The organism is Amycolatopsis sp. NPDC051071, assembly GCF_040682875.1.
Classification (GTDB): domain Bacteria; phylum Actinomycetota; class Actinomycetes; order Mycobacteriales; family Pseudonocardiaceae; genus Amycolatopsis.
On sequence record NZ_JBFBBY010000031.1, the window covers coordinates 1 to 57,671 of the forward strand.

Sequence of the window (57,671 nt, forward strand, 5' to 3'; positions counted from 1 at the left end):
TCGCAGATGTCATGAAAGGGTCTTTCAGGACGTTTTTCGTCCTGAAAGACCCTTTCATGACACTTGAGGGTCAAGACGAGGTGCCCAGGACCACGACCGCGGATAGGCCTGTGACATGGCAAGCGTCCGTTCGTGGAGCTGTTGGGACATGCCGTCCGCCGCGTCAGCCTGTGGCTGCGCGGCGGACGAGTCTCGGCGACACGCTTGGTGAGGGGTAAGTCAACCGTGGCGTGGTGGGTTCGGCGGCGGCAGTGGACTCGTCAGGAAACCAGAGCTGACAAAGGACGCCCGCTTTAGAGGTGCCGGCAGCCATCGGACGGCCTCCGGTCCTGGACGCGGCGGGCGATGGCGAGCGCGATCGGCGCCGCGAGCCAGCACAGGTATGTCCAGGGGTTCCCGGTCAGGAACGCGACGGGAACGGACAACCCGAACACCGCGGCCAAGCAGACACTGCGGGTCAGGCTCTGGGCGAACACCCGGGGCGGGCCGTCCGTTCGGTACAGATGTTCGCGCCGGATCTCCCGGATGATCAGCGCGAACGACGTGGACGCCAGGACCTGCACCGTCGCGTACAGGCTGAACCGGAGCGGGAAGGCGCCGTCCGCGGTGATCACCCGCGTCGCGAACGGCATCAAGACCTGCATGAACAGCCAGACGAGGGTGAGGCTGATCAGGCGGCTGCTCAGCGAGCGGACGTAGGGGAAGATTTCGTGGTGGGCACGCCAGTGGGCGGCGATCACCACGAAGCCGAGCGCGAAAGCGATGTATTCCTTGCCGTGGGCCGACACCGAACTCAGCATGGCGTCGGTGGTGTCGCCGTGCGGGATGGGCAGATCCAGGGCCAGCAGGGTGAGCGCGATCGCGATCACCGCGTCGACGAAGATGGTGAGCCGGTCGGCGGCGGCCGCTCGTGTCGTCCCGATCGTGTCGCTGGGATGCGTGGTCATGGTGAGAAACAGCTCCCGCGGTGTCAGGCGGCGATTTCCGCGGCCGGTCGGGTGGTCGCGAGTCGGCGGGATCGCACGGCAAGGATGATCATGACCGCCGGGATCAGGACGTCGTTGACGAGGACTCCGCCGGTGTTGCCGGGGGAGTGGTCCCCGTTGGCGAACCATTGGTAGACGTGGCCGATCGCCGCTCCCCAGAGGAACATCCCGCCGCCGAGGCCGATGGTGATGCGTTCACGCGCGGAGGCCGAGGCGGCCCGGAAGCCCATGACGGCCAGGCCGAGGTTGGCAAACGCGATCTCGAACAGGAAGGGCGTCCGGTCGAAGCCGATCGCCGTGGCCATGACGTCCGGGAAGGCGAGGAAGGCGACCGTCATCCACAGGCTGCCGCAGCCGAAGGCGCCGATGGCCCACCAGCGCTGCCAGATCTCGAGGCGTTCTTCGGATGAGGTGGCGTGGCGGGCCCGGAGGAAGGCTCCGAGGGCGGGCACCACGATCCAGACCAGCGGGAAGGCGGATTGGGCGAGGTAAGAGGAGGTGTCCATGGCTTCAGTCTTACCTAGTTAATATTAACGTGTCAACACTCTGGTATGGTGAGCTGGTGGATGACGGACTCGCAGACCTGCTGCACCGCGTGGTCATGCTGATGGGCGACGCGGCCCGCCGGCGTGCCGATGGCCCCGACGGTTTGACCTATAGCCAGATACGCCTTCTGGGCACGCTGGAGGAGATCGAGCCGACGACGCAGCATCGGCTCGCGCAGGCGCTGTCGGTCTCCGATCCGGCGATCAGCCGGGCGCTGCGACCGCTCGAAGCGGACGGCCTGGTGCGGATCGCCGTCGACCCCGAGCACGCGCGGCGGCGGCTGGTCCGTCTCACCGAGTCCGGCAAGAAAGCCTTCCATGCCGCCGGAAAGCCGCTCTACGACGAGTTCCGTGCCGGGCTCCTCGCGGCCGGTTTTCCGTACGAGCGCTACCTCGAAGACACCCTTCGACTGGCTGAAATCCTCGCGCCCGACTGAGGCGCCTCGACGTCCCCGGTGACCCGCTGTCCGCCCGATGCTTGCGTGGAGTGCGTCTCCGGGCCGGGGCGAATTCGCTACCGTCGAGAAATGAACACCATCGAGTTTCGCGTGACCACGCCTCCCGGTTCCTCGACGCCGGGCACGTGGTCGCCGGTGAACATCGTCGTGGACGGTGTTCCGCTGATCCACCTCGTCCGCGAGCTGGAGCTTCCGTATGCGGAAGCCGAGGAGATCGAACGCGCCGGCGAGTTTCCGGACTACCCGCCCGGTAAGCTCGCACAGGAGCTCGCGGGAGGCTATCTGTCTCTTTCAAGGACGTTCACCTGGCCGAGCCGTCACTTTCTCGGCGAGCCGCTGGAGCTGCCCCATGGCGGGGATGACGGCGAGACCATGCTGTTGGGCTGCACCTGTGGGATCAATGATTGCTGGGCTTTCCTGGCCACGATCGTCCTGACGGAAGAAACGGTGACCTGGTCGGGATTTCGTAACAACTCCCGCGACTGGGATCTGAGCGGGCTCGGGCCCTTCATTTTCAGTCGCTCGCAGTATGAAGCCTCACTTCGAGCGACCGAAGGCCCGCCACAAAATCCTTCAAAGTGACTTGAGGGCAGTGTTCACACGCCTTTGTCCCAGTTCCTTGCCGTCCCGCGCAGGGCGCAACATGATCATTAGCGGGGTTGCACGTCTGTGGAGGGCATAGCGATGAACCGGGCCTGGTCGTTCCAGGCCCGGTCATCCACAGCCGAACCTCACCCAGCGACTCGAAACCCTGCGACATTCGTGTGGACCGTTTTCCCGCGTGCTCGTGGTGCACGTTCGTGAAGAACGGAGAGAAAACGGGAGTGGGCCGCGGCGCTCAGTGCTGAAACCGGCGGCGATGTCTCCTGCCACAGCCGGTGCGGTGGTTTCCCGCACCGGCTGGCTTCTGCTTGCCCGGCCCAGGCGCGCACTGCGTCACTTGCCTCGACGGGGTTCGTGTCCCTAGGGTGTTTTCGTGGCCTCTGGGAGGAAGGGGCTCGTTGAGTTCCCCCGGCTACCGCCACGCGGTCCGGGTGCGCGGGCACTTCCCGATCGAACAAGCGGCCCTGAAGTTTTGTGGCGGACCCTGCGGGAAGACTGGGGTACTGATGGGTGTGCAGCAATTATCTCTCGTCTGCCTGCCATTCGCGGGCAGTGGCGCCGGTTTCTTCCGTGAATGGAAGAAATCGGAAGTGGCCGGGATCCGGGTGTGTCCGATCCAGTTGCCGGGCCGCGAGGAACGTTTCCTGGAAGACCCGTTCAAGGACATTGCCGACGCCGTCGCCGAACTGACGCCACAGATCGTGGCCGAGGTAGGCGTGCGCAACCCCATCGCGTTGTTCGGGCACAGCCTCGGCGCGGTGCTCGCCTACGAGATCGCCAGGGAACTCGGCCGGATCGCACACCCTGGTCTGCGCCATCTGTATGTCAGCGGTTCACCGGCACCGCAGGGCGCACGCACCGAACGAGCCACCGGGCTGCCCGACGAGGAGTTCGTGGCCAAGGTGCAGCGGTTCGCCGGCTACCGGCACGCGGCCTTCGACAATCCCGGCCTGCTCGAGGTGCTGCTGCCGATACTGCGCGCCGACGTGGCGATGCACGAGAACTACCGGCCCACAGCGGGAGCGCCTCTCACCGTCCCCATCACCGCGCTACGCGGAACGGAGGACGGACTCGTCTCGCGGGCACAGGCCGAGCAGTGGGCCACCATGACGGAAGCCAGGTTCGAATACCGGGAACTCCAGGGTGTCCATATGTACTTGACCGAGGAGCCGGAACGGGTACTGCGCATCGTGGCCGAGGGCTGAGCATGTCGTTGACGGACAAGGTGGCCATCATCACCGGCGCCGCGCGTGGCCTTGGCCGCGCGTGCGCGGTGGCCTTCGCCGAGGCAGGAGCGGATCTGCTGCTGGTGGACATCGCGCGGGACCTCGCGGAGATCCCGTACCCGCTCGGGTCCTACGACCAGCTGGCTCATACGGCGAGTCTGTGTGAACAAGCCGGGGCCGCGACCGTGATCACCGCCGCCGACGTGCGTGACTCCCGGCAGTGCCTGCTGGCGGTGGACGAGGCACTCGATCGGTTCGGCACGGTCGATGTGCTGGTCAACAACGCGGGCATCGCCTCCCCGTCCGGGAAGATCGTCCATGACATCACCGAGCAGGAGTGGTCGCTCATGCTCGACATCGATCTGTCCGGGGCCTGGCGCATGATGAAGGCCGTCGCGCCGATCATGGTCCAGCGGAGATCCGGCAGCATCATCAACGTGTCCTCGACCGCCGGCACGGTCGGCTACCGGCACTTCGCGAGTTATGTCGCGGCCAAGCACGGCCTGATCGGGCTGTCCAAGGCAGCCGCCTTGGACTACGCCCCGATGCGGGTGCGGGTGAACGCATTGTGCCCGGGCTCGGTGCGAGACGATCCACTGGTGGACGGCCGGATGCTCGGCGAGATCGCCCGCTCGCTGGACGTGCCGGTCGACGAACATGAGCAGATCTTCGTCCGGGATCAGCCGATGAACACGCTGATCGATCCGTCCGACATCGCGAACGCCGCACTCTGGTTGGCCGCGGACGGCTCCCGCCAGGTGACCGGCAGCGTGCTGACCGTGGACGGCGGCTTTACCGCCCGGTGACGGGAGAGTAGATCATCCATGACCACAGCCACCGAATGCCACAGCCTGGTGTCGCGGATTTCCGATCCGCCGGATCTGCCCGTGCGGATCTGGCAGACCACGGTCGCGGGGGATCCGGGTTGGCCCCGTGCCGCGGCCCACGTCCGCGCCGAGTCACGGCGGCCGATCCATCCTGGCAGTCCTCCGCTGCGAGCCGTCGCGTTGCGTTATGCCGACGGGACGGCGGATCTGGTGCTGGTGGCGGTCCGATCCGTGGTCTCGGTGGCTACGCTGCGGCGGATCGCCGAGGGCACCGCCGCGATCGCGGCCCTGCCGGACTGGGACCCGCGGCCCGCGCCGGCGGGCAGCATCGACTGGGGGCTGGGGAATCCGCGCCGCGCCGGCATCGTCGCCGGCCTGCCGGTGGAGCTGGCCGGACACGGCGAGCGGCGTGTCCTCGGTGCGATCGCGCTGGCGGTCAGCCGTTATGGCGGCACGGAACTGGGAGTACTGGACCTGACGAACAACGTGATCCGGGCTTACCCGATCGAGGAAAACCGGTCGCGAACCATGGCGGACTTCCTGGCCCGGTTCGACGAAGCACCGGTACCGCCAGGCGAGCCGCCCGCGGTGGGGGTCGTGTGGAGCCCATCCTTCGGCGAGGGCCGCTATCTGCCTTGCCTGGCACCGGTTTTCCCGCTCACCATCCAGCTGGAACGAGGCCGGGCGACCTGCTGGTTCGACGAGGGACTCGTGGACCCGGCGATCGCGGGCCGCTTCTGCGCACAGATCACGCGTCTGGCCGGGCAGCCGGAAGACCGGACGCTCAACCGGATCGAGCTGATGTCCGCTGCCGAGCGGGCGGACGTGCTCCGCCTGGGCGGGGCGGGTCCGGCTCCGCGAAGGGAAGGCCGGATCGACCGCGCCATCGAGGAGGTGACGGCCAGGCAGCCAGACGCCGTGGCCTTGGTGACAGGCGATCGGCAGCTGACCTACCGGCAGCTGAACGAGCTGGCCGACGAGCTGGCCGCGGGACTGCGGTCGCTGGGCATCACCAAGGACAGCCGGATCGGGGTTTGTCTGGAGCGGGACGCCGATCTGGTGATCACCCTGCTCGGCGTGCTCAAGGCGGGCTGCGCGTACGTGCCGATGGATGTGTTGTACCCCGCGGAGCGCCTGCGGTTCACCGCGGAGAACGCCGGGATGCCGCTCGTCATCACCACACTGGCGGAGTTTCCCGGTTCGTCTGGGACGCGGGTACTGACGCCGGGCGAAGTACGCGAACTACGCGGACCGACGGACCGGCAGGCACCGGCCGATGGCGGTGACGCCGCTTACGTGATCTACACGTCAGGTTCGACCGGCCGCCCCAAAGGCGTCGTCGTGCCGCACCGCAATGTGCTGGCGTTGCTACAGGCGACCACCGAGGAGTTCGGCCTGTGCCCAGCGGACAGCTGGACGCTGTTTCACTCCAGTGCCTTCGATTTCTCCGTATGGGAGATCTGGGGTTGCCTGCTCACCGGCGGCCGGCTGGTGGTGGTGCCGTATTGGGTGACCCGCGATACCGAGGAGTTCTACGCGGTGCTGGCCGAGCAGCGGATCACCGTGCTGAGCCAGACGCCGTCCGCGTTCGCCCAGCTTGTGCGCACGGACCGGCGTGCACGACGGGACCTCACGCTGAGGCTGGTCGTCTTCGGTGGCGAACCACTCGATGTGCGGATGATCGAGCCATGGTTCGCCCGCCACTCTCCCACCGCCTGCCGTGTGGTCAACATGTTCGGAATCACCGAGACCACAGTGCACGTGACCGCGCAGACGGTGACCCCGGCGGAGGTGGCCGCCGGTTCTCGTTCGGTCGGCCGCGCGCTGCCCGGCTGGTCGGTATCGATTCGGGACGAGCTGGGCCGGTTGTTGCCCCCGGGTCCGGCCGGTGAGATCCACGTGGGCGGTGCGGGAGTCGCGAGCCACTATCTGGGACAGCCGGAGCTCACCGCGCAGCGGTTCATTCGCGATGACGTCACCGGAGAACGGATCTATCGCAGCGGCGACAAGGGACGGCTGCGACCGGACGGGAGGATCGATCACCTCGGCAGGCTGGACAACCAGGTCAAGCTGCGTGGATTTCGTATCGAGCTGGACGAGATCCGCTTGGTGCTGCTCGACGCGCCCGGGGTGAGCGCCGCGGCCGTCGTGGTCAACCAGGATCATCCGGATGATCCGGCGAGCAGCCGGATCGACGCCTATGTCGTGGCGGCCGAACGTGTCGATCCGGCGCAAGTATTCGCGCATGCACGCGGGATACTGCCGGACTACATGGTGCCTTCGACGATCACCCTGGTCGAGCGGATCCCGCTGACGATCAATGGGAAACCGGATATCACCCGACTGCCTGATCCCCGTGCCGGATCGGCGGATCAGGCCGCGGGACCGACCGGAATCACCGATGACGTGCTGCGCATCTGGAGCGGGCTGCTGAATACCCGGGTGACGCTGGAGGATAATTTCTTCACCCTTGGCGGGAATTCCCTGCTGGTCGTGCGTGCCCTTGATCAAATGCGGGAACGCGACCTGCCCAGTATCTCGCTGAAACAGTTCTACAGCAACTCCACCGCGATGCAGTTCGTGAAGCTGGTGCGTGGGCTGATGGACGCGGGCTAGTGAGAGGTAAGACAAACGTGGCGTGAGCGCGGATAGGGCTACCCAGCTCGACGGGGTCTTCGGAGGTCATCCTGGTTCGAGGTTTCGCGGCGACGGCAACCTGGCCTTTCAGCTGGTCTCGGGCTTGTCTGTGAAGGATTTGGGACACTCGACCTGGATCCACCGGTGGGGTTGTTTGTTGATCTTGGTTGGGGTTGTTGATCTTGGTGGGGGTGGGTGGGCGTGTGGGATTGACCGGTCTCGCATCCGGTGTGTCCACTGTGGTCTGGTTGTGGGGGTGGGGGTGGGGGTCAGGTTGTTCGGGTTCTGGTGGTGGTGAACAGTCCGTGCCAGCTGTCGGCCCAGGGCCAGTTCGCTGGTAGTCGGAGGGTGGTGCGGCGGGCGGTGCGGGTGAGGCGGGCGGGGATGTTGATCAGGTGTCGGCGGAGGGTGCCGGTGCGGGCTTTGGCGTGGAAGACGCTGGCCAGGTGGCCTGCGGTGCGGAGCAGGTTGTGGGTGAGGATGGCGAGGGTGAGCCAGGCTTGGTTGGCCGGGAAGCGGCCGGAGGGGTAGTGCGCGAGGGCGGTGTCGTTGAGGTCGGCGAAGATCTGCTCGATGATCGCGTGCCCGCGGTGGTATTCGTCTGCGATGTGGAGGTCGAAGCCGGTGTCGGTGAACACGGCGTGGTAGTGCCAGACGCGGAACAGTTCGCCTTGCTCGTTTTCTTTGAATCGTGGGGTGCGGCGGACCAGCAGTCGTGCGGTGACCTCGCGGCCGGGGTTCTGGGTGGTGTTGGCGAACGCGGTGTGGGTTGTTTCGGCGATCTCCGCGTGCGTGATCAGATCCCCGGTCTCGGGGTTGAGAATCGGGTGCCGGTAAGCGATCTCGCTCCACGCGTCCTCGCCGATGCCGCCGATCGCGGTCAGGACCGCCTCGGTTTTCCGGGCGGTGATGGAGAAACACACTTTGGCTTTGCGGATCGCGGCGATGATCTTGCCGGTATAGAAGGCGGAGTCCGCGCGCACCACGATCATCCCGTTCGCCCCGCAGCGGCGGGCCAGATTGATCGCCTCGGTCAGCAGTGCCACCGCGCCGTGGCGGGAATCGGTGTTCCCGCCACGCAACTGCCCGGCCAGGATCACCGGCGCGCAGACCGGGGACGACACCGTGGCGACCAGGTGGTTCAGGCCCCGGACCCCGTTATAGGCGAAACCGATGCCGTCTTTGTCGTGTCCGTAGGCTTCCTTGATCTTCGCGTCGATATCGATGAACGCCAGCTCACCCACCCCCGCCAGCAGCGACGGGACCTGCCCCGCGAGACGGACCAGGGCCTCTCCCGCGACCAAGGTGAGCTGCCGGACCCACAGGTCGAGGGCGCTCGCAGCCGGTCGAACAACCGACCCATACCGCCGTGCCGGATCACGTCGAGGTCACCGATCGAGTCCGCGCCGATCACCATGCCCGCCACCACCGACAGGGCTTTCGCGTCACTGTTCGCACCGACCGGAACCCCCAGGTCAACACGGTCTTCGATCAGCTCACCCACACCAATGTTCTCGGCCAGCCGCATCACCGGCACAATCCCCGCCGACGACACGAGACTCTCATCATCGAACCTGGCGGCCACCGCACCAGCACTATGAGACAATCGCATTCAGCAGATGCCCTCTCACTCGTGGACCATTGTTTCCTCGCAAGAACAATCATCCCAGGTCAGAGGGCATCTGCGCGTCCACGACACGACAAAACAACAATGCCCGCCGGTGGATCGAGGCTCGACGTCCCAAATCCTTCATGGACGCGGACAGCGGCCTCCGGATCGCAACACCCGAGCGGGGCACCGACACCCACCACGTCACCCGGGCACATGCGTCCATGATGGACAGTGACAGGTGTGGCGACAGGGGTACAGGTGGCGTCGGCCGCGGGGTCGTGAGTGATCAGGGTCGTTCTAACGACCCTGATCACTCACGACCCCCTTCGCCATCGCGGCTGGTCCAGACGGGTGCCGCGAGAAGGCCTCTCTCCTTTGCGGCCAACGGTTTTCGCAGATTCAGGGTGGCTGAACAGTTGTTTCCGCTACGCGTACAAGCACACTGGGCGGATCCTGACGCGGTATTGGCTCACATCCGTCACCGTTGCTATACTTTGTCGATGTTGGACCTTTGTTTACTGGGGTTCAAAAGGGAACTGGGGTTTACGTCTCTATTTATCCAGCCAGGATGGTGCGATGTTTATTTCGTGTTCCGAAAACCGCCTTTCCACGTTTTCCGTTGATCGAGCGTATGAGCAGCTCCGGGATGTGGAGCGGTGAACTACGGGCAGGCACCGGCCCCCGGCACCGAACAGATCATCGCCGCGATCTGGTGTGAGTTGCTCGAACGCGAGGAGGTCGGCGCGCTCGACAACTTCTTCGAGGTCGGCGGGTATTCAATGCTCATGGAAGCGGTTCGCGAACAGATCGTGGATCGCCTTGGTCTCCAGCCGACCCTCACCGATCTGTTCAAGCACGCCACGGTCCGGTCCTCCGCGGCGTTCCTCGACGGTGTGCAGGCGGAGCCCGGGCGGCCGGCGGCGGAGACGAGCGGCGATCACCCGGAGACGGCGATCGCGGTCATCGGCATGTCCTGCCGTTTCCCGGATGCCGCGGACATCGATCAGTTCTGGGACAACCTCGTGGCCGGGTTGGACAGCGTCACCCGGCTCGCGCCCGGCACTGTCGCCGGTCCCGGCGGCACCACGCGCGAGTACGTGCCCGCGGGCGGCGTGCTGCGGGACCCGGAATGGTTCGACCCGGAGTACTTCGGCTACACCCCGAGGGAGGCGGCGCTGCTGGATCCGCAGCACCGGATCTTCCTGGAATGCGCGGTCGAGGCGATCGAAGCCGCGGGGTATGACCCGGACCGGTTCCCTGGCCTGATCGGGGTCTACGCGGGATGCGGTGAGTCGTCGTACGCCGAGATCCTGCGGGAGCGGCAACGGGAAACGGGCTCGATCAGCGGCTGGGACCTCCGGATCGGTACCTCCCCGGACTACCTGGCCAGCAAGGTGGCCTACAAACTGGGCCTGCGAGGACCGGCGGCCGCGGTGCAGGCGGCGTGCGCGACATCGCTGTACGCGGTGCATCTCGCGGCACGGTCGCTGCTCGCCGGGGACTGTGACCTGGTACTGGCCGGTGGCACGACGGTGCGTGTTCCGGCCGATCTGGATCGGTACCAGGTCGGCGGGATCACCTCGCCCACCGGTGCGTGCCGCCCCTTCGACGAGGGCGCGGACGGGGTGGTCACCGGGGACGGCTGCGGGATCGTGGTACTCAAGCGGCTCGCCGAGGCGATCGCCGACGGTGACCACATCCACGCGGTGCTGCGTGGCTCCGCGGTGAACAACGACGGCCGCGAGCGTGCCGGGTTCACCGCGCCAGGGGTACGCGGACAGGTCGAGGTGGTCCGTGCCGCTCAGCGCTCCGCGGGCGTGCAGCCGTCCACGATCACCTACATCGAGGCACACGGCACCGGGACCAGGGTGGGCGATCCGATCGAGTTCGCCGGGCTGCACGAGGTGTTCGCCGGGGAGGGGCCACGGGCCGAGCCGTGCTGGCTCGGCTCGGTCAAGTCCAATATCGGGCACACCGACGCCGCCGCCGGTGTCGCGGGGTTCATCAAGACGGTGCTGGCCGTGGAACGCGGAGTGATCCCGCCGAGCCTGCACTACACCCGGCCCAACCCGGACATCGACTTCACGGCCGGTCCGTTCGCCGTGGTGACCGAGCCCCGGCCCTGGTCGCCGAAGGGACTGCCACGCCGGGCCGGGGTCACGGCGCGTGGCCTCGGCGGCGGCAACGCGCACGCCGTGCTGGAACAGCCGCCGCTGCCACGACCGTCCACCGGCGAGACGGCCGAACAGCTTTTGCCGCTGTCCGCACGGACTCCGGCCGCTTTGAACGAGGTCGCCGCGCGGCTCGCCGAGCATCTGGCACGTCATCCCGAGCAGGAATTGCGGGATGTGGCTTGGACGCTGCAGACGGGCAGGCGTGAGCACGGAAACCGGCGATACGTGGTGGTGCGGGACCGGGCGGAGGCCGTGCGGGTGCTCACCGGTGACCAGCCGGGGGAACACGGTGGCTCCGGTCCGCTCGCCGCGCTCGGCGAGCGGTGGCTCGCCGGAGAGCCGGTCGACTGGTCGCAGGTCCACAATGGAGCGCCAAGGCGAGTGCCGCTGCCCGGTTACCCCTTCCAGCGCAAGCCGTACCTGCTGGAAGCGCGGGCGGCGCGGGAGCCGGTGGCGCCCATGCCGATCGCCGGGCTGGGCATCGAGGACACGGTGTCCCTGCTGTTCACCGAACTGCTCGGCATCTCGGATATCGACTCGCAGGAGAGCTTCTTCGACCTTGGCGGAGATTCGCTGGTCGCCACCAGGCTGCTGACCAGGGTCGGGCAGTTGCTGCCGGTGGAACTGGAGCTGCGCTCGATGTACCTCGCGCCGTCGATACGGGAACTGACCACGCTGATCAAGGCGCGCCTGCGGGAAGGCGCGGCGGCGCATGGCTGAGATACGAGTGATCGAGCGCGCCAAATCCCAGCCCGTCGTGGCCACCCTGTACTGCTTCCCGCACGCCGGTGGCGCCGCCGGCGAATACGCGCGATGGGCGGCACACACCCCCGGCCTGAAGATCGTGGCCATTCAGCCACCCGGCAGGGCACACAATCTCGGTGAACGGGCATTCGGCTCGATACCGGAACTGGTGGCGGCGATTGTCGGACAGGTGCGGTTCACCCCGCCCTTCGCCCTGTTCGGCCACAGCTTCGGCGCGTTCGTCGCGTACGAGGTGGCCAGGAACCTCGGCCACGCGCCGGTGCGGCTGTTCGTCTCCTCCTGCCCACCCCCACCGCTTCCCGCGCAGCCGCGACCACTGCATCTGCTGACCGACGCCGGACTGCACGCCGAGATCGAACGTCGCTGGGGGCCGCTCCCGGCCGCCGTCGTCGCCGACGAGCGACTGCTGCACGCCGCGCTGGCCTGTTACCGCGCGGATCTGCGGGCACTGGAGACCTATCAGCACACCCCCGCCTCCCCGTTGCGCTGCCCGATCACCGTCCTGACCGGCGACCGGGAACCGCGATCGCCGATGGAGGGCTGGCGTACGCACACCGCGTGCGAGGCCGAAGTGGTCTCCCGGCCGGGTGACCACTTCCACCTCAGGGAGGACCTGGCAGGCCTGGGACGGCTGCTTGCGGCGACGGTGCGTGCCGACGTGAATCGAACCGAACAAAGGATGTCCACATGAGACGGATAGGAGTGGCCGGAGCGGGCACGATGGGGACCGGGGTCGCCCAGTTGTTCGCCGAACACGGCCACCAGGTCGTGTTGCTGGACATCGACCCGGACATCCTGGACCGGGCGGTGCGGGAGATCGCCAGAACCGTTCGGCTCGGTCCGTTGATCCGGCCAGGACTCCCGGTCCGGGAGCCGCAGGAAGTACTCGACAGGATCACCTGCACCACCGAGCCCGGCGAGCTGGCCGGGATCGACTACCTGATCGAGAACGTCACCGAGGATTGGCCGATCAAGCGCGAGCTCTATCGGCGGCTGGACCGGATCTGCCCGCCCTCGGCCATCTTCGGGGTCAACACCTCCGCCATCCCGATCACCAAGGTGGCCGGGTGCACCGGGCGGCCGGAGTTGGTGATCGGGACGCACATCATGAACCCCGCGCCGCTCAAACCGACGGTCGAAGTGATCCGGGGAACCCATACGTCGGCGGAGACCATCGAGCACACCCTCGGACTGTTCCGCGGTGTGGGCAAGGACAGCGTGGTGGTCGGCGACTCGCCGGGATTCGTCACCAACAGGGTCGCGATGCTCACGGTCAACGAGGCGATGTTCCTGGTCTGGGAGCGGGTCGCGTCCGCCGCCGAGGTCGACCAGCTCTTCCAGCAGTGCTTCGGCCACGCCATGGGCCCGCTGGCCACCGCGGACCTCATCGGGCTCGACACCGTACTGCGCTCCCTCGAGGTGCTGTGCGAGGAGTTCCAAGACCCCAAATACCGGCCATGCCCGCTGCTGCGTCGGCTGGTGTACGCGGGACACACCGGACGCAAAGCGGGACAGGGCTTCCACAGCTACGAGACAGGCGAACCGGTCGGGCAGAAGGCGAGCGTGATGTCGTGAGCGACACGAAGACGGACATCCGGCGGTTCGTGTCCGGCCACGCCGGCGGGGCGGATATCGCGGGAGACGAGGATCTGTTCGACAGCGGCCTGGTGAACTCGCTGTTCATCGTGCAGCTGGTCATGTGGCTGGAACGCGGCTTCGGCGTCACCCTCTCGGGCGGGGATCTGGACCTGGACAACTTCCGCACGATCGACGCGATCGCCGCTTTCGTCGCACGTAAATCCGCGCCGGTGAGCACCTGAGATGGACTTCGAACTGTCGCCGGGCCAGCGGGAACTGCGTACCCGGATCATCGATTTCGCCAGAGCCGAGCTGGGCACGGAGCTCGCCGAGTCCGACCGCACGGGCAAAATGGCATGGCAGGACTGGAAACGGTGCGCCGAGTTCGGTGTGCTGGGCTGGCCGGTTCCCGCGGAGTACGGCGGCGGCGGCCTCGACCCGCTGAGCATGATGATCGCACTGGAAGCCCTCGGCTACGGCTGCCAGGACAACGGGCTGGTATTCGCGATCAACAACCATCTCTGGGGTTGCGTGATCTACCTGCTGGAACACGGCAGCCGTCAGCAGAAGGAGCGTTACCTGCCCCGGCTGTGCTCAGGCGGCCTTGTCGGCGCGCACGCGTTGTCCGAGCCGGAGGCCGGATCGGATGTGCTGAACATGCGGACCACCGCGGTGCGCGATGGCGAGCACTACCTCCTCAACGGCACCAAGTGGTTTGTCAGCAACGGCCCGACGGCCGGTCTGTACGTGGTGTTCGCCCGCACCGGTGGGGCGGGCCGGTTTCCGAACCGGCTGTCCGCGTTCCTGGTGCCCGCCGATCTGCCAGGGGTCCGCAAGAGAAGGCAATTCGGCAAGATGGGCTTGCGGGGCACCGAGATGGGCGAGATCGAGTTCGTCGACTGCCGGGTGCCGGTGGCCGATCTGATCGGCACGGAGGGCGCCGGTTACCCGATCTTCACCGGCACCATCGAGTGGGAACGCTCCTTCATGTTCGCCGCCCAGACCGGCGCCATGCAGCGGTTGCTGGACCGGTCGATCGAGCACGCGCGGTCCAGGGAACAGTTCGACAAGCCGATCGGCGCCTTCCAGGGGGTCTCCCACAAGATCGCCGACATGAAGATCCGGCTGGAACTGTCCAGGCTGATCCTCTACCGGGTCGGCTGGCTCAAAGCGCAGGGCCGGTTCGCGTTGCAGGACGCGACGATAGCCAAGATCTTTGTCAGCGAAAGCCTGGTACAGACGGCGATGGCGGCGATGGAGATCCACGGCGCCCGCGGCTACCTTGACGATTTCGGTATCGAACGGGAACTGCGGGACGCGCTCGGCGGGCCCATCTACGCGGGTTCCTCCTCCGTGCAGCGAGGTGTGCTGGCCGAGCTGCTCGGGGTGCGGGGAGGGCTGGCCGGATGACCCGCTCATCAGTGACCGGCACGCTGCGGGTGGAGCTGGATCCGCCGGTCCCCGCCGAACGGGCCGAATACCTGGCCACCCGGGTCTTCTTCGTGTCCGAGACGATCCTGGACTTCACCCTGGTCTGGTCCGGCGATGGGGTACACGCCGTGGACCTGGTGCTGGACGGCGACGCCGATCGCACCGGCCTCGAACTCAAGTTCGCCTGGCTGGTGCGGAGCGATGTGCTGGCCCGCAGGCAGGTCGATCAGCAGGTGCTGTGGTCGATGAGCCCGGTCACACCGCCGAGGGATGTGTTCGACGAGCTGCTGGCCAGTGGCATCGCGATCGAGGCGGGGGACGGGCAGATCGCGCTCGGGGAGCCGGTCTTGTCCCTGCTGAACACGCTCGACCGGTTGATCACCGGGATCGTGCGTGAGGAGTTCGATCCGAAGGAATACCGCTATCCCACCCTGATCCCCACCTCGGTCATGGCCCGGTCCGGGTACTTCCGGTCTTTTCCGCAGATGATGATGTTCGCCTCGCGCCTGCACGGCGACCTGGACACCTACCAGCGGTTCCGCGACCGGCTCGGCACCGGTGAGAACCTCCCGGCCGATCTCAAGGAGTACAGCGGGGATTTCGACCACTGCCTGCCGCCGACCATGTGCTTCCACACCTACCACCAGCTGACCGGGCATACGCTGACCGAGGGACCGACGGTCATCACAGCGCGCGGCAAGTCCTTCCGCTACGAGGCCCGCTACCGGCGATCACTGGAACGCTTGTGGGACTTCACCATCCGGGAGATCGTCTTCCTCGGTTCGCGGGCCGAGGTGCTCGACTGCCGGGAACGGCTGATGCTCCGGTCCCGGGAACTGGTGTCGGCGCTGGGGCTCGGCGGGCGGTGCGAGGTGGCGGGCGACCCGTTCTTCGTCGACGCCGGCCTCGTCGAACGGGTATGGGCGCAGCAGGTACTGAAGCTCAAATACGAGTTCCGATCGCCGATCGAACCGGGCCGCGATCTGGCGGTGTGCTCGTTCAACTTCCATGAGCGATTCTTCGGCGACGCCTACGAGATCACCGGCGCGGACGGCGCGGCGGCGTTCACCGCGTGTGCCGGGTTCGGGCTGGAACGCCTGGCCTACGCCGTGCTTTGCCAGCACGGCACCGATCCCCTCGGATGGCCGGAGGTACTCGCCGGATGACCGCCGTCGCGCAGGCATCGCTGCTGACCCTGTCCGCGCCGACCCGGCCGGGGCTGGAGGAGGCCACCGACCGGCTGTGTGCTCGGCTCGACCGCCTGGACCAGGCCGGATTCGCCACGCTGACCGGGGAATGGCCCGGGCCACGGGCATATCCGTGGCGCCGGGTGCTGGTCAGCTCCGGCCCGGCCGAGGCGGCGCGCCGGCTACGCGGGCGTGACGGCGCCAGGGTGCTGACCGCACTGGCCCGCCGGGACCGGCCGATGGCCTGGCTGTTCGCCGGGGTCGGGGACCAATACCCCGGACTGGCTGCCGGGCTGTACGCCGGGCTCCCCGAATTCCGGGCAAGACTGGACGAGTGCCTGTCCCTGTTGCGCGGGCACGGTCTGGATCTGCGTCCGGTGCTGTACCCGCCGGGCGCCGCGGCGGGGCGATCGCCGGATCTGGCCGCGTTGCTGGACCGGAAGGCGGACACCGCGCCGATCCACCGCACCGAGCTGGCCCAGCCGGTGCTGTTCGCCGTCCAGTACGCACTGGCCAAGACCTGGCAGGCGCTGGGCCTGACCCCGTCCGCCCTGTTCGGATACAGCGTCGGCGAGCTGGCGGCGGCCTGCGTCGCCGGGGTGTTCTCGCTGCCGGACGCGCTGGGGCTGGTGGTCACCAGGGCCCGTCTCATCGATCGGCTGCCCCGCGGTGGCATGCTCGCGGCGGCCGCGCCGGTCGAGGCGATCGCCCCGCACCTGCGGGGATGCACGGTCGCGGCGATCGACGGTCCGGAACTGACCGTGCTCGCCGGCACCGAGGAAACCCTTACGCGGACCGGTGACGCGCTGGCGGCGGCGGGGATCGCCACCCGCAGGCAGCCCGCCACACACGCCTATCACAGCCCGGCCATGGCGCCGATAGCCGAACCGCTGCGGGAGGCGTTCGCCGCGGTGCCTCGGGAGCGGCCACGGATTCCGTTGCTGTCCACCGTGACCGGTGACTGGCTGGAGGCCGACCGGGCCACCGATCCGGGCTACTGGGCGAATCAGGTCATCGCACCCCTGCGGTTCGCCGATGGCCTCACCCGGCTCTGGGCACGCGGCTCACCCGTGGTGCTGGAACTGGGGCCCGGCCGCGGGCTGTCCCGGATCCTGCTGGCGGACCCCGGCTTACCCGCCGACGCGGTACTGACGCGCACGTTGCCGGGTGCGTTCGAGCGCACGCCGGACCGGACGGTGGTGCTGGAGACGGCCGGAAGGTTGTGGGCCGCCGGTATCGATCTTGACTGTCCCCCCTTCGAGATCGGGCAGGGGGCGAGCTGAGGAGACATGGACACCGTTTCGCACGTTCCGCTCTCCGTCGGTCAGCAGGCGCTGTGGCTCTCCTGGATGCTCGAGCCCGAACAGCCCATTCACCTGATCCCCATGCAACTGCTGGTGCGTGGCGCACTGGAGATGTCTCGGCTCCACGCCGCGGTGACCGCGCTGGGAGAGGCCTATCCGCAGCTACGGGGGCGAGTCGAGAAGATTCCGGGTGGGCAGGTGCTCAGCTGGAAGGATGCCCCGGAGATCCCGGTGGTGGAGAAGGTCACGGAACTGGAGCGGGTTCAGGCCGTGCGGCAGACCTGGCAACAGCCGTTCGACCTGACCAAGGGCCCGCTGGCCAGGGTGCATGTGTTGCGAGGCCGGGACTACACGGTGTTCCTGGTGACCGTGCACCACCTCGTGGCCGATGGGGAATCGATCTTGATCCTGTTCGAGTCGCTCCGGCAGGCATACGAGGGGCAGGCTCTGACCCCTGCCGACCAGGTTGGCCCGCTCGTCGAGTTCGCCCGGCGATCCCGGGCATTGGCCGATACCTCGCTGGGAGACCCGGCCCGGGCGCATTGGCGGCGGGTACTGGGCACCGAGATGCCGCCGGTGTACCTGGCGCCGACGGGGGATGGCACCTATCTGATGCATCAGGCCGACGTGCCCGCGACGCTGGCCGAGCGGTTACGTGCGCGGGCCCCGGAGCTGGGCGTCTCGTACTTCACCGTGTTGTTCGCCGGGTACCTGGTGACTTTGCGCAGCTGTACCGGCGTGGACGACCTGCTGGTATCCCTTCCCTTCCACGGTCGTACCGAACCCGGACTGCGGGACACGATCGGCTATTTCGTCAACGCGTTGCCCTTCCGGCACCGGCTCACCGCGACCGATACCTACGCCGAACTGGTGACCCGGCTGCGGTTGGAGCTCAAGGCCTGTTACACCCACGGTGAGCTTCCGCTCCCGGCGATCATGCGGGAGGTGCGGCTCGTCGGGCCTGAAGCCGGAAAACGCACTCGGCAGACCATCTTTCAGTACTGGCACGCGGGAGCGCGTGCTGGCGTGGATCTACAGCGGCTGGTCATGGGCGATTGTGTGCTGAGCTTGCTGGAGAACGAAAGCAGCGCCGGCTTCGCGATGACGATGCATGTCCGCGAGGGCAGCTCCGGCACCCTGGTGCTCTGGAAGGACCCCGAGGGGTTGGTGGGTGCCGAGCGGGTGCGGACGCTTGCCGAGGTCTACCTGACCGTGCTCTCCGCCATCGCGGACGATCCAGGGAGCGGGATCGCTCCGGTCCGAACCGGACACGCCGGGTGGTCGTGAAGTCAGCCATAGCCGGCTATCTGCCACGGCTGCTGGTCGCCGCGCTGGTGGAGTGGATCGGCAACGGCCTGTTCTTGGCGGCCTCCGCGGTGTACTTCGTCCGCGTCGCCGGTCTGTCCGAGCAGTCCGTCGGCTTCGGTTTGATGCTCGCGGGTCTGGCGGCGCTGGGAGCGGCCGTGCCGATGGGCACGCTGGCCGACCGGATCGGAGTACGGCGCGCATTGGTCGTGCTGAATCTCTGGCGTGCGGCGACCATGTGCGGCTATCTGCTGGTAGACGGCTGGTGGGGATTTCTGCTGGTCACCGCGGCGGCGGTGACCGGCGACCAGTCGATGCAACCGCTCACCCAGGCACTGGTCGGCGAACGGGTGACGCCGGAGATGCGGAGCCGGGTGCTGGCGGTCCACCGCACCGCGCTCAACGTGGGGATGAGCATTGGCGGACTGGCCGCCGCCGTCCCGCTGGCGATCGGCACCCTTGCCGCGTATCAATGGATGTTCGGTTTCGCGGCTTGCACCTTCGTGCTGGCCGCGATCCTGATCGCCGGGCTGCCCCCTGTCGCCCGCCCGGTCCCGGTGGCACGGCCGATCAGCGGGCTTCGCATGCTGCGTGACCGGCGGCTGCTCGCGTTCGCCGGCTACGACAGCGTGCTGGCCCTGTGGCTGCCGATCATGTACATCGCGTTCCCCCTCTGGCTGACCGGCCAGACCACGGTCCCGGCCAGTGCCATCGGACCGCTCCAGGTGGTGAACACGGTGCTCTGTGTGCTGCTCCAGGTGCCGTCCAGCAGGCTGGCCACCGATCCCCGCTCGGCGATCAGGGTGTACGCCGCGGGCCCGGGCTTCCTCGCACTCGCCTGTCTCGCCCTCGTCATCACGCCACTGTTGTCGACGCCGCTGGCGATTGCCGGATTCGCGGTCGCCATCGTGCTCTTGACCTTGGGCGAACTCTGTCACGTCAACGCCTCGTGGACGCTGTCCTATGCCATCGCGCCGGAGGCACAGCGTGCCCAGTTCCTGTCGGGGTTCGGGCTCGGCCGGATCAGCAGTACCCGGGTTTACGGCCCGATCCTGATGACCGGCGTGGTGCTCGCCATGGGCACCGCGGGGTGGCTGGTGCTGATGGGCGTGTTCATCCTCGCGGTGGGCGTCCCGTCCAGACTGGCCCGGTTCATCCACTGAGGTCCGCGATCGGGCTCCGGAAAGTTTTGCGCGATCAAGAATCGTATTTCTGAATCGATTGTGGCGAGTTCATCTGCCGGTTGCTTGTAAACGTATCCTACGGTGCGGGTGTCGGTTAATATCCGACGCCATTACTAAATGTAGTCAGTCGAGTGTCGATGGTGGTCGAAAAGTCGGGCGCGAAATGCCGCCCGAGGTCGGCAAGACGTGGATAGATGCAACATATGGTCCTAGATCGTGGGCCATTCGGCCCAAAACAACGGAATTCGTATTCCTCGGGGCGGCCGGTCGTCTTAACCTTGCGTAATTCTTCACCTGAATGGTCACTGGGGAGCAAGATGAAGTCCACGCCGTTGTTGTCGTGCGCCCGAAAAGCCTCGGTGCGACTGCTCGACGCCCGATGACACCAGGCGGCTGTGTCAGCCGATTCGACGTGCACGCCCGGCAATCGCCCGACCGGATCGCGGTTTTCGAGCACGGCACCGTGCTCACTTACGCCCGGCTCGCCGGGCTCGCGGGTGGCCGAGCGCTGCGGTTGCGTGACGCCGGTGTCCGGCCGGGGGAGCGGGTCGGGCTCCTCACCGGGCACGGCAGCGCCGCGATCGCGGCGATCCTCGGCACCCTCGCCGAGGGCTGCACCTACGTCCCGCTGGACCCGACCTTCCCCCGGGAGCGTCTCGAGTACCAGCTCGCGACCGCGCGGGTGACCGCCGTGCTCGCCGATCCGGAGTACATCGATCTGGCGGAGTCCTTGTGCCGCAACGGATCCGCGCGGCTGGTGCGTTCGGGCACGGAGACCGCGCCGCTCCCGGTGCCCGAATCCGATCCGGACAGCCCCGCGTATGTGCTGTTCACGTCCGGGTCCACCGGCAGGCCGAAGGCCGTCGCGCAGACCCACCGCAACCTCCTGCACGTCGTCGACAACCAGATCGCCGCGCTCGGCATCACCGCGGCCGACCGGCTCAGCCTGCTCGCGTCGTTCGGCTTCGACGCGGCGATCCCGGACCTCTACCCGGCACTGCTCACCGGCGCCGCGCTCGTACCGGTCGACTTGCGCGCGCACGGCCTCGCCCACGCCGCGCGCGAGCTGGCCCGGCACGAGGTGACCGTCTACCACTCGACGCCCACGGTCTACCGGCATCTGCTCGACGTCCTCGGCGAGACCGGCCTCCCGTCCGTGCGGACCGTGCTGCTCGGTGGCGAGCAGGCGACCCACGCCGACGTCCGCCGCGGCCGGTTCGCGCCGGAGTGCGTGTTCGTCAACGGCTACGGCGCCACCGAGGTGACTTTCACCGCGCAGTACCGGACGACCGCTGCCGAGCTGGGTCCGGACGCCGACGGGCCGCTGCCGATCGGGCGCGCGCTACCCGGGTTCACGCTCACCGTGCTGGACAGCGGCGAACTGGAGGTGCGCGGACGGCACCTTGTCGACGGCTACCTCGGCCGGCCGAGCCCGGCGTTCGGGGTGACCACCGACGGCGGCCGTCGCTACCGGACCGGCGACCTCGCCACGCTGCTGCCTGACGGGAACCTCGTCTGCCTCGGCAGGCTCGACCGGCAGGTCAAGGTCCGCGGCTTCCGGGTGGAGCTGACCGAGATCGAGGCAAGGCTCGCCGAACAGCCCGGCGTGGCCGAAGCCCGCGCGATCGTGCGCGACGGCGACCTGCTCGCCTACGTGACCGCGGCAGGCCCGCGTCCGGACGGCCGGGTGTTGCGGGCCGCGCTGGCGGACGTCCTGCCCGGCTACTCGGTACCCGCGGCTGTCGCGGTGCTGGACGGTTTTCCGCTGACCGTCACCGGAAAACTCGACGAACGGGCGCTGCCGGACCCGCGGGCGGCCGCGACCGTCCCGGCCGAGCGGCTGACCCCGGCCGAGGAACGCGTGCACCGGATCTGGTGCGCGGTGCTGGGCCGTGACCGGGTCGGGCGCACCGAGGCGTTCTTCGACGCCGGTGGTGACTCACTGCGGCTCGGGCGGGTGCAGGCGGGGCTGGGGGACGAGTTCGGGGTGGACGTCCCGCTGCTCACCCTGTTCGAGCGCACGACGATCGCCGGGCAGGCCGCCTGGCTCACGGAGTCCACTTCGGACAGTCCGCCGCCGGTTGCCGCGGAGGAGCAGGGCGGGGATCTCATCGCCGTCGTCGGGCTGGCCTGCCGGTTCCCCGGCGCGCCGGACGCCACGTCGTTCTGGTGGAACCTCTGCGCGGGCGTCGACTCGATCCACGACTACGCCGACGACGAGCTGGCGGCACTGGGCATCGGGCCGGGCTTGCGTGCCGACCCGGCGTACGTGCGGGCGGGTGGCCGGATCGAGGATGTCGAGGAGTTCGACGCCGGGTTCTTCGGGTTCACCGCCGACGAGGCCGCGCGGACCGACCCGCAGCACCGGCTGTTCCTCGAAACGGCGTGGCGGGCACTCGAGGACGCGGGACGCGATCCCGCCGCCGAGACCGGGCCGGTCGGGGTGTTCACGGCCACCTCGGTGAACCGCTATTTCCTGTTCCACCTGTTCGGCAATCCGGCGGTGACCGGTGACGTCGACCCGGACGACTGGGAGGGGCGGCTGACCGGCCGCCAGCTCGCCGACCACCTGCCAGGCCAGGTCGCCTACCGGCTCGGGCTGACCGGACCGTCGGTGGCCGTGCAGAGTGCTTGCTCCAGTTCGCTCGCGGCGGTGGCGCTGGCCGCGCAGAGCCTCGCGGACTACCGATGTGACGTCGCGCTGGCCGGAGGGGCGAACGTGACGTGGCCGCGGTACCGCGGTGGCGGGCTCGTCTCACCGGACGGCCGGTGCCGCGCGTTCGACGTCGCCGCGGTGGGCGCCGGATTCAGCTCGGGCGCAGGGGTGGTCGTACTGCGGCGGCTGGCGGACGCACTCGCCGACCGCGACCACGTCTACGCCGTGCTGCCCGGCTGGGCGATCACGAACGACGGCCCGGACCGGGCGGGCTACGCCGTGCCGGGACCGGCGGGGCAGGCGGCCGCGGTGGCCGAGGCACTGGCCGTCGCGGAGGTCGCCCCGGACGAGGTGGCGCTGCTCGAAGCCCACGGCAGCGGCACCCCGCTTGGCGACGCGATCGAGGTGGCCGCGCTTAACCGCGTCTATCGGGACACGCCACCGGAAACGTGTGCGCTGGGCTCGGTGAAGACGAACATCGGGCACCTCGACGCGGCGGCGGGCGTCGCCGGGCTGATCAAGGCCGTGTTGTCCGTGCGGCACGGCGTCATCCCGCCGAGCCTGCACTTCACCGCCCCGCATCCGGAGGCCGACCTGGCGGGCGGCCCCTGGTACGTCCCGGCGAAGGCCGCCGACTGGCCCGCTCGCGAGCGGCGGGTGGCCGGGGTCAGTTCGTTCGGCATGGGTGGCACGAACGTGCACATGATCGTGGCGGAAGGCCCTGCCGTCCCGGCACGGCCGGCGGCACGCGGCCTGTTCGTGCTGCCGGTGTCCGCGCGTGACGCGAAGGCGTTGCGCGCGGCGGTGTCCCGGCTGCGCGAGCGGCTCGCCACGGACGCGCTGGACCTCGGGGACGTGGCGTACACGCTTTCGGTCCGGCGGGCGTTCGCTTGCCGCGCCGCAGTGGTGGCCGACTCGGTCGCGTCGGCGGTCGCCGCGCTCGATGCGTTGCTGGCGAACGAAACCGACGTCGAGGGCCCGGCCGGGGCGGAGCGGGACCTGGCTGCCGACTGGGCCGGGGGCGGCGACCTCGACTGGGCCGCGCGGTTCGACGGCGGTGAGCCGAGGCGTGTCCCGTTGCCGGGCTATCCGTTCCAGCGGGAGCGGCACTGGATCGACCCACCGCCTCACCACACATCCGACCAGGAGAACACTCGGTGACCGACACCTTGCCCATCGCGGGCGGCCATGGCCCGCCACTGTCCTATCCGGACACCACGCTCACCGGGCTGATCCTCGCCCAGGCCGCGCGTACCCCGGACGCCGTCGCCGTCCGGCAGGGGGACGCCCGGCTCACCTACCGCGAACTGGTCGCGTCGGCGACCGGCGTCGCCCGGTTGCTGCGGGCCAGGGGTGCCGGGCCAGGCACCCGCGTCGGCGTCTGCTCCGACCGGCGGCCGGAGCTGATCTCGACCGTCGTGGGCGTACTGCTGTCCGGGGCCGTCTACGTGCCGCTCGAACCCGGCGGCCCGAAGACGCGACTGGCCGAAATCGTCGCGGACGCCGGAATCACCCTCGTCGTCGGCGACTGGGCGAAGGCCGAATTCGGTGCTGTGGAAGGCATCGAGGCTCTCGACGTGCCCCCGCCCGCGGAGGGGCCCATCGAGTGCCCCGCCGGACCGGACGACCTCGTCCACCTTCTCTACACGTCCGGCTCCACCGGCCGGCCCAAGGGTGTGCTGACCAGTCACCGCAACGTGGTCGCGTTCGTCACCGGGTTCGCCGCCGCCCTCGAGATCCGGCCCGGCATCCGGACGCTCGGCATCTCCTCGCTCGCCTTCGACGCCTTCACCATTGACGTGTTCGTCCCGCTGGCGCACGGCGGATCGGTCCAGCTCGCCGGCGCCGCCGACCGGGCCGACCCCGAACGGCTGCGGCGGTTCCTCGTCGAGCACGACGTCGAGTGGGGCTTCGTCACGCCGACGCTGCTGTCCATGATGGACCCCGCGGCCGTTCCCGGCTGGCGCGTCATCGCCTGCGGTGGCGAGCCGGTGCCCGCGGACCTCGCCGCGCGCTGGCTGCCGGGACGGCGGTTCTTCAACGCCTACGGCCCGACCGAGACCACCGTGGCGGTCGTCATCGACGAGGTCACCGGCATCCCTGCCGACCCGCTGCCACTCGGCCGCCCGACGCCGAACCACCGGGCGTACGTCGTGGACGCCGAGCTGCGGCCGGTCGCGCCCGGCGAGCTCGGCGAGCTGCTCATCGGCGGTCCTGGCCTCGCGCGTGGCTACCTCGGCAGCCCGGAGCTGACCGCCGCGAAGTTCATCGATGACCCGAACACGCCGGGGGAACGGCTCTACCGCACCGGCGATCTGGCTCGCGAGCTGCCCGACGGCCGTCTCGAGTTCGCCGGCCGCGCCGACCGGCAGGTGAAGGTCCGCGGCCAGCGGATCGAGCTGGGTGAGGTGGAGGCCGCGCTCACGACCCACCCGGACGTCGATGCCGCCGCCGTGACGGCCGTCCCCGGGCCGACGGGCATCCGGCTGGTGGCCTTCCTGGCACCGGCGTCCGCACCGTCCGATGTGGACACACTCGGCCGGGACCGGCTCACCGCGGCGATGCGCCCGGCCGCGGTCCGGGTGCTCGACCGCCTGCCGGTCAACCCGGTCACCGGCAAGATCGATCGGCCCGCGCTGCGCGACCTCGCCGAAGCGGCGCTGGCGGGACAACGAGGGGAGGATCTCGGCCCGCTCGGCACCCCGGCGGAACGCGCGGTCGCGGCCATCTGGCGGCGTGTGCTCGGCGACGGCGCGGGCACGGATTTCCTCGCCTCTGGCGGGAACTCGATCGCCGCGATGCGCCTGGTCGCGGCGCTGCGGGCGGAGCTGGCCGCGGACGTCGCCACGGAGGACGTCTTGGCGGGCGGCACTCTCGACGGGCTCATCCAGCGGGTCGCGGCCGCGCCGCCGCTGACCGGGCCGGGGCTGAGGACCGGGCACGCGCCCGCGCTGTCCCCGCCGCAGCGGCGGCTGTGGTTCCTCGACCAGCTCGCCCCGGACGCCGCGCCGTACAACATCGCGATGGCGTTCCGGCTGACCGGCGCACTGGACGTCGACGCGCTGCGCCACGCCTTGCGCGCGGTCGCCGAGCGGCACGACGTGCTTCGCTGGCGGATCCGGGCCGTCGACGGCGCACCGCTGGCGGATCGCCTGCCACCGGCGGACGTTCCGCTGCCGGTGGCACCGGTCACCGAGGACGGTCTGCGTGCCCGGCTGGCCGCGGACGCCGCGACGCCGGTGCGGCTCGACCGCGAGGCTCCCTGGCGCGTGCGGCTCTACCGGCTCGGCGAGACGGAGCACGTGCTCGGCTTCACGGTGCATCACGCGGTGTTCGACGGCTGGTCGCAGGACCTGTTGTGCGCGGACCTGTCGACGGCCTACCGGGTTGAGCCGCTCCCGCCGCCGGTGGCGTCCTATGCGGACTACGCGGTGTGGCGGGCCGGACGCGACGAACGCCGGGAGGCGGTGGACGTCGACTGGTGGACCGGACATCTCGCCGGTGCACCGGCCACAGTGGACCTTCCGCGGGACCGGCCGCGCCCCGCCGTGCAGACTTACCGGGGCGCGAGCCTGCGTCAGTCCTTTTCGGACAGCGTCGCCGAGTCGGTACGGGCACTGGCCGCCCGCACCGGCACGACCCGTGCCGGGGTGCTGCTCGCCGCGTTCGGCCAGCTGCTGCGGCGGCTCACCGGCGCGACCGACCACCTGGTCGCCACGGTCGTCGCGGACCGGCAGCTCGCCGAGTGGCAGGAGGTCGCGGGGTTCTTCGTGGACATCGTGCCGGTGCGGCTGCGGGCCGACGACGCCGCGGACTTCGCGACGCACGTCCGCGGCGGCGGCGCGGAACTCCTCGCCGCGACCGCGCATCCGGCCGCGCCGGTCGAGCGGCTCGTCGAGGCGCTCGGCGTGCCCCGTGATCCCGCGCACGCCCCGCTCGTGCAGGTGATGTTCAACGTCCTGAACTTCACCGAGCCGCGGCTGGACCTGCCCGGCGTGGCCTCGGCGTGGCTGCCGGTCGACAAGCCGGGGTCACCGTTCGACCTCACGGTGTACGTCCACGACGACGGCGTCGAACTGCTGTACAACCCGGACCTGTTCGACCACACCCGGATGACCGGGCTCGCCGAGGACTACGTCGCGCTGCTCGGCGCGCTGGCCGCGGCGCCGGACGCGCCGGTCGGGACAACCGAGCCGGAGCTGCCGCGGGCGGGTGTCCGCACCGCCGCGCCGGACGCGGCGACCCGCGCCAGGGCACGGCCTCCGGCGGTGGTCGCGGACCCGGCGGCGGCCGCCGCGACCGAGGCCGTGATCGCCCGTGCCTGGTGCGACATCCTTGGCGTCGCCGAAGTCGGGCATACCGACAACTTCTTCGACGTGGGCGGGCATTCACTCGCGCTGGCCCGCGTGCACGCCCAGATCACCGCCCGGCTCGGCCGCCGGATCCCGATGGTCGACCTGCTCAGCCATCCCACCGTCCGCGCCCTCGCCGCGCATTTGCACTCCGGCGGCGACGCCGGCCCGGAGCTGGCCCGCGCCGCCGAGCGCGTCGCGGCCCGCCGCGGCCGCACCCAGACCAGAAGACCCCGTCGCACCGCCGGCCCGGCCGGCACCTGATAGGAGCACCACCGTGACCCACCTCCCCGAAACCGGCACCGGCGATCCCGGAGCCGAACCGATCGCGATCATCGGACTGGACGTGCGCGTGCCCGGCGCGCGTGACGCCCGGCAGTTCTGGCGCAACCTCGTCGACGGCGTCGAGTCGATCGTGCCGGCCACCCGTGAGGAGATGATCGCCCGCGGCGCCGAACAGGCCACTGTGGACGATCCGAGCTGGGTGAACGCCACCACCGTGGTCGACGGCTTCGACGAGTTCGACGCCGAACTGTTCGGCATGACCAGCCGCGAAGCCGAGATCACCGACCCGCAGCATCGGCTGTTCCTCCAGTCGTGCCACGCCGCGCTGACCGACGCCGGTTACGACCCGGCCCGCTTCAGCGGCGCGATCGGCGTCTACGGCGGGTCCGGGGGCACCGGTTATCTGAAGGAGAACCTGCTTCGCAACGAGCGGATCCTCGCCTCGCAACACGGCGGTATCGGCATCTCGACCGGCAACCAGCCGAGCTACCTGACGACCTCGGTGTCGTACAAGCTCGACCTGCGCGGCCCGAGCCTCGCGGTGTTCACCGCCTGCTCGACGTCCCTGGTCGCGGTGCATCTGGCCTGCGAGGCGTTGCGCAACGGCGAGTGCGACATGGCGCTGGCAGGCGGGGTCAACCTGGAGATGCCGCACGGCATCGGCTACCTGGGTGTCGACGGTTTCACGTCGCCGGACGGCCACGTGCGTGCGTTCGACGCCGACGCCAACGGCACGGTCTGGAGCAGCGGCGCCGGGGTCGTGCTGGTGAAGCGGCTGTCGCAGGCGATCGAGGACGGTGACCACATCCGGGGTGTCGTACTGGGCAACGCGATCAACAACGACGGCGCCACCAAGGTCGGCTTCTCCGCGCCCAGCGTGTCCGGGCAGACCGAGGCGGTCGCGCAGGCCGTCGGCATGGCGGGGGTCGACCCGCGCACCGTCGGCTACGTCGAGGCGCACGGCACCGGCACCGCGCTGGGTGACCCGATGGAGATCACCGCACTGTCCACTGTGTACGGGAACGGGGTCGCGGACACCGGCTGGTGCGCGATCGGCTCGGTGAAGTCCAACATCGGCCACCTTTCGCAGGCGGCGGGTGTCGTCTCCTTGATCAAGGCCGTGCTCGTCATGGAGCACGGGCTGATCCCGCCGACCATCAACTACCACGAACCCAACCCGGATATCGACTTCCCGGCGAGCCCGTTCTACCCGGCGCGCGGATTGACGAAGTGGGAGGCGGACCGGGCGCCGCGGCGGGCGGGCGTCAGCTCGTTCGGCGTCGGCGGCACCAACGCGCACGTCGTGCTTGAGGAGGCACCGGTCCTCGAGCGTTCCCGGACACCGCATCCAGCGCATCTGCTGCGGGTGTCGGCCAACACCGCGGAAGCACTTTCGGCCGCGGTCGATGGGCTGGCCGAGCGGCTCGCCGGGGATGTCGACCTCGACCTCGCCGACGTGGCCCACACCCTGGCCACCGGGCGCACCGAGTACTCGCACCGCGCGGCCGTCGTCGCCCGTGACCCCGAGGACGCGGTCGAGGGGCTGCGGGACTCGCGGCGCCTCGTGTCCGCACAGGCCGCGGAGACGAACGTGGCGTTCCTCTTTCCCGGGCAGGGTTCGCAGTACGCCGGGATGGGTGCCGAGCTGTACCAGGCCGAGCCGGTGTTCGCCGCGGCCGTCGACGAATGCCTGCGGCTGCTCGAGCCCGGGCTACCGGAGTTGCGCGACCTGATCTTCTTGCCCGGTGGCGAGCAGGCGCTGCGGGAAACCCGCGTGACCCAGCCCGCGTTGTTCGTCGTCGAGTACGCGTTGGCGATGCTGTGGCAAAGCTGGGGCGTGCGGCCCGCGGCGATGATCGGTCACTCGGTCGGCGAGTACGTCGCCGCCACCGTCGCCGGGGTCTTCACCATGGCGGACGCACTGAACCTGGTCACCACGCGCGGCCGCCTGATGCAGTCGATGCCTGCCGGGGCGATGCTGGCCGTCCAGCTCGACGAGGAAAGCGTTGCCACGCGGCTGCCGGACACGCTCGCGATCGCCGGGGTGAACGGGCCCGGCACCTGCGTCGTCGCCGGGCCGTCGGACGCGATCGAGGACTTCGCGGCGACGCTCAAGGCCAGCGGCGTGCAATGCCGTGAGCTGGTGACCTCGCACGCGTTCCACTCGCCGATGATGGATCCGGTCCTCGCCGAGTTCACCGCGGCCGTCGCCGCCGTCACTCGCACCGCGCCCGAGCTGCCGTTCCTGTCGAACGTCACCGGCGACTGGATCACCGACGCCCAGGCCACCGACCCCGCCTACTGGGCCTCCCACCTGCGTCAGGCCGTCCGGTTCGGTGACTGTGTCAAGAACCTGTTCGCCCGCGGCGGCCGCTGGGTGCTCGTCGAATGCGGCCCCGGTCATCAGCTGTCCGGGCTGGCCCGCGGCCAGGTCCCGAAGGGCATGCCCGCGCCGCAGCCGAGCCTGCCGGGCCGGGCCGAGCGCATCGGCGACGTCGAAACCCTGTATGGCGCGGCCGGTCTCTTGTGGACGAACGGGGTTTCCCTCCAAGCGCGGACGTTCGGCGCACCCGGCCACCGGGTACCGCTGCCCGGCTACCCGTACGCGCGCAAGCGGTACTGGGTCGATCCGGACCCGGTCACCGCCACCCAGCCCGCGCGGCGAAGTGGTCCGCTGCCCCTTTCCCAGTGGTTCGCGGTCCCGGCGTGGCGGCAGGCGGAACCTGAGCTGAGACGCGAGCCCTTCGCGAACGCGCTCGTCTTCGCCGCCGACGACGTCCTGCCCGGCCTGCTGCGCGAAGCGGGTGTGACGGTCACCGAGGTGCGGCCCGGCGACGGGTTCGCCGCGACGGAGACCGGATTCACCGTCCGGCCCGGGGTGCGCGAGGACTACGACGCGCTCGTGGCCGCGCTGCCCGCCCGGCCGGAGCGGATCGTGCACGCCTGGGCGCTGGCCGGGAACGAGCGCGGCATGGCCGCCCAGGACCACGGGTTCTTCAGCCTGCTCAACCTCGTCCAGGCGTGGGGTGAGCCGGTGCGGATCGACGTGGTGAGCACCGGCACCGCCGACGTCACCGGCACCGACCTGACCCGCCCCGAGCACGCGACCCTCGCGGGCATCGCCAGGGTGGTGCCGCTGGAGGTGCCGGGCACGGTGGTGCGCCGGATTGACGTTATCGACGTACTCGACACCGTCGCCGAGCTGTTCCGCCCGGCCGACGCGGCGGCCGAAGTCGCGCTGCGGGCCGGCCGTCGCTGGGTGCTGGGCTACACCCAGCTCGAACTGCCCGCGGCTACCGAGCCGGTGTTGCGGGACGGCGGCCGGTACCTGATCACGGGCGGGACCGGCGGTATCGGCATCACCATCGCCGAGGACCTCGCCCGCCGAGTGCGGGCGAAGCTCGTGTTGCTTGCCCGCGCCGGGCTGCCGCCGCGAGCGGGGTGGGACGCGCACCTCGCCGCGCACCGTGGCACCGACCGCGCCGGGCGCACGATGCTCGCCGTACGGCGGATGGAGGCCGCGGGCGCGGTGGTGCACGTCGTCGCCGCCGACGTCACCGACACGGCGCGCCTGCGCGAAGTGCGTGAGCTGGCCGAGCGCGAGTTCGGCGGCCTCGACGGGATCGTGCACGCCGCCGGGTTGCCCGGCGGCGGCGTCGCCGAGGTGAAGGAGCGGGCCGCGGCCGAGGCCGTGCTGGCCCCGAAGATCGCCGGGACGCTGGCTCTGGCCGAGGCGTTCGCCGATCTGCCGATGGACTTCGTCGCGCTGTGCTCGTCGATCACCGCGGTGGTCGGCGGAATCGGGCAGGTCGACTACTGTGCCGCCAACAACTTCCTCGACGCTTACGCGCGGGGCGGTCACGGCTGGCTGGCGCGGCTCGTCTCGCATGCCTGGGGTGGCTGGGACGAGGTCGGCATGGCCGCGGAGGTGGCCGCGCCGACCGCGATCCGCACCACCCGGTCGCGGGCACTCGGCCCGGTCGAGCACCCCGTGCTCACCACACGCACCGAGGACGGCGCGCACGGGCTCATCTCGGCGGCCACGCACTGGCTGCTTGACGAGCACCGGATCGCCGGGGTGCCGGTGGTGCCGGGCACGGGACATCTGGAGACCGTCCGCGCGGCGGTGGCCGCGGCGCTGCCGAAGCCCGGTGACGGACACGTCGTCGAACTGCGGGACGTCGTGTTCCTGGAGCCGTTCGGCGTCCCGGACGGCGCCACCGCGGAGTATCGCGTGGAGTTCGACGGCGAGGAGTTCACCGTGACCAGCCACGTCGCCGGCGCGAGCCGGACCCACGTGCGTGGATCCGCCGGGTGGATCGCGGCCGGGTCGGCGTCCACTGTGGATATCGAGACTGTGGACATCGAGGCGGTGACCGGGCGGACCGCGCCGATCGACGACGGGAACGGCTTCGGCACCGCCCGAACCAGCATGGTCACCTTCGGTCCGCGCTGGGCGGCGCTGCGCGAACACCGCATCGGCGTACAGGAGGAGCTGGCCACGATCACGGCCCCCGATGCGGCGACGGGTGACCTCGGCGCGTGGGGGCTGCACCCGGCGCTGCTGGACGTCGCGACCGCGTTCGGCCGCGGCCGGGGGAGCGGTACTTATCTGCCGATGGGCTACGGCCGAATCGTCGTGCACGACGCGCTCCCGGCGAGTTTCCGCAGCCACCTGCGCTACCGCGAGTCCGGCGGCGACCAGGTGGTGGCGGCCGACCTCTCGCTGTGCGACGAGACCGGGCGCGTGCTCGTCACGATCGAGGATTTCGTGCTGCGCCAGGTCGATCAGGACGCCGTCGGCGGCGGCCTGACTTCGGCGTCCACAGTGTCCGCGGCGTCCACTGTGGGCACTGTGGGCACTGTGCCGACGTCGACCGGGATCCGTCCGGTGGACGGTGCCGAGGCGTTCGTCCGGGCGCTGGCCCCCGGCCTCGGCGGGCAGGTGGTGATCACCACCCTTCCGGTGCGGGAGCTGATCGAGCGCCAAGTGAGCGTCGAGGAGCTGGACGAGCTCGGTGAGGCGCCGGTGAACATGTCGGAGGATGACTATGTCGCCCCGCGCACCGACCTGGAGGCCGAGATCGCCCGCCAGTGGACCGAGCTGCTCGGCGTGGAGAAGATCGGTGTGCACGACGACTTCTTCACCCTCGGCGGCAACTCGCTGGTCGCCATCCAGCTCATCGCCCAGGTGCGTAAGGCCACCGGCACGCGGCTGGCGATGAAAACGCTGTTCGAAGCGTCCACAGTGGCCACTCTGGCCGAGCGGATCGAGGAATTGCGCGCCGGCAAGGCCGATGCGCCCGCCGAACCCGCCCGGACCACCATCCCGAAGCTCGAACGCTGAGTCGTGACTGCCCTTGAGGATGCAGCGGTGACGTGCCACAGGTGCGCCCAATGTGGCATTGGGGACGCTCAACGGCTCCAATGCCACATTGGGGGCGCCGAGCCAGCCACCGGCACGCCACCGGCACGCCACCTTTGCCTTACGCCTCAATAAAGACTGAGAACAGGAAATCATGAGCGACACGAAGGAATGGACGTTCCCGGCCTCGTTCGGGCAGGAGCGGATCTGGCTGTCCGGCCAGCTCGACCCGGCGTCCCCGGTGTACAACCTGCACTGCCGGGCCCGGCTGGACCGCCCGCTGACCGTCGCGCAGTGGCGCACCGCGCTCGGCGTCGTCGTCGGGCGGCACGAGGCGCTGCGCACGTCGTTCCGCATGGACGGCGGCGCGCTCATGCAGGTGGTGCACGCCGAGGTGCCGATCGAGCCCGAGGTGCACGACCTGCGGGACCTGCCGGCCGATGCTCGCGGCGACCGGCTCACCGAACTCGTCGGTGAGGTTTTGGGCGAGGCCATCCCGCTCGACTCGCCGCCGCCGTGGCGGGCCCAGTTATGCCGCATGGCCGACGACGAGTGGTTGCTCACGTTCGTCGTGCACCACACCGTGTTCGACGCCGGCTCGGTGCTGGTGCTGGGGACCGAGCTTGGCGAGGCGTGCGACGCCGTGTTCGAGGGCCGCGAGCCGAAGCTGCCCGAGCTGGCCATCCAGTACCCGGATTACTCGGCTTGGCAGCGCGGGCAGCTCGAAACGTCCCGCGAACAGCTGGACTTCTGGCGGACGCGGCTCGCCGGGCTGCCGCCGGTGCACGGCCTGCCCACCGACCGGCCGCGACCGGCGGAGCTGACGTTCGCCGGTGACCAGGTGGACTTCGCCCTCCCGGACGGATTGATCGACCGGGTCGGCGAGCTGGGCCGGGAGCTGTCGGCGTCGCCGTTCATGGTGCTGCTGGCCGGTTACGCGGCACTTCTGTCGCGACTGTCCAGAGTGGACGACATCGTCGTCGGTGTCCCGTTCGCCGGCCGCGAACTACCCGAGCTGGCCGACCTGATCGGCATGTTCGTCAACCAGCTGGCCGTGCGCGTCGACTGTTCGGGCGCACCCGCGTTCACCGAGCTGGTCGGCCGGGTCCGGACCACGCTGCTGGAGGCGATCGACCACAGCCAGGTGCCGTTCCAGGCGGTCGCCGAGGCGGCCGGGGCCGAGCGCGATCCCGGCGTGCAGGCGCTGTATCAGCTGGGGTTCAACTTCCTGCCCGACTCGGGGCTGGAGCCGGTCCGCTCGGCCACCGCGAAGGACGACATCGCGATCGACCTGACCGCCGTGGACGGCAGGCTCGTCTACCGCACCGACCTGTTCGACCGCGAGACCGCCGTAGCCGTGGCCGAGCGGTACCTGCGGCTGCTGACCGCGGCGCTGGCCGATCCGGCTCGGTCGGTCGCGGATCTGCCACTGCTGTCTGATGCCGAACGTGAACTGGTCCTGACCGGATGGAACCCGGCGGAACTGTCCATTTCGGACGCCGAGACCGTGCCTGCCCGGTTCGAGGCTCAGGTGCGGCGGACCCCGGACGCGCCGGCCGTCGACTTCGGCGGGGTTCGCCTGACGTACGCCGAGCTGAACGCGCGAGCCAACCGCGTCGCACACCGGCTGCGTGAGCTGGGTGCCGGTCCCGGCACCGTCGTCGGCGTGTGTGTGCCGAACTCGGCGGACCTGCTGACCGGCGTGCTCGGGGTGCTGAAGAGCGGCGCGGCCTATGTTCCGCTCGACCCGGCCAACCCGGCCCCGCGGCAAGCGCTGATCCTCGCCGACGCGGGTGTCCCGTTCGTACTGGTCACCGGAGAGTCCACATCGGACACCAAGACACTGGCACTCGACGACCCGGCCGAGTGGTCCGCCGCGGCCACCGAAGACCCGGAACCAGCGGCCGGGCCGGGCGACGTCGCCTACGTGATCTACACGTCGGGCTCGACCGGGAAGCCCAAGGGCGTCGAGGTCGAGCACCGGGCCGTCGGCACGTACCTGGCCTGGGCGCGTGAGGCGTACCCCGGTCTGGCCGGACGGGCGTTGCTGCACACGTCGCCGTCGTTCGACCTCACCGTGACGACGCTGCTCGGCACCCTCACCGCCGGAGGCGCGGTGGTCGACGGCGGTCGCCCGACGTTCGTCAAGGCGACCCCGACGCACCTCGCGGTCCTCGCCGAGGAGCTGTTCCCGACGGGAGAGCTGGTGCTCGGTGGTGAAGCGCTGACCGCCGAGGCCGTCCAGCCGTGGCGGGAGCGGTACCCCGGCACGGTCGTCGTCAACGAGTACGGCCCGACCGAGGCCACGGTCGGCTGCGTCGTGCACCGCATCGAACCCGGTGACGAGCTGCCGTCCGGGCCGGTCCCGATCGGCCGTCCAGTGCCCGGCACCCGCGTGTACGTCCTCGACGAGCGGCGGCGGCCGGTGCCGCCGGGCGTCCCGGGCGAGCTGTACCTCGCCGGATCACAGCTGGCCCGCGGTTACCTCGGGCTGCCGGACTTGACAGCCGGGAAGTTCGTGGAAGGCCCGTCCGGCCGGATGTACGCGACCGGCGACCTCGCCCGCTGGCGCCGCGACGGCACGCTCGATTACCTCGGCCGCACTGACGAGCAAATGAAGCTGCGCGGCTACCGCATAGAGCCCGGCGAGGTCGAAGCGGCACTGCGCGAGCTGCACCAAGTGCGGGACGCGGCCGTGGCGGTGCGCGGCGACACGCTCGTCGGCTATGTCGTCGGCAGCGCCGAGGGAGCGGCCGAGGCCCTGCGGAAGACCTTGCCGGAATACCTGGTGCCGACCCGGTTCGTGACGCTCGACGCGCTGCCGATGGCGGCCAGCGGCAAGCTCGACCGGGCCGCGCTGCCGGATCCCGAACCCGTCGAGGCGACGGTGTACGTCGCACCCCGGACCGCGGCCGAAGAACTCGTCGCCGAGGTGCTCGGCGAGCTGCTCGACATCGGCGACCTCGGCGTGCACGACGACTTCTTCGCCCGTGGCGGCAACTCGCTGCTGGCGATCCGCGGGATGGCCCGGCTCCGCAAACAAATCGAAGTCGACATCCCGGTGCGGGGGCTGTTCTCTTTCACCACCGTCGCCGGGCTCGCCGCCGAGATCGAGCGGCGGCTCGCCGAAGACCTCGACCAGCTCAGTGACGAAGAGGTCCAGCGCCAGCTGGCCGAAGGCGAGCTCTCATGACCACGATCGACGAAACCAGCGGCGCTGCCGCACGCCGCGCCCTGCTCGAACGGCGGCTGCGACGGCGTACGGAGCAGGCCGCGACCATCACGCCGCGCCCAGCCGACGCCGTTGTCCCGCTGTCCTATCAGCAGGAACGTGTCTGGTTCATGGAGCAGTTCGCGCCGGGCAGCGGGTCCTACCACATCCCGGTGCCGATCCGGCTGACCGGCAGGCTCGACGTCGCCGCGCTTCAGTCCGCTTTGGACACCCTTCCGGCGCGGCACGAGGCGCTGCGGATGCGGTTCCCGGCCGGGGACGACGGGCAGCCGACCGTCCACATCGAACCCTCGGTCACGGTCGGCTTGTCCATTGTGGACGTCGGAAGCGAGGAAGCGGCCCGTGCCGCCGTCGATGCCGCCGCGGCCGAGACATTCGACCTGGCCACGGGTCCGCTGCTGCGCGCGACCCTGGCCAGGGTGTCCGACGAGGAGCACCTGCTGGTCCTGTGCACGCATCACATCGTGGGCGACGGCTGGTCGGTCGACCTGCTGCTGCGTGACCTCGCCGCGCAGTACCACGCCTTGAGCACCGGCGGCACGGCCGAGCTGCCCGCGCTGAGCATCGGATACGGCGATTTCGCGCACTGGCAGCGCCGTACGCTCACCGGTGGCGAACTCGACCGGCAGCTGGAGCACTGGCAGGCGCAGCTCACCGGGGTCGAGCCCCTGGAGCTGCCCACCGACCGGCCCCGGCCAGCCAAGCAGAGCTTCGACGGCGCGATCCACGAGTTCTTCGTCGAGCGCGACCTCGCCCGTGCTCTCGGCGAGCTGAGCCGCGGGCACGGAGTCACGCTCTTCATGACCCTGCTGGCCGCCTACCAGGTGCTGCTGGCGCGATACTCGGGCCAGGAGGACTTCGCGATCGGCTCGTCGTCGGCCGGACGCGGCCTGCCCGAGCTGGAGGGCGTGGCAGGCATGTTCATCAACATGCTGCCCCTGCGTGCCCGGCTGGCGGACGACCCGACGTTCGCCGAGCTGCTCGAACGCACCCGGCGGCACGTGCTGGACGCGTTCGACCACGCCGACGTCCCGTTCGAGCGGCTGGTGAACGCGCTCGGCGTGCCCCGCGACGTCAGCCGCTCGCCGGTGTTCCAGGCGATGTTCGTGCTGCAGAACTACGAGATGGGCCGGATGGGCGCGGCCGGAGAGTCCGATGTGGACTTCCGCTGGCTGCCGATGGATCTGCCCGCGACCCGGTTCGACTTCGAGTTCCACGCGATCGAGGTCGAAAGCGGGCTGATCGGCAAGTTCGTGCACAACACGGCGTTGTTCACCGCGGACACGGTCGAGGGGATGGCCGGGCGGCTGGTCACGCTGCTGCGTTCGATCGTCACCGATCCGGACCGGCGACTGTCCGAACTGGACATTCTCGACGCCGCGCAGCGCGAACTCGTCCTGGAGCGCTGGAACGCCACGACGGCCGAGTTCCCGCAGACCACACTGCATACGCTCGTCGAGGAGCAGGCCGCCCGGACGCCGGACGCACCCGCGGTGACCTTCCGCGGCACGTCGCTGACCTATCGCGAACTGGACGAGCGGGCCAACCGGCTCGCGCACCGGCTGCGTGGCCTCGGCGTCGGGCCGGGCGTGCTCACCGGTGTGTTCGCGGAGCGGTCGTTCGAGCTGGTCGTCGCGCTCCTCGGCGTGCTGAAAGCCGGTGGCGCGTACGTTCCGCTCGACCCGGAGTACCCGGCCGACCGGCTGGCGTTCATGCTGCGGGACGCGGCCGCACCCGTCGTCGTGACGCAGGCTGCGTTGCGCGAAACGCTGGGTTTCCAAAGTGACGCGACCGTCGTTGTCCTGGACGACCTTGCCGAGACGGCCGGGCAGCCGGGCACCCCACCCGAGCCGCTCGCCGGACCGGACGACCCGGCGTACGTCATCTACACCTCGGGCTCGACCGGGCAGCCGAAAGGCGTGCCCAACGGTCACCGCGGCATCGTCAACCGGCTCGACTGGATGCAGCGCGCGTACCGCCTCGACGGCACCGATTCGGTGCTGCAGAAGACCCCGGCCGGTTTCGACGTGTCGGTCTGGGAGTTCTTCTGGCCGTTGAGCACCGGCGCGCGGCTCGTGCTCGCCGAACCCGGCGGCCACAAGGACGCCGCGTACCTGCGTGAGCTGCTCGCGTCCGAAGGCATCACCACCGCGCACTTCGTGCCGTCGATGCTCACGCTTTTCCTTGCCGAACAAGGAGTCGAGACCTGCACGGCGCTGCGGCGGGTCGTGTGCAGTGGTGAGGAGCTGCCGCTCGACGCCGCCCGCGAGTTCACCCGGCGGCTGCCGGACTGCGAGCTGCACAACCTCTACGGCCCGACCGAAGCCGCCATCGACGTCACCTCCTGGCAGTGCACGCCCGCCGCACTCGCCGAGGTCGCGTCGGTACCGATCGGGGCGCCGATCCAGAACATCCGGATCTACGTCCTCGACCGCGCCGGGCGGCCCTGCCCGGTCGGCGTGCCCGGCGAACTGCACATCGCCGGCGTCGGCCTCGCCCTCGGGTACCACAACCGCCCGGAGCTGACGGCCGAGCGGTTCGTGCCCGACCCGTTCCACAGTGGACGGATGTACCGCACCGGTGACCTCGCGCACTGGCGCCCGGACGGGACGATCGCGTTCCTCGGCCGGATCGACGACCAGGTCAAGCTGCGCGGCCTGCGTATCGAGCTCGGGGAGATCGAGACGACTTTGCGCGCCCAGCCGGGGGTGCGCGACGCCGCCGTGATCGTCCGCGAGGACACACCGGGAGACAAGCGGCTGGTCGGGTACATCGTCGGCGACGCCGAGCCCGGCACACTGCGGACGGCGCTCAAGCAGAGCCTCCCGGACTACATGGTCCCACCGTCGTTCGTCCCGCTCGACGGGCTGCCGCTCACCCCGAACGGCAAGCTCGACCGCAAGGCACTGCCCGCTCCGGTCGCGTCCCGGGACGCGACCAAGGAGCTGGTCGCGCCGTCGACCCCGGCCGAGATCCTGCTGGCCGAGATCTGGCGGGACGTGCTCAAAGTGGACGAACTGGGCGTCGACGACGACTTCTTCGACCTGGGTGGCCACTCGATGCTGGCCACCCAGGTGGTGGCGCGGATCGGCAAGGCGGGTGCGGGCCAGGTCGGCGTCATGGACCTGTTCCAGCACCGCACGATCCGCGAGCTGGCGTCCTTTATGGACGGTGACACCGGCGACCGGCCGCGCCACCTGCTGTACGAGCTGACCAAACCGACGACACAGCGGACGCTGACGTATGTCTGCTTCCCGTACGGCGGTGGCAGCGCGATCGTCTACCAGCCGCTGGCCGACGCGCTCCCGGAGGGCCACTCGCTCTACTCGGTCGCCATCCCCGGCCACGACGTCGGACTGACCGAAGAGGCCTTGCCCTTCGACGACCTGGTCGAGCGGCTGGCCGACGAGATCCTCGATCGCGTCGACGGCCCGCTGGCCATCTACGGCCACTGCGGTGTCGGCAACGCACTCGCCGTCGGCGTCTCCCGGCTGCTCGAAGAACGCGGCCGCGAGCTGGAGGTCGTCTACATCGGCGCGATCTTCCCGTTCGCCCGCATGAAGGGTGCGGTGGGCACGCTGCGCACCCGGCTGGAGAAGCTGCGCAGCAACCGGTACTACTCGAACTGGCTCAAAGGCATGGGCGTCGACACCGACGACCTCGACCCGGCGCAGGCCGACCGGATCATCACGAACATGCGCGCCGACAGCCGCGCCGCCGAGGAGTACTTCAGCGGCCTGCTCGACGCCCGCGTGGCCAAGCTACGCGCGCCGATCGTGTCGGTGGTCGGCTCCGAGGACCCGGTCACCGACTACTACTCCGAGCGGTACCGGGAATGGGAGTTCCTCACCGACACCACCGCGCTCGTGGTGCTGGACCGGGCCGGGCACTTTTTCCTGCGCTACCGGGCCGCCGAACTCGCGGAGATCGTCACGCGTGTGCATCCGGCGTTGGACGATCCCGGCGAGCTCGACGTCCGGGCCCGCGGCGAAGACGCGGCCTGGGCGGTGCACGAGACCCATCGGGCAGAAGTGGACGAAAAACCCGCGGTGCGGCCGAGTATGGCCCGGTTCCTCACGATCACGGTCGGGCAACTGGTGTCCTCGACCGGCTCGGCGCTGACGTCGTTCGCGGTGCCGATCTGGCTCTACACCCGCACGGGCTCAGTTGCCGACCTCGGCCTGCTGTGGGCACTCGCGCTGCTGTTCGGCGTGCTCGTCCTGCCGGTGGCAGGCGCACTGGTCGACCGCGGTGACCGGCGGCGGATCATGATCGCGGCCAGCGGGGTCGCCGGTGGGATCCAGCTGGTACTGGCGTTGCTGCTGATCACCGGGCATGTCCAGCTATGGCTGTTCTACGTGCTGATCCCGCTAGGGTCGGTGGCCGCATCGTTTCAGCGCATCGCCTACCAATCGTCGGTGGCGCAGCTGGTGCCGAAGCAATACCTCGGTCACGCGATGGGCCTCGCGCAGCTGTCCACCGGTTTCGCCCAGCTGCTGATGCCGGTGCTCGCGGCCGGACTGCTGGCGACGATCCAGCTGTCCGGCATCCTGATCCTGGACATGGTGAGCTACGTGTTCGCGATCGTGGGCCTGCTGTTGGTGCGGTTCCCGGATCTGCTGGGCTGGCGCCCGCGCGAACCGCTGCTGACGGCGATCGCGGGCGGGCTGCGGTATTCGTGGAACCACCGCGGCTTCCGCACGATGCTGCTGTACTTCGCGCTGGCGAATGTCTTCCTCGCACCCGCGCTGGTGCTGGTCTCGCCGCTCGTGCTGTCGTTCGGCTCGGTCACCGACGTCGCACAGGTGGCGCTGGCCGAGGCCCTCGGCGCGGTGGCGGGCGGGATCGGGATGGCGCTGTGGGGCGGCCCGCGGCATCGGCGGATGGTCGGCGTGCTGGTCGGGAACATCGGCATCGCGCTCGGCAGCCTGGTGATGGGCCTGCGGCCGTCGCTGATCGTCGTCGCGGCCGGCGTGTTCGTCCTGGCCGCCGCGATGTCCGTGTCGCAGGGCATTTACGCCACGCTGGTGCAGGTCAAGGTGCCGCAGCGGTTCCACGGCCGGGTGTTCGCGATCAACCAGACGATCACGTGGTCGACGCTGCCGATCGGGTTCGCCGTGCTGGCACCGCTGGCCGTCGGCTGGTTCTCGCCGCTGCTGGCGCCGGGTGGCGCACTGGCCGGGTCGGCAGGCGCCGTGCTCGGCACCGGCGAGACCCGGGGTATCGGGCTGGCCTATGTCGTCTTCGCGCTGATCCTGCTGCTGATCAACGTGGGCGGGTTCTCGCTGCGGCTGCTGCGCCGGTTCGACACCGAGGTGCCCGATTCACTGCCCGACGACCTCGTCGGGGCGCAGGAACGGGAGCGCAAGCTCGCCGGGAAGGAAGCCGCATGAGTACGGCAGTGCTGGTCAGGGAGGCCCGCGGGCACTGGGTCGGTGAGGTCGCGCCGTCGATGCGGGCGGCCGGGCATCGCGTGGTGCTGCTCGCTCCGCCGATGGACGCGGCCGAGCGGGCCGTGCTGGACGGCGTGGTGGATGACGTCGTCGCCCTCGACGACATCCACGACCCGGAAGCCGTCGCGGCGAAGGTCCGGGAGATCGACGGCGGCGCGTTGGCCGGGATCTTCACCGGCTCGGACGGCGCCATCGCGAGCACCGCCCGCGCCGCGGAGCTGCTCGGGGTGGCGCGCTGCCCGGCGTCGGTGTTCGCCTTGTGCGCGAACAAGTTCGCGGTCCGGGAGGCCCTCGCCGAGGCCGGGCTGCCCGGGCCCGCACACGCCCTGATCTCGTCGGCCGCCGAGGCGGCGCCGGTCGCTTCGGCGGTCGGGCTCCCGGCGATCGTCAAACCGGTCAACGGGGCGGGCAGTAATCTTGTCCGCACGGTGTCCACTGTGGACGAATTGGTGGCCGCGTACGAGCTGCTGGCCGTGCGACTGCCCGAGTCCGCGGATCCGCGCTACCACCGCCGGTTGGGGACACTGGATCCTTCGACGACGTTCCTCGTCGAAGGGTTCCTGAGCGGCCCGGAGTACGCGGTGGACGTGCTGGTCCGCGGTGGGGTTGCCGAGCCGGTCGAAATGCTCGACAAGCCGCTGATCGACGAACGGAAGTTCGAGCTGGCGCTGTCGTGCCCGCCCGCCGGGCTCACCGGCGACCGGGCCGAGCTGGTCACCGCGGCGGCGGTCGCCGCGGTCCGCGCACTGGGTCTCGACAACACCTGCGCCCACGTCGAACTGATTGACGACGTAGACCGCGGCCCGACGATCGTCGAGGTCAACGCGGGAAGGCCTGCCGGATCGATCATGCCGCTGCTCGCGAAGCTGCGCACCGGCATCGACGTGTTCGCCGAGCTGGCGGCGCTCGCGGTTGGCGCTCCGCCGCCGGTGCGGGAACCCGCGAAACTGCCGATCCCGCTGGGCATGCTGATCCTCTACGCGGCCGGTTCGGGCCGGTTGAGAAGTATCGGCGGGCTCGACGAGATCGCCGAGCTGCCCGAGGTGATCGACGTCGTCACCACCGTCTCGCCGGGGCAGGTGCTCACCGACGAACAGGAGACCTACGCGGTCAACCTCGTCGTGGCCGGGTTCGCCGATCACGACGAGCTCGCCGCCCTGCACGCGGAGGCGAGCAAGCTCGTCCGGCTGGAACTGGAGGACGTGTGAACACCGCGTTCGTGGTCAGGGAGACCGCGGGGCAGTGGATCGCCGACGTCGTGGCCGCCGTGCACGCGACCGGGCTGCGGGCCGAGCTGGTCACCCAGCCACTGGAACCGGCCGAGCAGGCACAGCTGACGGAACTGGTGGACGGCTTCGTCGTCGTCGACGACGTCCGTGACGCCGAAGCCGTGGCCGAGGCGATCCGGGCGCGGACCGCCCGTCCGGCCGGGGTGATGACCGCCGCCGAGGGAATCATCGCGAGCGTCGCCCGTGCGGCCGAACTGCTCGGCGTCGCGCGCTGCCCGGCGTCGGTGTTCACCGTGACGCACAACAAGTTCGCGGTCCGGCAGGTGCTGGCCGCGGCCGGGTTGCCGGGGCCGCGCTGCGCGCTGATCTCGTCGGCCGCCGAGGCGGCGTCTGTGGCTTCGGCGGTCGGGCTCCCGGCGATCGTCAAGCCGGTGAACGGCGCGGCGAGCAATCTCGTGCGCACGGTGTCCACTGTGGACGAACTGGCGGCCACGTACCGGCTGCTGGCCGAGCGGTTGCCGCTGTCGGAGGACGCCCGCTACCACCGGCTCATCGATGGCGGGCCGTCGCCGATCGACCCGGTCAAGGTGTTCCTCGTGGAAGGCATGCTGCGCGGCCCGGAGTACGCGGTCGACGTCCTGGTACGCGACGGTGTCGCCGAGCCGGTGGCTGTGGTGGAAAAGCCGCTGATCGACGAGCGCAAATTCGAACTGGGCATGGTCTGCCCGCCGCTCGAACTGTCCGAAAAGGACACCGGACGGCTGTTCGCGGCGGCGACGGCCGCCGCGCTCGCGCTGGGCCTGGACAACACCTGCGCGCACGTGGAGCTGATCGACGACGCCGAGCTGGGCCCGGTGATCGTCGAGGTGAACGCGGGTCGCCCGGCAGGCGGTGCCCAGCCGGTGCTGCTGAAGCTCGCGACCGGCATCGATGTCATCGCCGAGGCCGTGTCGCTGGCACTGGGCACACCACCGCCCGCGCGCGGTGTGGGCCTGCCGGTGCCGGTGGGCTACCTGATCTTCTACGCAGAGGGCACCGGACGGCTGGTCCGTGTCGACGGCACCGACGAGGTCGCCGATCTGCCCGAGGTCCTGGACGTCGTCACGATCGTGCGCCCCGGTCAACTGCTCACCGGCGACCAGGAGATCTACGCGGTGAACGTGATCGCCGCCGGGTTCGCCGACACCGAAGACCTCGCCTCGCTGCACGCCGAGGCCACCAAACTGATTCGATTCGAACTGGAGGAGTCATGACCGCCGAACTCGCGGCGAACCTCGACAGCGCCCAGCACGTCGAGGGCAACGAACACACGAAGCTCACCGTCTACGCGGCCACGGGCCTGGACTGGGTGCGCGCGCACCGCGAAGCACTGCAGGACCGGCTGCGTGAGCACGGCGCGATCCTGCTGCGCGGGATGCCTGCCGACCTGGCGCTGTTCAACCAGGTCACCGAGGAGATCGGCGGCTCGCTGCTGACGTACACGGAACGGTCGACGCCGCGGTCGGCGGTCTCGGGCAACATCTACACCTCGACGGAGTACCCGCCTGCCGAGTCGATCCCGATGCACAACGAGAACTCGTACTCGGCGCACTGGCCCGCCCGCCTGTTCTTCCTGTGCGACACGGCGGCCGAAACCGGCGGCGCGACGCCGATCGCCGACAGCCGCGCGATGTACCGCCTGCTGCCGGCGGACCTGCGCGAGCGGTTCGCGGACGGCGTCACCTACACACGGGCGTTCCGCGAAGGCCTCGGGCTGACCTGGCAGGATGCTTTCCAGACCGACGACCGCCAGGCGGTTGCGGACTATTGCACCAGCAACGGGCAGACGTACGAGTGGACCGACGAGGGCCTGCGCACGCGGCACGTGCGTCCGTCCTTTGTCGCGGAACCGCACACCGGCGCGACGGTGTGGTTCAACCAGGCCAACCTGTTCCACGTCTCGAGCCTGGGGGAGGAGGTCAGCGAGGCGCTGCTGGAGCTGTACCCCGAGGAGGACCTGCCCCGCAACGCGTCCTTCGCCGACGGCTCGCCGATCCCGCAGACGGACCTGGCCACGATCAAGGAGACGTACGACGCGGTCAGCTACGCGTTCCCGTGGCAGCCGGGCGACATCATGGTGATCAACAACATGTTGATGGCCCACGGACGCGAGCCGTTCACGGGCAAGCGGCGGACCCTGGTCGCGATGACGTGACCTGGCTCGGGCTTCGACCACGTCGTTGGCGACCTCAACGGTCACGGCTGACGGGCGTGGCAGGGGTGACTGAGGTGGCGCCGGTACAGGAGGTCGTGAGTGATTTGGGTCGTTCTAACGAAAGATGTTTCAGGTACCTACGGCGGGTGAGCCGGGTAGCGGCCGGTCCTTGAAGGACTCCTGGAGGGACCCAGAGTCCTTCAAAGTTCCCCTCACCCGTTCCGGAAGGCCATCACGAGCCCCCGCAGCACCACCAGTCACCACGGTGGCGCGTGAAGGACTCCTTCCCTCGGCTCAGCCGAAGAAACTCGACCTTCACACCTTCCCCAAGTACATGAAGGCCCCCTTCCTTGCGCTAGGCGTAGGGCCCCGGCAAAGTCGCGATCTTGAGGTCAGGTGGCTGTTGGTCGCTGTGTGAGGCTGCCGCTGAGGTTCCTGGAAGTAATGAAGGCCTCCTTCCTTGCGCTAGGCGCAAGGAAGGAGGCCTTCATGTACTTGACACTCCCAGAACCTGGCACACCCCCCAACCCTTGCAGGCACCAGCGATGCCAAGTCCGCACTACCAAGAACAACACTGACCAGCAGCTCCACGACTTTGCCGGGACCCTGGGCTCAGCGAAGGGAAGGAGGCCTTTACGGCTTGGGCCCAGATGGCTTGCCGGGCGCCTCTCGTGCCTCTCCTGCCACTTGTGCCCCTCCCGCCCGAGGGCCCGCTGCCGCACCCCAAGAAACCCGAATCGCCACTCAAGACCAGCGGCACCCTTGCGCGAAGCTGGTCCAGGCCACGTACGTTGAGCACATGGCGAAGGAGCGGCAGGTGGCGGGTGGGGGCCGGGCGGTCGAAATCGCCCCGGACCGCCTCGAAGGCTGGTACGCCCGCTTCGCCGTCCGCAACGAAGGCGTCCGCAGAACCGAACTGAGTCCCGGCATCGTCACGGTCACCGCGGACAACGGCGTCGTCGCCGTCGCGACCGTCCCTTTCGGACCGCTCGACACCGAAGGAATCATGGACGGTCTCGCCGTCGGCCCGCTCATCGAGCACGCGCTGGTCTCGCGCAGGATCGCGCTCCTGCTGGTGCGGCGCGGCGGGCACAGCGTCGGGATCGCGCGCGGGGGAGTGGTCGTCCAGTCCAGGACCGACCGGCACCTCGTGCAGGGCCGGTCCGCGGCGGGTGGCTGGTCGCAGCAGCGGTTCGCGCGGCGCCGGGAAGGGCAGGCGCGCAGCGCACTCCGTTCCGCCGCGGAAGACGCGTTCGAAGTATTGGTGCCTCAACTGTCCGAAGTGGACGCTGTCGTGCTCGGCGGTGACCGCCGGGCACTGGAAACCCTGCACGAAGATCGACGGCTGGCGCCGTTGTTCGACCGTGCGGAATCCCGGGTCCTCGACATCGCCGAACCGCGCCGGACGGTGCTCGACGACGCCGCCGAACGCGCGGTCGCGGTGCAGATCACGCTGCGCGAACCGTGACGTCGGGCACGGTGGGATAAAACCGTTCGACAGCGCCCCGTACACTGATCACGTGGACATCCTTTTGGAGTGAGCTCCTCGCCGGCCGTGGCCGGCGAGTCGAAGCTGTCCCTCATCCACCCCTTTTTACCGGGAGTTCCCGTGATCACGGCCTCTGGCCTGCAGCTGCGCGCCGGCTCGCGCATTCTGCTCGACGAAACCAACGTCCGCATCCAGCAGGGCGACCGCATCGGCCTGGTCGGCCGTAACGGCGCCGGCAAGACCACCTCGCTGAAGGTGCTGGCGGGGGAGGGCGAGCCGCACGCCGGCGAGGTCCGCCGCAGCAGCGAGCTCGGCTACCTGCCGCAGGATCCGCGTGAAGGCGACCTGTCCGTCACCGCGAAAGACCGCGTGCTCTCCGCCCGCGGCCTCGACTCGTTGATGCGCAACATGGAAAAGGCGCAGACCGCGATGTCGGAGCTGGTGGACGACAAGGAGCGCGACAAGGCGATCAGCCGCTACAGCCGTCTCGAAGAGCGGTTCGCCTCACTCGGTGGCTACGCCGCCGAAAGCGAGGCCGCGCGGATTTGTTCCAACCTCGGCCTCGCCGACCGCGTGCTCGCGCAGACGCTGCAGACCCTCTCGGGTGGACAACGCCGCCGCGTGGAGCTGGCCCGGATCCTGTTCGCCGCGGCCGAGGCGGGCGCCGGCGGCAAATCCGAGACGATCCTGCTGCTCGACGAGCCCACCAACCACCTCGACGCCGACTCCGTCAACTGGCTGCGCGGATTCCTGAAGCAGCACGACGGAGGCCTCGTGGTGATCAGCCACGACGTCGAACTGCTCGCCGACGTGGTCAACAAGGTGTGGTTCCTCGACGCGACCCGCAGCGAGCTGGACCTGTACAACATGGGCTGGCAGCGTTATCTCGACGCGCGGGCCACCGACGAGAAGCGCCGCCGCCGCGAGCGTGCGAACGCCGAGAAGAAGGCGGCCACACTGCAGATGCAGGCCGCGAAACTCGGTGCCAAGGCGACGAAGGCGGTGGCCGCCAAGAACATGGCCCGTCGCGCCGAGCAGATGCTGTCCGCGCTCGACGACACCCGGCAGGCCGACAAGGTCGCCCGGATCAAGTTCCCCGAACCCGCCTCGTGCGGCCGGACGCCGATGACCGCGGAGGGACTGTCGAAGTCCTACGGTTCGCTCGAGATCTTCACCGGAGTCGATCTCGCGATCGATCGCGGTTCGAAGGTCGTCGTACTCGGATTGAACGGTGCCGGAAAGACGACTTTGCTCCGGCTGCTCGGCGGAATGGAAACTCCGGATACCGGCGGGGTCATTCCGGGTCACGGATTGCGTTTGGGCTATTACGCACAGGAACATGAAACGCTCGACCACGATGCTTCGGTGTGGGAAAATATCCGGCATCTCGCGCCGGACACGGGCGCGCAAGAGCTGCGGAACCTTCTCGGGTCCTTCTTGTTCACCGGCGAGCAGCTCGATCAGACGGCGGGCACGCTCTCCGGTGGTGAGAAGACGCGGCTCGCGCTGGCCGGTCTCGTGTCCAGCGCTGCCAACGTTTTGCTGCTCGACGAGCCGACGAACAACCTGGACCCGGCCAGCCGTGCCCAGGTGCTGGACGCTTTGCGTAGTTTCGCCGGTGCCGTCGTCCTCGTGACGCACGACCCGGGCGCGGTCGAGGCGCTGGAGCCGGAACGCGTGATCCTGTTGCCGGACGGAACCGAGGACCATTGGTCCGCCGATTATCTGGAACTTGTCCAGCTTGCGTGAGGTCTGCGTCCGTTCGGGTGCTTGATCGATGCCATCCGGCCACTGAAATGGCCCAATGTGATCGCGGTTTCGGCAGTTTTGCGCTCGTCGTCTGGCATTCCGGCGCTCAGTGTTCGATCATTGCGGCGACAGGGGCCGTAATGTGGCCCAGAACACTCTCGGCGGGAAGGCGATCGACGTGGCTGATCTCAAGAAAGGCGCGCGGATCACCGGCAACACGCGTGACAAGCTGGCCGCTGACCTGAAGAAGAAATACGAGAAGGGCTCGAGCATCCGCGCTCTCGCGGAGTCGACGGGCCGTTCGTACGGGTTCGTGCACCGGGTCCTCTCGGAGTCCGGCGTCCAGCTGCGCGGCCGTGGTGGTGCCACCAGGGTCAAGAAGAAGTAGTCACGAAGAAGTAGCGGACTGCTGCGCGGGGGGCGCAGTTCCCTTCACCGGGACCGCTGTTTCAGAGGACGCACTCGCGGCGAACACCAGCCTGGCACCGAGCAGGACCAGCGGGTACACCAGGTAGCCGTACCTTGTCGCCGGGGTGAGCAGGATCAGCGCGCCGAGTCCGACGGCGATGCGCAAAAGCGCGTCCGAACCGGTCGCGGGGGGCCGGCGTACCAGCCAGACCAGGATGACGACGGCCGCGATCCCGAGCAGGGCGAAGGAAATCGCTGTGCCGACGGGGCCGAGCGAGGCGATGAGATGCCCGGGTAGCGGGCTCGCAGCCGGTGACTTGAGCACGCCCATTCCCAGCGGGAACCGGAAGACGTGCTCGACGAACGCCTTCGGGTCCACGAGATACACCGGTACATGCAGGACAACGGTCGTCACCACGAGTGCCGCGGCGTATCCGACCAGTGCGCGAGGACCACGCCGTGTGAGCAGCAGGACACCCAGCACCACCGCCGCGGGCACGACGATGAGTTTCGCGCTGATCACCAGCGCCAGCACCAGACCCGACAGGAGCGCGCGGCCGGTTGTGGCCAAGGCGACGGAAAGCATCAGCAGGCCGGCGATGGCGAGGTCCGGGCCGGCGACGGCCCAGGTCAGCGCCGTCAGCGGGCACGCCATGGCGAGTTGTGCGGCGCTCACCGCGATTTTCGGCCACTTCAGGAGCCTCAGTGTCACCAGGACACACGCGACGGCGGCCAGCGCGAACATCCAGCGCGCGTCGGTGAGCGCGTCGGCCACCGGCCCACCACCGAACAAGGCGCGCGGCAGACCGAAGACGGTCATCACCGGACCGTATGGCGTGTAATCGTTTACTTCCACCGCGCGACCGAGCGCGGTGACGTCGACGTACGGGGTTCCGTTCTCCAGAAGGAGTTTCGCCGACCGCTCGATCACCCACACCTCGGGCTGGGCGGCCCACGAGACCGGCGTGATGAGCCAGTCCACTCCGGTCAGACGGCGAATGACGAGCATTCCCAACGGAAGGATCATCGCGAACAGTCCGATGGCACCGATACCGACCCACCGCGAGCCGAGCGCGCCGGACGGCTGGGCGCCGCGCCGGGCGGCGACCGATAACCAGATGGTGTGAACCACGGCGAGGCCGTAACCTACGACAGCGAAATTGGCCCACACGCGATATCCGTAGAACTCGGCCACGGCCGTGTTCACTCCGGCGAAGATCAAGCATCCGGTGTAGAAGGCCAGGTCGATGTTCAGCCGTCGACGGTGAACGCGATCGGTTCCTGAGTCCTTGGTCACCGGCTCAGGCTACCGACGCGGTGCTGTTCGCCGGAAAGAGGACGCGGAAACCGGGAAGCATCCCGTGTACTTCGGTGTTGGTGCTGGTTATATCCGGGAAAAATCTCGACTAATGTCGAGGTTTTGGTGGGGGCAAGGAAGAGGGATCTCATGGAGAACACGTGGACGCTGATGAACTCGGCGATGAAGTCCGCCGACGTTCCGAAGGGGCTGCACAAGGGGACGCTCCGCCGCGTCGCGCGGTTCGCCAGGCCGCATTGGCGAAGGTTGCTGATATTCCTGGTGCTCACCGTCGTTTCGGCGGTGCTGGCGGTGAGCACGCCGGTGCTGGCCGGGAAAGTGGTCGACACGATCATCGGCGGTCACGACGTCGCGATGGTGGTGTGGCTGGCGGTCGCGATCGCCGGGCTGGCACTGCTCGACGCAGGCCTCGGGCTGGCGGAACGGTGGCAGTCGTCGAGGATCGGTGAAGGGATCATCCTCGACCTGCGCGTCGCGGTGTACCGGCACGTGCAGCGGATGCCGGTCGCGTTCTTCACGCGCACCCGTACCGGCGCGCTGGTGAGCAGGCTCAACAACGACGTCATCGGCGCGCAGCGCACCTTCACCGCGACACTGTCCGGTTTGGTCACCAACGTGATCCAGCTGGCGCTTTCGCTGGTGGTCATGATGACGCTGTCCTGGCAGGTCACCCTGCTGGCGCTGGTGCTGCTGCCGGTGTTCATCCTGCCGACGCGACGGCTCGGCCGGAAGATGGCGGGGCTGCAGCGGGAAGCGGGACAGCTCAACGCGTCGATGACGACGCAGATGACCGAACGGTTCTCGGCTCCCGGAGCGACGCTGGTGAAGCTCTTCGGCGATCCGGAGCGGGAAACCGGGGATTTCGGCGCGCGGGCCGGGCGGGTGCGTGACATCGGGGTGCGGACGGCGATGCTGACCCGCTGGTTCCTGACCAGCCTGACCACCGTGTCGGCGCTCGCTCAGGCCCTGGTCTACGGCCTCGGCGGGTACCTCGCGCTGACCGGGGCGCTCGCGCCGGGCACTGTTGTGGCGCTGGCGCTGCTGCTGACCAGGCTGTACTCGCCGCTGACCGCGCTGGCGAACGTCCGGGTGGACGTGATGACCGCGCTGGTCTCGTTCGAGCGGGTCTTCGAGGTACTCGACCTCAAGCCGATGATCGAGGAGAAGCCGTCGCCGCGCCGCGTGCCGGAGGGTCCGGTTTCGGTGGAGTTCTCCGACGTCCGGTTCGGCTACCCCGCGGCGGACCGCTATTCGCTGGCGTCACTGGAGGACGTGTCCACTTTGGATCACCGGGGCGGCGAGGAGGTGCTGCACGGCATCACCTTCCGGGCCGAACCGGGGCAGATGGTGGCGCTGGTCGGTTCTTCCGGTGCGGGCAAGTCGACGATCGCCTCGCTGCTGCCGCGGCTCTACGACGTCGACGCCGGTTCGGTACGTTTGTCCGATGTGGACACTCGTGAGCTGAGTTTCGCTTCACTGCGGGAAACCGTCGGCGTGGTGACCCAGGACGGTCACCTCTTCCACGACACGATCCGGGCGAACCTCGAATACGCGCGGCCCGGCGTCACCGACACCGAGATCTGGTCGGCCCTGGAGAAGGCGCGGCTGGCCGAGCTGATCCGGGACCTGCCGGACGGGCTGGAGACCTTGGTGGGGGAGCGCGGTTACCGGCTTTCCGGCGGGGAACGGCAGCGGCTGACCATCGCCCGGCTCCTGCTCGCGCAGCCGAGGGTGGTCGTTCTCGACGAGGCGACGGCGCATCTGGACTCGCAGTCGGAGGCGGCCGTCGGCGAGGCACTGACCGACGCGCTCGACGGGCGGACCGCGCTGGTCATCGCGCATCGGCTCTCGACGGTGCGGGCGGCGGACCAGATCCTGGTCATCGAGCACGGGGAGATCGTCGAGCGAGGGACGCACGAAGAGCTTCTCGCTCGCGACGGGCGCTACGCGGCTCTGTACCTGACGCAGTTCTCGGAGGAGCCTGCGGCCGCGTAACCAGGTGTCAGGAAAGGGTCTTTCAGGACGAAAAACGTCCTGAAAGACCCTTTCCTGACACTTGGGGAAGGAAGAGTTCAGCTGAGGGCGGGCGAAGCGAAGGTCGCGTTCACCAGCGCCGTTTTCCGCGGATCGTCCCGCACTCGAACCCCGCCGCGCATTCGCCGTTGATCCCGGGAAGTGCCATGAGCTTCCTGGGAACCGACCGGTCGGTATGCCACCGTGGAAGGACCGCACGGACGAGTCAAGAGGCTCGTCCGCGCGGACCGCGACTACCGGAGCGCGGGGACCCGGGCGCCGTACTTCGCGAGCAGTGCGGCGTTGGCCTCGTCGCCACCGTCCACGTTGGAACTGCGCCATAGCGGGACGTCGACACCCTGCGCCGCACCGAGGTCCACGACCTCGGCGAGCACGAGGTTCCACAGGAACGCGTTGATCACTGTGGACAGTGGCGCGGTCTTCGGCGCCTCCGGCGGATAGCTCGAGTCGCCGGGACGGACGTGGGAGTCGAGCACGATGCTTGCTTCTTCGATCAGCGTCGTCGCCGCGCGCTTCGGCGCCGCCGCCACGGACGCGGCCGAGCTCACCGCGATGACCGCCGCGCCGCGTGCCCGCGCTCCGGCCGCCAGTTCGACCGGATACGGGTTGACGCCCGAGGTCGAGAACACCACCAGTACGTCGTCCGGCCCCGGCGCCCGTTCGGCCAGCACCTCTTCGGCCAGCCCGGAGCGGCGTTCGGTCTTGGTGCTGTGCTGCGCGCCGTGCAGTGGCAGCAGCTCGGGGTGGTACACCGGATACACGCAGGCGAGCCCGCCCGCGCGGTAGAAGGTCTCGGCGACCGCGGCCAGTGAATGCCCGGCCCCGGCGGTGAACACCAGGGCGTCGGCCCGGATGACCCCCAGGATCAGCTCGGCCGATTTCCGGATCTGCTCCGCGTTGCCCCGTTCGGCCTCCGCGAGCCGTCCGGCGACGTCTGCATAACGTTCGGTGGTGCTCACCACATCCGCCCTTCCGTCTGAAGATCAGCGACGAATGTATCGCGTGGACCAATGGCCGAAGTGGAATACATCGGGAGATGATCGAGGTTGACCCGTTCACTGCGGCCGGGGTTTTCGGAGACTGGAGGGTCCAGGGTGAGCGAGGCTGATCCCGCGGTGCGGACTTGGCGGGCACGCGGCAAGGCGAAAGCCGTGGTGCTCGTGCTGCACGGCGGCGCGGAGCACAGTCATGCCCGCGTGGCTCCGTGGCGGCTGGCGTACCAGCGGATGGTGCCGCTGGCGAAGGACGTCCACCGCGCGGCCCGGGAGCACGGGGCCGAGGTGCGGCTCCTGCGCAACCGGGTCTACGGCTGGAACGACGACGGTGCCGACGCGCTCGCCGACGCTCGCTGGGCCTTGGCGCGGATCCACGAAGACCACCCGGGACTGCCGATCGTGCTCGTCGGCCACTCGATGGGAGGACGGGTCGCGTTACGCGTCGCGGACGATCCGGCCGTCGTCGGGGTCTGCGGCCTGGCGCCGTGGACACCGCCGGGTGAACCGGTCGAAGCGGTCGAAGGCCGTGCCGTACTCATCGCGCACGGCACGAAGGACCGGATGACCGATCCGGTGGCGTCACACGCTTTCGCGGAACGCGCCGAAAAGGTGACATCGCGGTCCGCGCGGTTTGAAATAGGGGGTGAAGGGCACGCGATGCTACGGCGGTCGCGCGTCTGGAACCGGCTCGTACGGGCATTCACCCTCGAGCTGGTCGAAGCCGGGGGGAATGACGAAACGCTGAGCGCGGCGTGGGATCGGCCGAGCGCCGAGCGGCTGCGGATCCCGGTCTAGACCGGGCGGGAGGGAGCACCTTTATGTCCACATCAAGCGTCGATCGGATGGCGGGGCCGGCAGGCCCGCCCGACGGAACGCGGTGGCCGGGTCTGGCCACCCCACCGCATTCCCCGTTCCGGGCGAGGATCGCCGAGCAGTTGTTCCGGCACGCGGTGCGCCCGCTGAACGTCCGCGTGCGCATGCCCGACGGTTCACGCCTCGGCTCCGGCGGCCCGGACGCACCCGAGATGCGCGTCAACCGTCCCGCCGCCTTCTTCCACCGCCTCGGCGTGGACGCGAAGATCGGCTTCGGCGAGGCCTACATGGTCGGCGACTGGACCAGTGACGCCCTCGCCGAGGTGCTGACCCCGTTCGCGGAGCGGATGGCGACGCTCATCCCGCCGCTGCTGCAACGGTTCCGCCGGTTCGTCGACCGCGGTCACCCCGCGGGCGAAGAGAACACCATCGAGGGTTCGCGGTCGAACATCCACCGCCACTACGACCTGTCCAACGAGCTGTTCGGTACCTTCCTGGACCCGTCGATGATGTACTCGTCGGCGATCTTCGGGCCGGACGACGACCTCACCGCCGCGCAGCACCGCAAGATCGACAGCGTGCTCGACTACGCCGGCGTCCGCGAGGGCAGCACGGTGCTGGAGATCGGTACCGGCTGGGGTGAACTCTCGATCCGGGCGGCCTCTCGCGGCGCCAAGGTCACGTCACTGACCATCTCCGAGGAGCAGGCGGCGCTGGCGACCGAACGTATCGCTGCGGCGGGCTACGCCGACCGCGTCGAGGTGAAGCTGTGCGACTACCGCGACTCCACCGGTGAGTACGACGCGGTCGTCAGTGTCGAAATGATCGAAGCGGTCGGGGAGTCGTACTGGCCCACGTTCTTCGAGACCATCGGGAAGCGGCTGAAACCGGGCGGCCGGTTCGGCCTCCAGGCCATCACCATGGACCACGAACGCATGCTCGCCGCGGCCCGGTCGTACACCTGGATGCACAAGTACATCTTCCCCGGCGGGCTCATCCCGTCGACGACGTCGGTCGAGCAGGGGATGCTGGAGCACACCCGGCTGAAACTGGAGGGTGTGCGCGAGTTCGGCCAGGACTACGCCCGCACGCTACGGCTGTGGCGGGAGCGGTTCACCCATCGGTGGGACGAAATCACCGAATTGGGCTTCGACGACGTGTTCAGCCGGATGTGGGAGTTCTACCTGGCGTACTCCGAGGCTGGCTTCCGCTCGGGGTATCTGAAGGTCCACCAGTTCGGATTCGCCGATAACGGGCGGTGAACGCCACCCAACCGATGCGGGGTGCCGGACGTCCTTCACCTAGGGTCTGCGGTTGACTGGGCCCAAACACGGCAATCGGGACGGGTGATTCGGCATGACGTATGGAGGCGACGACCGAGGGCGACGGATGCCGCCACAACGGCCGCCGTCCGGCCGCTCCCGGCAGCACCAGCCCGCGCAGATGATGCCGCTGCCGGGACGCGGGAGCAGCCCGTACGACGAGCGGACGAGGCCGATGGGCAACCGCGGCGACGAGCGTCCCGCGGGTCCGCCGCCGCGCCGTCCGGAGCCCCCTCAGGGCCGTCCGATGGAGGGCGGACGTCCCCCACGTAAGCGCCGCTGGGGCTTCGGCAGGGTACTGCTCACCTTGCTGACCGTCTTCGTGGTGTTCCTCGCCGGCGTGTGGGTGTATCTGGAGTTCTCGATCAACCGCGTCGACGCGCTGAGCGGCATCGACGGCCGCCCCGCCGCGGCCGAGGGCACCAACTGGCTGATCGTGGGCTCCGACAGCCGGGACGGGCTCACCCCCGAGGAACAGAAGAATCTGGCCACGGGCGACAGCAAGGCCGCGGGCGGTGGCAGGCTGACCGACACCATCATGATCGCGCACCTCCCGGACAACAGCACCAAGCCGACGCTGCTGAGCCTGCCGCGCGACTCCCAGGTGAAGATCCCCGGCCACGGCACGAGCAAGATCAACTCCGCGTTCTCGATCGGGGGCCCGAAGCTGCTGACCCAGACCGTCGAGGGCGCCACCGGCCTGCGCATCGATCACTACGCCGAGATCGGGTTCGGCGGGTTCGCGAAGATCGTCGACGCGATCGGCGGGGTCAACATGTGTGTCGAGAAGCCAATGGAAGACACCTACACCGGGATCAAGATCCCGGCGGGCTGCCAGGACCTCGACGGCAGGAGCGCACTCGGCTTCGTCCGCATGCGGCACAGTGACGCCACGCCGCGGTCCGACCTCGACCGGGTGGCCAACCAGCGGAAGTTCATCGGCGCGCTGGTCGGCGAGATCGGCAGTCCCGGCACATTGCTGAACCCGTTCACGCTGTTCCCGTTGCTGTCGAACGGGTCCGCCTCGCTGACCATGGATTCCGGCGACCACGTGCACAACCTGGTGGGGCTGGCGCTGGCGATGCGCGGGATCTCGTCGGGTGGTGTCGTCACCACGACGGTCCCGGTGACGAACGGGTCGGCGGAGAACTGGGACAAGACCAAGTCGAAGCTGCTTTTCGACGCGCTGAAGAACGACACGGTGATCCCGGACAGCGCGATCCTGACCTGATCCTTTCGGTCCCGCGCCCGTGTCATAAGGGGTCCCCATGGGACGAAAAGTGTCCGATGGGGACCCCTCATGACACGCCAGGGGGCCGGTCGGCGGGGCGGGAGGCGCGAAAAGCGGAGGCGTCCGCGGTGCCGGTGAGTCACCATGGACCGATGGAAGCGCCCGCCGAAACCCTCACCGACGACGTCATCGTCCTGCGCCGCTGGAAGCCGGAGCAGCTGAGCGTGCTCGCGGAGGTCGCCGGGGATTCCGCCGCCCACCTCGGCGCCTGGATGATCTGGGCCACCAACGGCTACGGCAAGCAGGAAGCCGGGGAGTTCCTCGCAACCACCGCGCGCAACTGGGCCGAGGGCAAGACTTACGACTTCGCGATCTACGCCGACACCGCAGCCGCAGCCGAGGCCGACACCGCAGCCGAGGCCGACGCCGAAGGTGAAGTCGTCGGCGGCACGGGCATGATCACGCATCCGGACCGGATCGAGATTGGCTACTGGCTCAGCCGCCACCACACCGGCCGCGGGCTGGCCACCAGGGCGGCCCGGCTGCTGACCGCCGAGGCCTTCCGCCTCGGCGCGCCCGAGGTCGAGATCCGGCACGACGTGAAGAACGTCGCGAGCGGCGCCGTGCCCGCGCGGCTGGGGTTCACGATGACCGGCGACGAGGCCGCCGAACCGCCGCTCGCCCCGGCCTGCACGGGCGTCAACAGGATCTGGCGGCTCAAGCGTCCTTAGCCTTGCGTTCGCGCAGCGCCGCGAGGGCCTTGTCGGCGTGCACGGTGAACTTCAGCTCGCTCTTGATCACTTCGAGCACCTTGCGGTCGGTGTCGATGACGAAGGTGTGCCGTTTCGCGTGCAGTGGGCTGAATTTGCGCCATACGCCGAACTGTTTGGCCACCACACCGTCCACATCGGACAGCAGTGGATAGTCGAAACCGTGCTTGGCCGAGAACTCCTGCTGCTTGTCGACCGCGTCGGGGCTGATCCCGACGCGGTGCGCGCCGACTTCGGCGAATTCCGCGGCAAGGTCGCGGAAGTGGCAGCTCTCCGCGGTGCAGCCGCTCGTCATGGCGGCGGGGTAGAAGAACAGTACGACCGGGCCGGACGACAGGAAGTCCGACAGCGTGCGCTCCTCACCCTTGTCGTCGGGCAGGGTGAAGTCCGGGGCGAGCTCTCCTTGGTCCATGGACGGATCCTGTCACGTCAGTGGGCGTGCCGTTCGATGAGCTCGTCGACCTCGTCCCCGGTGGCGGAATCGGCGACGAACGAGCCGCGCGCCGCGAGTACCCCGAACCGCCGAAGCCGTTCTGCCTGCTCGTGATTGCGGACGCCTTCCGCGCCGATCCGCAGTTTCAGTTCCTTGGCGCGGGTGACCAGCTGGCTCAGATGTCGCACGTCGGCCTCGTCCTCGCCGTCGGCGAGCGCGTCGATCACCGCGCCGGACAGGATCACGTGCCGGACCGGGAGCCGATGCTGGGGGATCAGCTCCAGATCGGCCGAACCGGAGATGGTCAGCACCAGCTGGGCACCCAGATCGGACAGCACGGCGAACGAGTCCAGCACCTCGCCGCGCGGGTCGAGGACGGACTCGCGGTCGGTGCACAGCCGCAGCGCCTGCGCGGGCAGGCTGTGCCGGTCGAGCTGTTCCTTGACCAGCAGCACCAGATCCGGGTCGATGGCCAGCCGGTTCGGCAGCCGCACGCAGACGTCCGGAGCCGCCTCGCCGAA

37 protein-coding genes (1 of these 37 running past the window's edge) are annotated in these 57,671 nt (G+C 69.4%); 30 read left to right on the top strand and 7 right to left on the bottom strand.

From position 1 onward, the window contains the following. Positions 1 to 293: 293 nt before the first annotated feature. Positions 294 to 947, bottom strand: coding sequence for a TMEM175 family protein (locus tag AB0M65_RS13285; protein ID WP_364026105.1), 654 nt, complete (start codon positions 945 to 947; stop codon positions 294 to 296). A gap of 23 nt (positions 948 to 970) precedes the next feature. Then, positions 971 to 1,492 (bottom strand): DUF6790 family protein, encoded by a 522-nt coding sequence (locus AB0M65_RS13290; protein ID WP_364026108.1) that lies wholly within the window; start codon positions 1,490 to 1,492, stop codon positions 971 to 973. 56 nt (positions 1,493 to 1,548) lie between these two features. Between AB0M65_RS13290 and AB0M65_RS13295 the strand changes: the two genes are divergently transcribed. The 5 genes from AB0M65_RS13295 to AB0M65_RS13315 all read left to right on the top strand — a co-directional run bounded on the left by AB0M65_RS13295 (position 1,549) and on the right by AB0M65_RS13315 (position 7,261). After that, on the top strand, positions 1,549 to 1,968 hold the full coding sequence (locus AB0M65_RS13295) for a MarR family transcriptional regulator (protein ID WP_364026111.1): 420 nt from the start codon (positions 1,549 to 1,551) through the stop codon (positions 1,966 to 1,968). A 90-nt stretch (positions 1,969 to 2,058) separates the two neighbouring features. Then, positions 2,059 to 2,571 carry a hypothetical protein gene (locus AB0M65_RS13300; RefSeq protein ID WP_364026114.1) on the top strand — a complete coding sequence of 171 codons (513 nt, stop codon included), beginning with the start codon at positions 2,059 to 2,061 and terminating at the stop codon, positions 2,569 to 2,571. Between the two features lie 527 nt (positions 2,572 to 3,098). Beyond that, a complete protein-coding gene (locus AB0M65_RS13305) occupies positions 3,099 to 3,797 on the top strand; it encodes an alpha/beta fold hydrolase (RefSeq protein WP_364026117.1) in 699 nt (232 codons plus the stop codon). A gap of 2 nt (positions 3,798 to 3,799) precedes the next feature. Beyond that, complete coding sequence (locus AB0M65_RS13310) at positions 3,800 to 4,624, top strand: SDR family oxidoreductase (protein WP_364026120.1); 825 nt, start codon at positions 3,800 to 3,802, stop codon at positions 4,622 to 4,624. A gap of 18 nt (positions 4,625 to 4,642) precedes the next feature. Then, positions 4,643 to 7,261 (top strand): amino acid adenylation domain-containing protein, encoded by a 2,619-nt coding sequence (locus AB0M65_RS13315; RefSeq protein WP_364026123.1) that lies wholly within the window; start codon positions 4,643 to 4,645, stop codon positions 7,259 to 7,261. Positions 7,262 to 7,551: 290 nt separating this feature from the next. On the opposite strand, the gene AB0M65_RS13320 is transcribed toward AB0M65_RS13315, so the two are convergent. Continuing rightward, complete coding sequence (locus AB0M65_RS13320; protein WP_364026126.1) at positions 7,552 to 8,586, bottom strand: IS1380 family transposase; 1,035 nt, start codon at positions 8,584 to 8,586, stop codon at positions 7,552 to 7,554. A gap of 964 nt (positions 8,587 to 9,550) precedes the next feature. Between AB0M65_RS13320 and AB0M65_RS13325 the strand changes: the two genes are divergently transcribed. From AB0M65_RS13325 to AB0M65_RS13420, 20 genes are all read left to right on the top strand, one after another. Continuing rightward, positions 9,551 to 11,788: a beta-ketoacyl synthase N-terminal-like domain-containing protein gene (locus AB0M65_RS13325; protein ID WP_364026128.1), complete on the top strand. Its 2,238-nt coding sequence runs from the start codon at positions 9,551 to 9,553 to the stop codon at positions 11,786 to 11,788. Then, positions 11,781 to 12,524, top strand: a complete 744-nt coding sequence (locus AB0M65_RS13330) for an alpha/beta fold hydrolase (protein WP_364026131.1) — start codon at positions 11,781 to 11,783, stop codon at positions 12,522 to 12,524. Before AB0M65_RS13325 ends, AB0M65_RS13330 begins: the two co-directional genes overlap by 8 nt. After that, positions 12,521 to 13,408, top strand: a complete 888-nt coding sequence (locus tag AB0M65_RS13335) for a 3-hydroxyacyl-CoA dehydrogenase NAD-binding domain-containing protein (RefSeq protein ID WP_364026134.1) — start codon at positions 12,521 to 12,523, stop codon at positions 13,406 to 13,408. Before AB0M65_RS13330 ends, AB0M65_RS13335 begins: the two co-directional genes overlap by 4 nt. Then, positions 13,405 to 13,653, top strand: a complete 249-nt coding sequence (locus AB0M65_RS13340; protein ID WP_364026137.1) for a phosphopantetheine-binding protein — start codon at positions 13,405 to 13,407, stop codon at positions 13,651 to 13,653. The genes AB0M65_RS13335 and AB0M65_RS13340 overlap by 4 nt, the downstream gene beginning before the upstream one ends. Position 13,654: 1 nt before the next feature. After that, entirely contained in the window at positions 13,655 to 14,821 is a 1,167-nt protein-coding gene (locus tag AB0M65_RS13345; RefSeq protein ID WP_364026140.1) for an acyl-CoA dehydrogenase, read from the top strand. After that, on the top strand, positions 14,818 to 16,008 hold the full coding sequence (locus AB0M65_RS13350; RefSeq protein ID WP_364026142.1) for a hypothetical protein: 1,191 nt from the start codon (positions 14,818 to 14,820) through the stop codon (positions 16,006 to 16,008). The genes AB0M65_RS13345 and AB0M65_RS13350 overlap by 4 nt, the downstream gene beginning before the upstream one ends. Continuing rightward, positions 16,005 to 17,312 (top strand): acyltransferase domain-containing protein, encoded by a 1,308-nt coding sequence (locus AB0M65_RS13355; protein ID WP_364026145.1) that lies wholly within the window; start codon positions 16,005 to 16,007, stop codon positions 17,310 to 17,312. Before AB0M65_RS13350 ends, AB0M65_RS13355 begins: the two co-directional genes overlap by 4 nt. Positions 17,313 to 17,318: 6 nt before the next feature. Beyond that, a complete protein-coding gene (locus AB0M65_RS13360) occupies positions 17,319 to 18,620 on the top strand; it encodes a condensation domain-containing protein (RefSeq protein ID WP_364026148.1) in 1,302 nt (433 codons plus the stop codon). After that, the gene (locus tag AB0M65_RS13365; protein ID WP_364026151.1) at positions 18,617 to 19,801 is read left to right on the top strand and encodes an MFS transporter; all 1,185 of its coding nucleotides are present in this window, start codon (positions 18,617 to 18,619) and stop codon (positions 19,799 to 19,801) included. Before AB0M65_RS13360 ends, AB0M65_RS13365 begins: the two co-directional genes overlap by 4 nt. 433 nt (positions 19,802 to 20,234) lie before the next feature. Next, positions 20,235 to 23,639, top strand: coding sequence for a beta-ketoacyl synthase N-terminal-like domain-containing protein (locus AB0M65_RS13370; RefSeq protein WP_364026154.1), 3,405 nt, complete (start codon positions 20,235 to 20,237; stop codon positions 23,637 to 23,639). Next, positions 23,636 to 27,094, top strand: a complete 3,459-nt coding sequence (locus AB0M65_RS13375) for an amino acid adenylation domain-containing protein (protein WP_364026157.1) — start codon at positions 23,636 to 23,638, stop codon at positions 27,092 to 27,094. Before AB0M65_RS13370 ends, AB0M65_RS13375 begins: the two co-directional genes overlap by 4 nt. A 13-nt stretch (positions 27,095 to 27,107) precedes the next feature. Continuing rightward, the gene (locus tag AB0M65_RS13380; protein ID WP_364026160.1) at positions 27,108 to 32,462 is read left to right on the top strand and encodes an SDR family NAD(P)-dependent oxidoreductase; all 5,355 of its coding nucleotides are present in this window, start codon (positions 27,108 to 27,110) and stop codon (positions 32,460 to 32,462) included. Positions 32,463 to 32,634: 172 nt separating this feature from the next. Next, positions 32,635 to 35,673, top strand: a complete 3,039-nt coding sequence (locus AB0M65_RS13385) for an amino acid adenylation domain-containing protein (protein ID WP_364026163.1) — start codon at positions 32,635 to 32,637, stop codon at positions 35,671 to 35,673. Next, the gene (locus tag AB0M65_RS13390; RefSeq protein ID WP_364026166.1) at positions 35,670 to 41,105 is read left to right on the top strand and encodes an amino acid adenylation domain-containing protein; all 5,436 of its coding nucleotides are present in this window, start codon (positions 35,670 to 35,672) and stop codon (positions 41,103 to 41,105) included. Before AB0M65_RS13385 ends, AB0M65_RS13390 begins: the two co-directional genes overlap by 4 nt. Next, positions 41,102 to 42,373 carry an ATP-grasp domain-containing protein gene (locus AB0M65_RS13395; RefSeq protein ID WP_364026168.1) on the top strand — a complete coding sequence of 424 codons (1,272 nt, stop codon included), beginning with the start codon at positions 41,102 to 41,104 and terminating at the stop codon, positions 42,371 to 42,373. The genes AB0M65_RS13390 and AB0M65_RS13395 overlap by 4 nt, the downstream gene beginning before the upstream one ends. After that, positions 42,370 to 43,647, top strand: a complete 1,278-nt coding sequence (locus AB0M65_RS13400) for an ATP-grasp domain-containing protein (protein ID WP_364026171.1) — start codon at positions 42,370 to 42,372, stop codon at positions 43,645 to 43,647. Before AB0M65_RS13395 ends, AB0M65_RS13400 begins: the two co-directional genes overlap by 4 nt. After that, complete coding sequence (locus AB0M65_RS13405; RefSeq protein WP_364026174.1) at positions 43,644 to 44,588, top strand: TauD/TfdA family dioxygenase; 945 nt, start codon at positions 43,644 to 43,646, stop codon at positions 44,586 to 44,588. The genes AB0M65_RS13400 and AB0M65_RS13405 overlap by 4 nt, the downstream gene beginning before the upstream one ends. Before the next feature lie 799 nt (positions 44,589 to 45,387). Further along, positions 45,388 to 46,056: an acVLRF1 family peptidyl-tRNA hydrolase gene (locus AB0M65_RS13410; protein ID WP_364026177.1), complete on the top strand. Its 669-nt coding sequence runs from the start codon at positions 45,388 to 45,390 to the stop codon at positions 46,054 to 46,056. A 141-nt stretch (positions 46,057 to 46,197) separates the two neighbouring features. Continuing rightward, positions 46,198 to 47,826 carry an ABC-F family ATP-binding cassette domain-containing protein gene (locus AB0M65_RS13415; RefSeq protein WP_364026180.1) on the top strand — a complete coding sequence of 543 codons (1,629 nt, stop codon included), beginning with the start codon at positions 46,198 to 46,200 and terminating at the stop codon, positions 47,824 to 47,826. Positions 47,827 to 48,004: 178 nt separating this feature from the next. After that, positions 48,005 to 48,214 carry a helix-turn-helix domain-containing protein gene (locus AB0M65_RS13420; protein ID WP_003071237.1) on the top strand — a complete coding sequence of 70 codons (210 nt, stop codon included), beginning with the start codon at positions 48,005 to 48,007 and terminating at the stop codon, positions 48,212 to 48,214. Here AB0M65_RS13420 and AB0M65_RS13425 read toward each other — a convergent pair whose 3' ends face one another. Continuing rightward, a complete protein-coding gene (locus AB0M65_RS13425) occupies positions 48,215 to 49,483 on the bottom strand; it encodes a glycosyltransferase family 87 protein (protein WP_364026215.1) in 1,269 nt (422 codons plus the stop codon). Between the two features lie 198 nt (positions 49,484 to 49,681). Between AB0M65_RS13425 and AB0M65_RS13430 the strand changes: the two genes are divergently transcribed. Beyond that, positions 49,682 to 51,547, top strand: coding sequence for an ABC transporter ATP-binding protein (locus tag AB0M65_RS13430; RefSeq protein ID WP_364026183.1), 1,866 nt, complete (start codon positions 49,682 to 49,684; stop codon positions 51,545 to 51,547). 272 nt (positions 51,548 to 51,819) lie between these two features. On the opposite strand, the gene AB0M65_RS13435 is transcribed toward AB0M65_RS13430, so the two are convergent. Next, positions 51,820 to 52,548, bottom strand: a complete 729-nt coding sequence (locus AB0M65_RS13435; protein ID WP_364026185.1) for a sugar isomerase domain-containing protein — start codon at positions 52,546 to 52,548, stop codon at positions 51,820 to 51,822. A gap of 132 nt (positions 52,549 to 52,680) precedes the next feature. Between AB0M65_RS13435 and AB0M65_RS13440 the strand changes: the two genes are divergently transcribed. From AB0M65_RS13440 to AB0M65_RS13455, 4 genes are all read left to right on the top strand, one after another. Next, positions 52,681 to 53,376: an alpha/beta fold hydrolase gene (locus AB0M65_RS13440; protein WP_364026188.1), complete on the top strand. Its 696-nt coding sequence runs from the start codon at positions 52,681 to 52,683 to the stop codon at positions 53,374 to 53,376. 23 nt (positions 53,377 to 53,399) lie between these two features. Then, positions 53,400 to 54,656, top strand: a complete 1,257-nt coding sequence (locus AB0M65_RS13445) for a cyclopropane-fatty-acyl-phospholipid synthase family protein (RefSeq protein ID WP_364026191.1) — start codon at positions 53,400 to 53,402, stop codon at positions 54,654 to 54,656. A 94-nt stretch (positions 54,657 to 54,750) separates the two neighbouring features. Beyond that, positions 54,751 to 55,947 carry an LCP family protein gene (locus AB0M65_RS13450; protein ID WP_364026194.1) on the top strand — a complete coding sequence of 399 codons (1,197 nt, stop codon included), beginning with the start codon at positions 54,751 to 54,753 and terminating at the stop codon, positions 55,945 to 55,947. 152 nt (positions 55,948 to 56,099) lie between these two features. Next, complete coding sequence (locus AB0M65_RS13455) at positions 56,100 to 56,678, top strand: GNAT family N-acetyltransferase (RefSeq protein ID WP_364026197.1); 579 nt, start codon at positions 56,100 to 56,102, stop codon at positions 56,676 to 56,678. On the opposite strand, the gene AB0M65_RS13460 is transcribed toward AB0M65_RS13455, so the two are convergent. Then, the gene (locus AB0M65_RS13460) at positions 56,665 to 57,129 is read right to left on the bottom strand and encodes a peroxiredoxin (protein ID WP_364026200.1); all 465 of its coding nucleotides are present in this window, start codon (positions 57,127 to 57,129) and stop codon (positions 56,665 to 56,667) included. The genes AB0M65_RS13455 and AB0M65_RS13460 overlap by 14 nt on opposite strands. Before the next feature lie 17 nt (positions 57,130 to 57,146). Then, positions 57,147 to 57,671, bottom strand: the final stretch of a protein-coding gene (locus tag AB0M65_RS13465) for a diguanylate cyclase (protein ID WP_364026203.1). 1,323 nt of this gene lie beyond the right edge of the window; 525 of the gene's 1,848 nt are visible here — the last part of the coding sequence; its start codon lies beyond the right edge, outside the window — the gene reads right to left on this strand; it ends in the stop codon at positions 57,147 to 57,149.

Bases quoted from the DNA above. Each gene is read 5' to 3' on its own strand.
- AB0M65_RS13285 (WP_364026105.1), bottom strand. From the start codon at position 947: ATGACCACGCATCCCAGCGACACGATCGGGACGACACGAGCGGCCGCC.
- AB0M65_RS13290 (WP_364026108.1), bottom strand. From the start codon at position 1,492: ATGGACACCTCCTCTTACCTCGCCCAATCCGCCTTCCCGCTGGTCTGG.
- AB0M65_RS13300 (WP_364026114.1), top strand. From the start codon at position 2,059: ATGAACACCATCGAGTTTCGCGTGACCACGCCTCCCGGTTCCTCGACG.
- AB0M65_RS13305 (WP_364026117.1), top strand. From the start codon at position 3,099: ATGGGTGTGCAGCAATTATCTCTCGTCTGCCTGCCATTCGCGGGCAGT.
- AB0M65_RS13310 (WP_364026120.1), top strand. From the start codon at position 3,800: ATGTCGTTGACGGACAAGGTGGCCATCATCACCGGCGCCGCGCGTGGC.
- AB0M65_RS13315 (WP_364026123.1), top strand. From the start codon at position 4,643: ATGACCACAGCCACCGAATGCCACAGCCTGGTGTCGCGGATTTCCGAT.
- AB0M65_RS13330 (WP_364026131.1), top strand. From the start codon at position 11,781: ATGGCTGAGATACGAGTGATCGAGCGCGCCAAATCCCAGCCCGTCGTG.
- AB0M65_RS13335 (WP_364026134.1), top strand. From the start codon at position 12,521: ATGAGACGGATAGGAGTGGCCGGAGCGGGCACGATGGGGACCGGGGTC.
- AB0M65_RS13345 (WP_364026140.1), top strand. From the start codon at position 13,655: ATGGACTTCGAACTGTCGCCGGGCCAGCGGGAACTGCGTACCCGGATC.
- AB0M65_RS13350 (WP_364026142.1), top strand. From the start codon at position 14,818: ATGACCCGCTCATCAGTGACCGGCACGCTGCGGGTGGAGCTGGATCCG.
- AB0M65_RS13355 (WP_364026145.1), top strand. From the start codon at position 16,005: ATGACCGCCGTCGCGCAGGCATCGCTGCTGACCCTGTCCGCGCCGACC.
- AB0M65_RS13360 (WP_364026148.1), top strand. From the start codon at position 17,319: ATGGACACCGTTTCGCACGTTCCGCTCTCCGTCGGTCAGCAGGCGCTG.
- AB0M65_RS13385 (WP_364026163.1), top strand. From the start codon at position 32,635: ATGAGCGACACGAAGGAATGGACGTTCCCGGCCTCGTTCGGGCAGGAG.
- AB0M65_RS13390 (WP_364026166.1), top strand. From the start codon at position 35,670: ATGACCACGATCGACGAAACCAGCGGCGCTGCCGCACGCCGCGCCCTG.
- AB0M65_RS13395 (WP_364026168.1), top strand. From the start codon at position 41,102: ATGAGTACGGCAGTGCTGGTCAGGGAGGCCCGCGGGCACTGGGTCGGT.
- AB0M65_RS13405 (WP_364026174.1), top strand. From the start codon at position 43,644: ATGACCGCCGAACTCGCGGCGAACCTCGACAGCGCCCAGCACGTCGAG.
- AB0M65_RS13410 (WP_364026177.1), top strand. From the start codon at position 45,388: ATGGCGAAGGAGCGGCAGGTGGCGGGTGGGGGCCGGGCGGTCGAAATC.
- AB0M65_RS13430 (WP_364026183.1), top strand. From the start codon at position 49,682: ATGGAGAACACGTGGACGCTGATGAACTCGGCGATGAAGTCCGCCGAC.
- AB0M65_RS13445 (WP_364026191.1), top strand. From the start codon at position 53,400: ATGTCCACATCAAGCGTCGATCGGATGGCGGGGCCGGCAGGCCCGCCC.
- AB0M65_RS13450 (WP_364026194.1), top strand. From the start codon at position 54,751: ATGACGTATGGAGGCGACGACCGAGGGCGACGGATGCCGCCACAACGG.
- AB0M65_RS13455 (WP_364026197.1), top strand. From the start codon at position 56,100: ATGGAAGCGCCCGCCGAAACCCTCACCGACGACGTCATCGTCCTGCGC.
- AB0M65_RS13460 (WP_364026200.1), bottom strand. From the start codon at position 57,129: ATGGACCAAGGAGAGCTCGCCCCGGACTTCACCCTGCCCGACGACAAG.